The sequence below is a fragment of the Actinomyces ruminis genome (genome assembly GCF_002154335.2).
Lineage (GTDB): Bacteria > Actinomycetota > Actinomycetes > Actinomycetales > Actinomycetaceae > Actinomyces > Actinomyces ruminis.
On the sequence record NZ_MTPX02000014.1, the window covers coordinates 1 to 57,671 of the forward strand.

General features: G+C 67.1%; 42 protein-coding genes and 6 pseudogenes (1 of these 48 running past the window's edge). 21 read left to right on the forward strand and 27 right to left on the reverse strand.

Going from position 1 to position 57,671, the window contains the following annotated elements:
* A partial coding sequence (locus tag BW737_RS16540; protein ID WP_218961735.1) for a hypothetical protein occupies positions 1-359 on the forward strand: 359 nt, incomplete at its 5' end.
* Positions 360-436: 77 nt separating this feature from the next.
* Here BW737_RS16540 and BW737_RS01895 read toward each other — a convergent pair.
* The 14 genes and pseudogenes from BW737_RS01895 to BW737_RS01950 all read right to left on the reverse strand — a co-directional run bounded on the left by BW737_RS01895 (position 437) and on the right by BW737_RS01950 (position 14,818).
* Positions 437-712 (reverse strand): hypothetical protein, encoded by a 276-nt coding sequence (locus BW737_RS01895; protein ID WP_086615183.1) that lies wholly within the window; start codon positions 710-712, stop codon positions 437-439.
* 9 nt (positions 713-721) lie between these two features.
* Positions 722-985, reverse strand: a complete 264-nt coding sequence (locus tag BW737_RS01900; protein WP_086615184.1) for a hypothetical protein — start codon at positions 983-985, stop codon at positions 722-724.
* Positions 986-1,045: 60 nt separating this feature from the next.
* On the reverse strand, positions 1,046-2,860 hold the full coding sequence (locus tag BW737_RS01905) for a DUF5605 domain-containing protein (protein ID WP_086615185.1): 1,815 nt from the start codon (positions 2,858-2,860) through the stop codon (positions 1,046-1,048).
* Between the two features lie 48 nt (positions 2,861-2,908).
* Positions 2,909-4,972, reverse strand: coding sequence for a glycoside hydrolase family 3 N-terminal domain-containing protein (locus BW737_RS01910; RefSeq protein ID WP_086615186.1), 2,064 nt, complete (start codon positions 4,970-4,972; stop codon positions 2,909-2,911).
* Positions 4,973-4,998: 26 nt separating this feature from the next.
* Positions 4,999-5,352, reverse strand: coding sequence for a hypothetical protein (locus BW737_RS17350; RefSeq protein ID WP_086615187.1), 354 nt, complete (start codon positions 5,350-5,352; stop codon positions 4,999-5,001).
* Positions 5,353-5,436: 84 nt separating this feature from the next.
* The gene (locus BW737_RS17355; RefSeq protein WP_257210359.1) at positions 5,437-5,568 is read right to left on the reverse strand and encodes a hypothetical protein; all 132 of its coding nucleotides are present in this window, start codon (positions 5,566-5,568) and stop codon (positions 5,437-5,439) included.
* Entirely contained in the window at positions 5,547-6,566 is a 1,020-nt protein-coding gene (locus tag BW737_RS01920; RefSeq protein WP_218961737.1) for a family 43 glycosylhydrolase, read from the reverse strand. The genes BW737_RS17355 and BW737_RS01920 overlap by 22 nt, the downstream gene beginning before the upstream one ends.
* Positions 6,567-6,632: 66 nt before the next feature.
* Positions 6,633-6,944, reverse strand: coding sequence for a hypothetical protein (locus tag BW737_RS01925; RefSeq protein WP_086615188.1), 312 nt, complete (start codon positions 6,942-6,944; stop codon positions 6,633-6,635).
* Positions 6,941-7,213: an alpha-L-rhamnosidase C-terminal domain-containing protein gene (locus BW737_RS19750; RefSeq protein ID WP_420835691.1), complete on the reverse strand. Its 273-nt coding sequence runs from the start codon at positions 7,211-7,213 to the stop codon at positions 6,941-6,943. Before BW737_RS19750 ends, BW737_RS01925 begins: the two co-directional genes overlap by 4 nt.
* Positions 7,214-7,216: 3 nt before the next feature.
* Positions 7,217-9,585, reverse strand: a pseudogene (locus BW737_RS17360) (family 78 glycoside hydrolase catalytic domain); the annotation flags it as partial.
* A 48-nt stretch (positions 9,586-9,633) separates the two neighbouring features.
* Positions 9,634-10,485 carry an ATP-binding cassette domain-containing protein gene (locus BW737_RS01935; protein WP_086615189.1) on the reverse strand — a complete coding sequence of 284 codons (852 nt, stop codon included), beginning with the start codon at positions 10,483-10,485 and terminating at the stop codon, positions 9,634-9,636.
* Positions 10,482-12,302, reverse strand: coding sequence for a dipeptide/oligopeptide/nickel ABC transporter permease/ATP-binding protein (locus BW737_RS01940; protein ID WP_086615190.1), 1,821 nt, complete (start codon positions 12,300-12,302; stop codon positions 10,482-10,484). The genes BW737_RS01935 and BW737_RS01940 overlap by 4 nt, the downstream gene beginning before the upstream one ends.
* A complete protein-coding gene (locus BW737_RS01945; protein ID WP_086615191.1) occupies positions 12,299-13,246 on the reverse strand; it encodes an ABC transporter permease in 948 nt (315 codons plus the stop codon). Before BW737_RS01945 ends, BW737_RS01940 begins: the two co-directional genes overlap by 4 nt.
* A gap of 36 nt (positions 13,247-13,282) precedes the next feature.
* A complete protein-coding gene (locus BW737_RS01950; protein WP_086615192.1) occupies positions 13,283-14,818 on the reverse strand; it encodes an ABC transporter substrate-binding protein in 1,536 nt (511 codons plus the stop codon).
* Between the two features lie 266 nt (positions 14,819-15,084).
* Here BW737_RS01950 and BW737_RS01955 point away from each other — a divergent pair, with 266 nt between their 5' ends.
* Positions 15,085-16,143 (forward strand): LacI family DNA-binding transcriptional regulator, encoded by a 1,059-nt coding sequence (locus BW737_RS01955; RefSeq protein WP_086615193.1) that lies wholly within the window; start codon positions 15,085-15,087, stop codon positions 16,141-16,143.
* Between the two features lie 218 nt (positions 16,144-16,361).
* On the opposite strand, the gene BW737_RS01960 is transcribed toward BW737_RS01955, so the two are convergent.
* The 5 genes from BW737_RS01960 to BW737_RS01980 all read right to left on the reverse strand — a co-directional run bounded on the left by BW737_RS01960 (position 16,362) and on the right by BW737_RS01980 (position 23,061).
* Positions 16,362-18,569, reverse strand: a complete 2,208-nt coding sequence (locus BW737_RS01960; protein ID WP_086615194.1) for a PKD domain-containing protein — start codon at positions 18,567-18,569, stop codon at positions 16,362-16,364.
* Positions 18,570-19,134: 565 nt separating this feature from the next.
* Positions 19,135-20,514 carry a family 43 glycosylhydrolase gene (locus BW737_RS16555; RefSeq protein WP_218961739.1) on the reverse strand — a complete coding sequence of 460 codons (1,380 nt, stop codon included), beginning with the start codon at positions 20,512-20,514 and terminating at the stop codon, positions 19,135-19,137.
* Positions 20,515-20,627: 113 nt separating this feature from the next.
* Positions 20,628-20,831 (reverse strand): hypothetical protein, encoded by a 204-nt coding sequence (locus tag BW737_RS19755; RefSeq protein ID WP_180272005.1) that lies wholly within the window; start codon positions 20,829-20,831, stop codon positions 20,628-20,630.
* Positions 20,777-21,889, reverse strand: coding sequence for a DUF4982 domain-containing protein (locus BW737_RS01975; RefSeq protein WP_257210361.1), 1,113 nt, complete (start codon positions 21,887-21,889; stop codon positions 20,777-20,779). The genes BW737_RS19755 and BW737_RS01975 overlap by 55 nt, the downstream gene beginning before the upstream one ends.
* The gene (locus BW737_RS01980; protein ID WP_086615196.1) at positions 21,796-23,061 is read right to left on the reverse strand and encodes a glycoside hydrolase family 2 protein; all 1,266 of its coding nucleotides are present in this window, start codon (positions 23,059-23,061) and stop codon (positions 21,796-21,798) included. Before BW737_RS01980 ends, BW737_RS01975 begins: the two co-directional genes overlap by 94 nt.
* A 114-nt stretch (positions 23,062-23,175) precedes the next feature.
* Here BW737_RS01980 and BW737_RS01985 point away from each other — a divergent pair, with 114 nt between their 5' ends.
* From BW737_RS01985 to BW737_RS01995, 3 genes and pseudogenes are all read left to right on the forward strand, one after another.
* Positions 23,176-23,961, forward strand: a complete 786-nt coding sequence (locus BW737_RS01985) for a TetR/AcrR family transcriptional regulator (RefSeq protein WP_180271996.1) — start codon at positions 23,176-23,178, stop codon at positions 23,959-23,961.
* Between the two features lie 104 nt (positions 23,962-24,065).
* Positions 24,066-24,994, forward strand: a pseudogene (locus tag BW737_RS01990) (family 20 glycosylhydrolase); the annotation flags it as partial.
* A gap of 207 nt (positions 24,995-25,201) precedes the next feature.
* Entirely contained in the window at positions 25,202-25,858 is a 657-nt protein-coding gene (locus BW737_RS01995) for a family 20 glycosylhydrolase (RefSeq protein ID WP_257210362.1), read from the forward strand.
* Between the two features lie 194 nt (positions 25,859-26,052).
* Here BW737_RS01995 and BW737_RS02000 read toward each other — a convergent pair whose 3' ends face one another.
* Entirely contained in the window at positions 26,053-28,167 is a 2,115-nt protein-coding gene (locus BW737_RS02000) for a hypothetical protein (RefSeq protein WP_086615200.1), read from the reverse strand.
* A 5-nt stretch (positions 28,168-28,172) separates the two neighbouring features.
* Positions 28,173-29,690 (reverse strand): MFS transporter, encoded by a 1,518-nt coding sequence (locus BW737_RS02005; protein ID WP_086615201.1) that lies wholly within the window; start codon positions 29,688-29,690, stop codon positions 28,173-28,175.
* A 144-nt stretch (positions 29,691-29,834) separates the two neighbouring features.
* Here BW737_RS02005 and BW737_RS02010 point away from each other — a divergent pair, with 144 nt between their 5' ends.
* The 7 genes and pseudogenes from BW737_RS02010 (at position 29,835) to BW737_RS02035 (ending at position 40,740) form a co-directional block, all read left to right on the forward strand.
* Positions 29,835-30,605, forward strand: coding sequence for a TetR/AcrR family transcriptional regulator (locus BW737_RS02010; RefSeq protein ID WP_086615202.1), 771 nt, complete (start codon positions 29,835-29,837; stop codon positions 30,603-30,605).
* Between the two features lie 890 nt (positions 30,606-31,495).
* Positions 31,496-32,227, forward strand: a complete 732-nt coding sequence (locus BW737_RS02015; RefSeq protein WP_086615203.1) for a hypothetical protein — start codon at positions 31,496-31,498, stop codon at positions 32,225-32,227.
* A 378-nt stretch (positions 32,228-32,605) separates the two neighbouring features.
* Entirely contained in the window at positions 32,606-35,596 is a 2,991-nt protein-coding gene (locus tag BW737_RS02020; RefSeq protein WP_218961740.1) for an alpha-L-rhamnosidase, read from the forward strand.
* Between the two features lie 89 nt (positions 35,597-35,685).
* Positions 35,686-37,119, forward strand: a complete 1,434-nt coding sequence (locus tag BW737_RS02025; protein ID WP_086615204.1) for an MFS transporter — start codon at positions 35,686-35,688, stop codon at positions 37,117-37,119.
* 1 nt (position 37,120) lies between these two features.
* Positions 37,121-38,272, forward strand: a complete 1,152-nt coding sequence (locus BW737_RS16560; protein WP_086615205.1) for a carboxylesterase family protein — start codon at positions 37,121-37,123, stop codon at positions 38,270-38,272.
* Entirely contained in the window at positions 38,170-38,817 is a 648-nt protein-coding gene (locus BW737_RS15495; protein WP_257210370.1) for a carboxylesterase/lipase family protein, read from the forward strand. Before BW737_RS16560 ends, BW737_RS15495 begins: the two co-directional genes overlap by 103 nt.
* A gap of 181 nt (positions 38,818-38,998) precedes the next feature.
* Positions 38,999-40,740: pseudogene (locus BW737_RS02035) on the forward strand (CocE/NonD family hydrolase).
* A 220-nt stretch (positions 40,741-40,960) separates the two neighbouring features.
* On the opposite strand, the gene BW737_RS02045 reads toward BW737_RS02035, so the two are convergent.
* The 5 genes and pseudogenes from BW737_RS02045 to BW737_RS02065 form a co-directional block, all read right to left on the reverse strand.
* Positions 40,961-43,420: an alpha-L-rhamnosidase gene (locus tag BW737_RS02045; protein ID WP_086615208.1), complete on the reverse strand. Its 2,460-nt coding sequence runs from the start codon at positions 43,418-43,420 to the stop codon at positions 40,961-40,963.
* A 165-nt stretch (positions 43,421-43,585) separates the two neighbouring features.
* Entirely contained in the window at positions 43,586-44,170 is a 585-nt protein-coding gene (locus BW737_RS19760; protein ID WP_420835692.1) for an alpha-L-rhamnosidase C-terminal domain-containing protein, read from the reverse strand.
* Between the two features lie 6 nt (positions 44,171-44,176).
* Positions 44,177-46,527, reverse strand: a pseudogene (locus BW737_RS19765) (family 78 glycoside hydrolase catalytic domain); the annotation flags it as partial.
* A complete protein-coding gene (locus BW737_RS02060; RefSeq protein WP_257210363.1) occupies positions 46,440-48,230 on the reverse strand; it encodes a glycoside hydrolase family 3 C-terminal domain-containing protein in 1,791 nt (596 codons plus the stop codon). The gene BW737_RS02060 and the pseudogene BW737_RS19765, both read right to left, overlap by 88 nt.
* A 74-nt stretch (positions 48,231-48,304) precedes the next feature.
* Positions 48,305-50,347, reverse strand: a pseudogene (locus tag BW737_RS02065) (MFS transporter); the annotation flags it as partial.
* Positions 50,348-50,491: 144 nt separating this feature from the next.
* Between BW737_RS02065 and BW737_RS19770 the strand changes: the two are divergent.
* The 7 genes and pseudogenes from BW737_RS19770 to BW737_RS02090 form a co-directional block, all read left to right on the forward strand.
* Positions 50,492-50,680 (forward strand): annotated as a pseudogene (locus BW737_RS19770) (TetR/AcrR family transcriptional regulator); the annotation flags it as partial.
* 323 nt (positions 50,681-51,003) lie between these two features.
* Entirely contained in the window at positions 51,004-51,168 is a 165-nt protein-coding gene (locus tag BW737_RS17365; protein WP_257210364.1) for a hypothetical protein, read from the forward strand.
* Between the two features lie 60 nt (positions 51,169-51,228).
* Positions 51,229-51,714 carry a family 1 glycosylhydrolase gene (locus tag BW737_RS16565; protein WP_218961741.1) on the forward strand — a complete coding sequence of 162 codons (486 nt, stop codon included), beginning with the start codon at positions 51,229-51,231 and terminating at the stop codon, positions 51,712-51,714.
* Complete coding sequence (locus BW737_RS02075) at positions 51,639-52,496, forward strand: family 1 glycosylhydrolase (RefSeq protein WP_218961742.1); 858 nt, start codon at positions 51,639-51,641, stop codon at positions 52,494-52,496. Before BW737_RS16565 ends, BW737_RS02075 begins: the two co-directional genes overlap by 76 nt.
* 35 nt (positions 52,497-52,531) lie before the next feature.
* Positions 52,532-53,707 (forward strand): glycoside hydrolase family 2 protein, encoded by a 1,176-nt coding sequence (locus tag BW737_RS02080; protein ID WP_086615212.1) that lies wholly within the window; start codon positions 52,532-52,534, stop codon positions 53,705-53,707.
* Positions 53,677-54,321: a hypothetical protein gene (locus BW737_RS02085; RefSeq protein ID WP_086615213.1), complete on the forward strand. Its 645-nt coding sequence runs from the start codon at positions 53,677-53,679 to the stop codon at positions 54,319-54,321. The genes BW737_RS02080 and BW737_RS02085 overlap by 31 nt, the downstream gene beginning before the upstream one ends.
* 47 nt (positions 54,322-54,368) lie before the next feature.
* Positions 54,369-55,067 (forward strand): DUF4982 domain-containing protein, encoded by a 699-nt coding sequence (locus tag BW737_RS02090; RefSeq protein WP_086615214.1) that lies wholly within the window; start codon positions 54,369-54,371, stop codon positions 55,065-55,067.
* A gap of 18 nt (positions 55,068-55,085) precedes the next feature.
* Here BW737_RS02090 and BW737_RS02095 read toward each other — a convergent pair whose 3' ends face one another.
* Positions 55,086-56,645 (reverse strand): DUF1593 domain-containing protein, encoded by a 1,560-nt coding sequence (locus BW737_RS02095; protein ID WP_086615215.1) that lies wholly within the window; start codon positions 56,643-56,645, stop codon positions 55,086-55,088.
* A gap of 481 nt (positions 56,646-57,126) precedes the next feature.
* On the opposite strand from BW737_RS02095, the gene BW737_RS17370 reads away from it, so the two are divergent.
* The gene (locus tag BW737_RS17370) at positions 57,127-57,318 is read left to right on the forward strand and encodes a hypothetical protein (protein ID WP_257210365.1); all 192 of its coding nucleotides are present in this window, start codon (positions 57,127-57,129) and stop codon (positions 57,316-57,318) included.
* Positions 57,315-57,671, forward strand: partial view of a prolyl oligopeptidase family serine peptidase gene (locus tag BW737_RS02100; protein ID WP_257210366.1) — the start only. The gene runs 1,494 nt beyond the window's last position; 357 of the gene's 1,851 nt are visible here — the first part of the coding sequence; it begins with the start codon at positions 57,315-57,317; its stop codon lies off the right edge, out of view. Before BW737_RS17370 ends, BW737_RS02100 begins: the two co-directional genes overlap by 4 nt.

Sequence of the window (57,671 nt, forward strand, 5' to 3'; positions counted from 1 at the left end):
ATCCGGCACACCGGGCCGCCGTGCGGTGGGACGGGAACTGCGCCGTGGCCGTGGCGACCGCAGCGCCATTCGAGCAGGTTTTGGGCGAATTGGCGGCCGAGGAGCCGGAGGGGCCGCAGGACCGGCCGGCGCGACTGTGGGTGGGCGCGCAGCTCCCGGAGTCGGGGTTCTTCGGGCAGCGCGTGCCCGACGAGCTGGTGCTGGGCGTGAGCGTAGACGGCAAGGATGTCGAGCTGGGGCGGCTGGACGGCCGCTACCTGTCCACGGAGGTAGCCGGCGGCTTCACCGGTCGGGTAGTGGGCGTGCGCACCATCCGCGGCACCGCGACCATTGAGCGCTTCGGCTACCGGCCGCTATAGGTACGGCGGAGGACGGGGCGGAAGGAACGCATCGAGTGCTTGTTCGCCGGAGGGCAGCCGGTCGGGAGCATCATCGTTCAGGACGCGAGTTCCCGTTCGAGGATTTCGCGCAGCAACTGACTCCTGGTCTCCCCACGTGACTTCGCCCTGCGGTCGAGCGCCTCGCGCCGAGAACGCGGCACCTTGAAGGCAACCGTCACGAGTTCCTCGTCGCACAGGCGTGGGCGCCCCGGCGGACCTACAACGAAATCGCCGGGCTCACCCGGATAGTCACCACGTTCCGCCGCCTGCGCGAGCGCTTCAATGTCCCCGTCTGTGAGCGTCCTGCCGCTCTTGGTTGTGTACGTCGTCACCGGTTCCTCCTAACCGAGCCCGAGTTCGAGTGCTGCCTTGTGGGTGAGCTTCATTGCATGGAATACCAGGATGCTGCCATCCTCGAGCTGGACTCCGAGCATCTCGAGCAGCCTGCCCTTCGCATCCATACCGGCTGCTAGGTAGTACTCGGGAGGGTCGAAGTTCCGTCTCCTGATACTGATCGCCTGGCGCCAGGCGGTAACAACGTCATCCGCGTCCACGTCCGGGTGCCGCTCCGCCACCCGCGGGTGCACCCGGACGCCGTCAGCCATGAAACCCACCTTTTGTGTCACGAAAATATTAGACGAAAACCCTGTGGAGGGGAAGGCCGGTCAGTCGCAACGCACGCGCACAGCCATCCAGGGGCGGCTCGGAAGCGGGACCTCCACCCGGCCACTCGCTCCGGTCACGACCTGCTCGACCGTCATGTTCCAGGTGTCGATGACATCGATCGCCGCACTGCGCCCCTCCGGCACCGTGACTGTGGTCCGGTAGGGCTGGGCACCGCCGAAATAGGTCAGCAGGTAGTCCTCCCCGTCCACCGCTGTCATCAGCCCCTTGCCGGGCGGCATGGGGGACAGCCGCCCGTGTGGCGCCTCCTGGATGAGCCGACGCAGGAAGGCGATGCGTTTCCAGCTCTCACCCCGCAGGACACCACCGTGGGACCACCAGATCCCCTCCTCATGGAAATAGGTCTCGCCGTGGGTCATACCGGCGCCGCGGATGACACCCTCCCAGAAGCGACGCAGCTCCTCCTCGGCAGTGAGGTTCCCCCAGTCATGCTCCAGGTTGCCCTCGTAGCCGTATTCGTCGATGACCACAGGCTTGCCGAAGCGACCGCGCAACTCGTCCACCTTCCGGCCCGCCTCGTAACCCCCACCCTGGAAGGACACGTGGCTTACCCAATCGGCGGAGGCGTCGAAGGGCTCGAAGATGTTGTGCACGCCGATGGGGTGACCCACCGGATCCTCCTCGGCCACGATCCGCCCCAGACGGTCCCAATCCGAGGGACGCTTAGTTGTCAGCAGCTCATACTCGTTGGCCATGGACCACCACACGTTGGGGAAGGCGGCCAGGCGCCGCACTACGTGCCGCACGTAGGCGTCGTCAACGTCCGGGGTCATCTCCGCGAAGCCCCAACGGTCATAAGGGTGAAAGAGGATCAGGTCGGCAACGATCCCGAGCCGCCCCAGTTCGCGCACGCAGTCCTCGAGCCTGTCGAAGAAGTCTGCGTCGAAGGCGTCCCAGTCCCACTCGCGCTCTCCCGAGCCGGCCGAGCGAAAGGGGACGGATTCCGGGTCGGCGTGGTTGTAGTCGTAATGCTTAGGGAAGATGCACATGCGCAGCTTGTTGAAGCCACTTCCCGCCAGCGACTCCAGGGTGCGGCGGCGCATGTCCGCGCTCTGATGAATCCAGGCGTAGGCAGTGGTGCCCAGCGGCGTGAAGGGCACACCATCGGCATGGGCGAAGTGCCCATAGACGACGCGCACGGGTCCGTGCGCGCCCACGGCCGCCGGGGCCACGGCGAGCTCCGCCTCAAGCGGGATGGTCGCAGCGATCCCGTCGACGCGCAGGTGCCATTCGCCGGGCACCTCGGGCAGGAAGCGAGCGACTAGCTCGTCCCCGCGGCGGTAGAAGGCGCGCGCAATCACCTCGATCCGGCGCCCACCCGTCTCCTCTCCTTCGGTGGTCCGGACGGCTCCACTTGCTGCTGCGTCCACCGCATTGACACCGACGAACGTGGCGGCGAGGGTAACGTTCCCGGCGACCTCGACGTCGCGCAGTACAGCGCCTGCGCCAGGGACGATGACAGTCACCTCCACGGGCTCGCAGCAGCGGGCCGACGCAGGGGCGCTCAGTCGTGCACACACCTGCTGCTCGTCCGTCAGTGCGGCAAGCGGGCGGGCCGGACGGCGCACGGGCAGCACAGTGGGATCCTCCAGCTCGGCGAGCTCAGCGAGGAGCTTGGTACGCGCGGGACTGTCCCAGCCGAGTGTGATGCCCAGCAGACCGCCAATGGGAAACTCGGGGTGCTCAACGGCGACCTGCAGGTCGGTCAGCCACGGGATGTCGCGCGCTAGGATCTCGCGGGCCTGGGGTACACGAAGGACGGCTCCCAGGGTGGATTGCGGGCTGAAGTGGTTCATATCAATCGCCTCCGGCAATGCGGACGCGGCTGGTAGTCGGGGCCGGTCTCATGGCTGCTCGATGCGGCTGGGAGCGCGCAGGGCGCGCTTGCAACCGACGACGGCGTCGGAGCGGGTGACCCGGAAAGACGCCTCCCCACGCACGTCCTCACTGGAGGAGCCCACCCGCAGATCCACATCTCCGGCCTCGACCATCCAGTGCATGTCCTCGTCCAGTAGGGCCAGCAGACTCGGGGCCACCTCGAATACGACGGTGGTGGATTCACCGGGCGCCAACTCCACCCGGTGGAATCCCAGGAGTTCCTGTACGGGCCGAGTCGTCGTGGCATAGCGGTCAGTGGCGTAGAGCTGGACCACCTCGGTGCCGGTACGTTCCCCCGTGTTGGTAATGGTGACCCGAGCGGTAACGACACCATCGGCGGATGTCTGCTCGGCGTCCAGCTCGAGTTCGGAGTAGGCGAAAGACGTGTAGGAAAGGCCGTGTCCGAACGCATAACGCGGAGTGTGGGGCATGTCGACATACTCGGGAAAACCCACCGACTCGCCCTGATGCCACTGGGAGCCGTGGGGGTGGTTGTAGTAGACCGGCACTTGTCCGGCGCTGCGGGCTACGGATACCGGCATGCGTCCGGTGGCGTCGACAGTGCCCGTCAGCACGTCCACGATCGCCTCTCCTCCGGCCTCGGCGGGATTCCACGCCTCGAGCAGGGCGTTCAGCCGGTCGGCGGCGTCGGAGGAGACGGGGCGGCCGTCCATATGCACTCCGACCGTGGGGACGCCGACTTCGACGATTCTACGCAGCAGCCCCTCCTGCGAGGCGGGCAGCCCAATCTCGGTGGAGTCGACTCCCTCCCCCATGGTGGCGATGGAGCCGGTGCCGTTCTTGCCACCCAACATGAGGATGACGAGGTCGGCGCGGGCGGCCGCGGCCATGGCCTCTTCGTATCCGGCGGCGGAGTCTCCGGCGACTTCGTAACCGCGCACCCACGTGACCTCGGCCCCGGGCATGCGCTCGCACAACTCGTCGAAGACGCTGGATGCATCGGGGTGGTACGCAGCCAGGACGTCGTCGAATTCGGCGGACTGATCGGACTGGACCAGGGTTCCGGGAATCGTGTCGTATCCAGTGGCTTTCTGCGCTTGGGTATCGATGGTACCGGCCATGGAGTTGCGGGCGGCGAGGGCGCCCTCAGCCATGGACTGATGGGTGTAGCCGGCGAAGTGGAAGCGCGGCTGGACGGCCTGCGGGCCGACCACGAGGACCCGGACGGGTGCGTTCTCGCCAGCGGCAGGGACCGGCAGAACACCGTCGTTGCGTAGCAGGACAAGGGACTCGCGGGCGCTGCGCAGGGTGGCGGCGCGGGCGACCTCGCGGGGCTCGCCCGCGAAAGCGGCGGCGATACGCTCGTTGTTCCAGGCGAAGGGGTCCTCGAACAGGCCCATGCGGAGCTTGGACTCAAGAACCCGCCGTACGGCCCGATCCAGCACGGCGATGTCTGCCTGCCCGGAATCGAAGCGCTCGACCAGCTCATTGTTGTAGCACTGTGGCAGCGGCCACTCGACGTCGAGGCCCGCAGTCAAGGCCTGCTGGCCGGCGTCGGTGAAGGAAGCGGCGACGTTCTGATAGGTGTGCATGTTGCTGATGGCGCCGTAGTCGGCGACGGTGGTTCCGTCAAAGCCCATCTCCTCCCGCAGAAGCTCGGTGAGCAGGTGCCGCGAGCCGGAGACGACCTCGCCGTCGATGGAGTCGTAGCAGGGCATGACGCCCTTGAGCCCGGCGTTGATGGCGGCCTGGAAGGGCTTGCCATAGACCTCACGCAGGAGGCGGGGCGTGACGGGGGCGTGCGCACCGTGGATACCGCCCTCGGAGCCGTGGAAGCCCAGGAAGTGCTTGGCGACGGCGTCGGTGCAGCGTCCGGAGCCGTCGTCGGCCTGCAGGCCGCGGGCGAAGGCGGCGCCCATGGCACCGGCGAGTGTGGGGTCCTCGCCGTAGGCCTCGCCGAAGCGGCCCATGCGCGGGTCGCGGGCGATGTCGAGGACGGGGGCGAGGGAGTAGGTGATGCCTAGCGCGCGCTCCTGGGAGGTGACGATCCGGCCGAGTTCCTCCTCCAAGTCCGGGTCGAAGGAGGCGCCGCGGCCTATGCCGTTGGGCAGGGAGATCGCACCGGGCAGGTAGCACCGTCTATGGCTTCCATGTGGAAGGCAGCCGGGATGCCGTGGGGCTGCCGGGCAATGATCTCTGTCTGGAGCGTCCGCTGGAAGGCGGCGGCCTCCTCCCGATCGGTAAGTCGGCGCATCTCCAGCGTGGAGACATGGCCGACGCCGAGCGGCAGCCCCTCCAGCACGCTTGTGGGGCTGGTGGCGGCGTCGCAGCTGCGGGGGAAGGTGCACTGCAGTTGGCTCATCTTCTCGGCCGTACTCATTACGGCCAACAGCGCGACGACGCGCTCCTCGGTGGTCAGCGAGGTGTCGAGCCAGGGGGCGCTGGTCATGCGGTGGTCTCCTATCAGGCGGTGCGCTTGCAGTCGGTTGGAAAATCAGGCGGGATCCGCCAGGGGCGGGAAGTCCCAGTGGAGTCAGTCGAAGTCCTCAATGCGCCACTCGTCGTACCAGTCGATGAGCACGCGATCGTCCTCGAAGCGCAGCGGCAGCCAGACGTAGTCGGCGACGGCGGTATCGGCTCCGTTCAGTTCGTACAGGGAGGCCACAACAGCCGGACTGGGTGTAGCTGCCAGGGTCGTCTCGGCATCCACGACCTGCCCACCATGGGCCGGAACCGTTCGGCAAAGCCCTGTTGGACTAGCCGGGCGTCCCCGTGCCAGGCAGGCAGCCAGCGGTCCGCGAGCGCGATATACAGGTCCCGCTTGCCCGGGTGGCGGAACACCGAGGAGATCTGCGAACGGTAGGAGGTACCGGTGGCGTCGCCCGGGTGTGGGTTTCCCAGTTCGCTCCACGGTCCGTGATAGCTGGGAGCGGCGGCAACCAGGGAAGGGTTGGGCAGGTAGCCGGTGGTGCCGGAGGTGATCAGATAGTGTCGGCCTCCCCGTTCGAAGTATGCGGGGGCCTCACGCACATAGGGCGGTTGAAGCCGCGGGAAATGAGTGGAGTAGTAACCGGTGACGTCGGTGTAGTCGGTCGTGAGATCGGCGCATATCAGTTCGGAGTGGACGCGTTCGAAGTAGTAGTAGGCCTTGGCGTCGGTGGGGTCCACCACCAGGTCGAAGTCGCCTGCGTTCATGCCCAGCGGTTTGAAGTCACGGTGGACCATCCGGTAGGGGCCGAGCAGGTCCTCGGCTACCAGCACGCTGGAGCGTTGCCCGTGCACCCCCATGACCTTGATCCAGCACACGAACAGCCCCGTGGCCGCATTGAAGACGATGTGGGGGCGGTCCAGCTTCGCGGCCGGATGCAGAGGCGAGCCGGGGTCGTCTGGTGCGGGTGGGATGATCAGTCCGCAGTCCTCCCAGTTGTACAGGTCGGTGGAGCGGTAGGCGCGCACGCCCCAGTGCCAGATCGAGCCGTCGGGGGTGGTGCGTTCCTTGTTCTCGCCGTACCAGTAGTAGACGCCGTCGACGACGATGATGGAGCCCCCGTGGGCCTGGATGCGTTTGCCTGGGTGTCGTACCAGGGGCGTCCGGGAGTGAAGCAGGTGCGGCGAGCAGCATGCTCCGAGTGCGGGAGCGAGTCCGGGTGGATGAGAGGGCACAATACAGCGTCGTTGGATTCAGGCTCTGTCCACCAAGACCGACTGGTATCGAACTACTCAGGTCGTTCATCGGGGCTCCTCGGTTGCGGCGTTGACGACGCTCTCGATCCGTTCCCGCAGCCCGGGCGGGGCGAAGCGCGGGTCGGGAGTCAGTTCGGGGGCGATGGCCGACGGCGGCTGGTCAAGCAGCGGCCGCATGCGGTGTGCCAGGGCGGTGGAGTCGAGGGCGAGGTCCCCGGCGTCGGCCATGACGGCCACGAGCGCGCCCCACGCGGCGGGGTCGTCCATGAACTCACGTACGGTGCGTGGGCGTCGACGCTTGCGGGTGGGCAGTGTCGCGCTGATGCTGTGCTGGCCAGCACCGATCTCGGTGGTCACGTCCGGCGAGCCGCCGGGCAGGCAGACCGTGCCGGTGACGCCGCGGGCAGATCGGCGGTCAGTTCCAGGGCACCGTCACGTATCTCCCAGGCGACGGCGATCCTGCCGTAAGGGCTTAGGTGGCTGGTGGCGGCGGAGGTGACGCCGTCGATGGGCGTGGGGGCGATAACGACGCGCCGCCACCCCGGCGCGGCGGGAGCCAGCCCCGTCAGGCCCCGGTGCATCCAGTCCGCGACGGCGCCCAGGGCATAGTGGTTGAAACTGGTCATCTCCCCGGGGTTGATGCTCCCGTCCGGAAGCATGGAGTCCCACCGCTCCCAGATGGTGGTGGCCCCCATGGTCACCGGGTACAGCCAAGAAGGGCATTCGGTCTGAAGCAGCAGGCGACCGGCGACGTCGGCGTGCCCGGTGGCGACCAGGGCCGGGATGACCAGTGGGGTGCCTACGAATCCGGTGGCTATGTGGAAGCCGGCCAGGCGCACCAGATCGGCCAGGCGTGCCCCGGCGAAGGCGCGCTGCTGCTCGGTTAGGAGCAGGTCCCAGCAGATGGCCAGGGCGTAGACGGTCTGGGCGTCGGAGTGGATGCGGCCTGTCGGAGTCACAAACGCGCGGTTGAAGGCGGCATGCACCTCGTCGGCCAGGCGACCGTATTGCCGCGCGAGCGCGTCCTCGCCGAGCCGGGCGGCAGCATCGGCGAGGACACGGGCGGAGCGGGCGAAGTAGGCGGTGGCAACGACGTCAGGGTCGGCCTTGGCGTCCGCCGGGTGTTCCGGCGGGGCGGTGGGATCCAGCCAGTCGCCGTACTGGAAGCCGCCGGACCAGATGCGGTCAGCCCCGGCAAGCGCAGCCTCGCGATCAACCCAGGCACGCATGGATGGCAACTGGGTGCGCAATACTTCGAGGTCACCGGTGGCCTCATAGATCGCCCACGGCACGAGCGTGGCGGCGTCGCCCCAGGCGGCCGCGGGCGCGTGTCGCACGGTCGGTTCGAAGGTGGGAATGAAGTGCCGCACACCCCCGTCCGCATACTGTTCTGCGGCCAGGTCGGTCAGCCAGGACCGCAGGAATACGGCGGTGTCGAACAGGTAGGTGGCGGTGGGGGCGAAGACCTGGATGTCGCCGGTCCAGCCGAGACGCTCGTCGCGCTGGGGGCAGTCGGTGGGATGGAGACGAAGTTGCCGCGTGTGGACCACATGACATTTTCGTGCAGTCGATTCAGCAGCGGGTGGGAGCAGGAGAAGGTGCCGGCCTGCTCCAAGTCGGAGCCGATGACCACCAGCTCAATGTCCTGCGCGGCAAGGTCCGGAACTCCGGTGACCTCGGCGTAGCGCAGCCCGTGGAGGGTGAGCGTGGGCTGAAGGATGTGCTCGCCGGCGTCAGGCAGGATCCAGGTATCGGTGGCGCGGGCACCGCGCAGAGGGCGGGTGCCGAGTTCGCCGTTCTCGAGGACCTCGGCGTGGCGGATGGTCACTTCGGCACCGGCCTCCAGGCCGCGGGCGGTCAGGCAGACGACGCCGACGGCGTTCTGCCCGAAGTCCACCAGGGTCTTGCCGCAGGGCGAGGTCCAGACCCGCTGGGCGGGCAGCACGCCGGTGGGGCGAATGGGCGGTGCGACTTGAGGGACGAGTCGCGGAGCGGCATCGCCGCGGGCGGCGCCAGTCGGCCTGGCGCGCACCACCTCCACGGGGTGGGCGGGACCAGTGGTGTTAGCCAGGCGCAGGTCAGTGGTCTGCCCGTCGTACAGGTCATTGGCGACGACGGCGGACTCGCGGGCGGTCCAGTCGGTGCCGGTGGCAATGACGGTGTTGGCTCCATCGGCAGTGGTCAGCTCCAACTGGGCGGCCAGGGCGAGCCTGTCGCCGTATACGGCCGCGTCGCCGTAGTAACCGAGGTGGCCGCGCCACCAGCCGTTTCCGAGTAGGACGTCGAGGGTGTTGGTGCCTGGGTGCAGCAGGTCGGTGACGTCCCAGGTGACCACCTGGAGGCGGTGGGTATAGGAGGTCCAGCCGGGGTTCAGCACCGAGTCGTCCACGCGGACGCCGTTGATGCGGGGCTCGCAGAGGCCGTGGGCGGTGGCGCGCAAGCGGGCCGCGGCCAGGTCCTCTGGGACCTCAACGATGGTCGAGACGATGGGGGCGCGCTCGCCGATGCCGCCGATGCCGACCGGGGCGACGAAGACGGCCTCCCATTCGGCGTCGTCGAGGAGGGCGGCCTCGACCTCGATCGGAGCGGACCACTGCGACCAACCCGCGCCTGCGGCGGGCTCGGGCGAGTTGGGGCGCGTCACGTCACTGCCGGTGGGGACGAAAACGTGAGTGGCGTCGTCCACTCCCCCGCGCACGCGAACGCGGACGATTGCCGCCTGGCGGGAGACGAGCGGCGTCGTCGGCCAGGGCACCAGGACCTGCTCGCCGGATTCGACCGTGACGCGAGTACCGTTCCCGCCGTCGTCACCGCGTGTCACCTCCACCTCGTAGGCGTCCTGCCGCCAGTCGTCTGGAGCTCCGGTAACGCGCCAGGATAGGCGTGGCACGGCAGTCTCGACGGCCAGGAGACGGCTGGTGGTGCGGTGGTGTTCGAAACGCAGGTCGGTCACCTGCGGGGCGGCGGGTACAGACATTGCGGGGTCTCCGGGTGGCATGGTTAATGGGGGCGGTGAGGATGACCGGCTGCCGGGCACGGACCCGGTTCAGGCGGTGCGAGCGAGGGCCAGGCGTGCCTCGCGGCGGGAGCGCTGTTTGATCGGATCTGCAACGGGAGCGGCCATCTGCAATCGGCGCGTGTACTCGTGTGCCGGGGCCGTGGCGACCTGGTGCGCGTCCCCGAGTTCGACAACCCGCCCCTTCAGCAGGACGGCGATGCGGTCGCTCACGCGGTTTACCACACCGAGGTCGTGGCTGATGAACAGGTAGGCGACCCCGGTGGCCTGTTGGATGTCCTCGAACAGCGCGAGCACGCGCGCCTGGGTGGTGACATCCAGGGCGGAGGTGGGCTCGTCGCAGATGATGACGGCGGGATCGAGGGCGAGTGCCCGTGCAATGGCAATTCGCTGGCGCTGTCCGCCCGAAAACTCGCGCGGGTAGCGGCCCACGGTGTCCGCCGGCATGTTCACCGCGTCGAGCAGCTCCAAGACCCGTTTGCGAGAGTTCTCAGCCCCCGCGGCTCGGAGGGGCTCGGTGAGAATGTCGCCGATGCGCATAGCCGGGTTCAGCGATGTGTACGGGTCCTGAAAAACGACCTGAATGTCTCGGGCGATGGTACGTCGTTCGGCCCGTGAGATATTGGAAATGCGTTTGCCACGGAAGCGGATCTCACCGCCGGAGACCGGAGCGAGGCCAAGGATGGCGCGACCAATGGTGGTCTTACCGGAGCCGGACTCGCCGACGACGGAGAGGGTCTCCCCGGCGTGCAGGTCAAAACTGACACCGTGGATGACGGTGGTGTCCCGGCCACGTCCGCCGCCGGGAAAGGTGACGACCAGGTCGTCTACTTCCAGGAGCGGGGTGTCTGCCGAGGTCCGCTGGTTCTTCCGGCTGGTCATGACTCGACCTCCATGAGTTCGACGCTGAGAGAGGAGGACAGCAGGTCGCGCGTGTACTCCTCGCGAGGGTGGGCGAACAGGGACTCGACGTCCTGAGTCTCGATGATCTCCCCGTCCTTCATCACCGACACGGTGTCGCACAGATCGGCGACCACGCCGAGGTTGTGGGTGACGAATATCATCGCGAGGCCGCGCTCGCGGGCCAGCTCGCGCAGCAGATCGAGGACCTCGGCCTGCACGGTCACGTCGAGAGCAGTGGTCGGCTCGTCGGCGACAATCACGTCCGGGTCGCATGCAAGCGCACCGCAGATAAGAACCCGCTGAGCCATACCTCCGGAGATCTCGTGCGGGTACAGACCCATGACCCGTTCGGCATCGTCGATGCCGACGGAGTGCAGCAGGGAGATCGTCCGTTCTCTAACCTGGTCCTTCGACAGGTTGGTAACTGCGCGCATGCCGTAAGCAAGCTGCTTGCCGATCGTGAAGGAGGGGTCGAGGTTGCTCATGGGCTCCTGCGGCACGTAGGCGACCTTGCGGCCCCGGGTGGCGCGCATGGCGGTCTCGTCGGCGAGGACATCGACGCCGTCGATCGTGATCACTCCACCCAGCTTCAGCGCTTCCTTAGGGAGTATGCCCAGTATGGAAAAGGCGATCTGTGACTTGCCGGACCCGGATTCCCCAACGAGCCCGTGGATCTCGCCCTTGCGGACGTCCAGGTCGATGCCATGGACGACCTCCCGGAAGCCGCTGTCCGTGGTGTAGCCGACTCGGAGGCCGCGGATGGAGACGGCGGCCTGCGGATCCGGGGCGGCGACGGCGTCGTCCCGGTGGGCGGTGATGGTGGCCTCCAGGGCGTCGCGGCGCTGCCGGACGGTGACGGTGCGAGAGCGGGCAGAGGCCTGGAGGGCGTCGGACAGGGCGTTGCCCAGCAGGATGAGGGCGAGGATGGTCACGGAGATGACCAGGGCGGGCCAGACGACGGCGACGGGGTTGTTGTAGATGCCGTTGAAGGAGACTTGCAGCATGACGCCCCAGGAGACGCCGGCCGGATCGCCGAGGCCGAGGAAGGACATGCCCGCCTCGGTGCCGATGCCGGAGGCAAGAATGAAGGCCCCTTGGATGACTACGGGGGCGCGTACAGCCCACAGGATGTGGCGGCCGATGATGCGGGCGTCGGACAGCCCGACCACGCGGGCGGCGTCGACATAGAGCTCGTTGCGCACGGAGACGACCACGGAGCGCACTAGTCGGTAATAGGTCGGCGCGGTCAGTAGGCCGAAGACCGCCATCATCACCGGGATGTTCGGGCCGGTCACCGCGTACAGAGCGATGAGCAGGATGATTGAAGGAAGCGACATCAGCACGTCGGTGACGAATCCGGCCGTGGTTTCGAAGCGGCCGCGGTAGAAGCCGGCCACGAGCCCGCTGCTCACGCCCACCGCCAGGGAGACTCCGAGCATGAGCAGGCAGGAGATGACGGTCTGCCGCGACCCCCAGATTAGACGGGAGAGGATGTCGCGGCCGGAGCCGTCTCCGCCGAGCGGATGCCCGGGCGTGCCCGGGGCGGCATTGGTGGCGGCCAGGTCGGTTACATTCGGACCGTACCGAGCCAGTAGCGGGGCAAAGACTGCGGTGAGGACGACCGCCGCCACAATGAGCAGGCAGATATCTGCCAGGGGGTTGTGCAGAAGCTGACACAGGACGGAGCGGTTGGCGGACTCCCTACCATCGGCGAGGATAGCCTGTGTGCCAGGGGCGTCGGCGGGGGCGGCGTCCGTGTTGGGAGCGGTTGCAGCCGCGTCGGTGGGGGTGCTCATCGTTTTCTCGCCTTCGGGTTGAGGAGGGTGATCGCGAGGTCACCCAGGAAGTTGACGATCAGGACGATCACGGCGGTGACGAGGACGGTGCCCATGACCATGGGCACGTCGAATATCTGCGCCGAGGAGTTCGCGAGCTGGCCCAAGCCCGGCAGAGCGAAGACCTGTTCGATGAATACCGCTCCGCCCAGGAGGGAGAAGACGGTGAGGCTGAGAACGGTCAGCCCCGGGGCCGCGGCGTTGCGCAGCACGTGACGGAAGATGACCGCGCGCTCGCTCACGCCGCGGGCGCGCAGTGTGCGCACGTAGTCCTTGCCGAGCTGGTCGAGGGTGGCGGTGCGGAACTGCTGGGCGGCGCTGGAGACGGCGCCGATGAGCAGGGCGAGCACAGGCAGGGTAATGGATGCGGCCCAACCGCCCGGTGACACGTCCGGGGAGATGTAGCCGGTCGCCGGCAGCACCCGCCAGAAGATCGCGAACAGGAAGACGAGCACGATCGAGGTGATGAAGGAGGGCACTGCGGTGCCGAGGATTGAAAGGAGTTGGAGGATCCTGTCAATTCGGCCGCCCTTGACTGCCGCGGTGACTCCCAATAGCACGCTAAGCAGCGCCGTCAGGACCAGGGCAACGGCAACGATGGCGAGGGTGACGGGAACGCGCGTAGACAGGGCCTCTGTCACGGACTGGCCGGTGTAGAAGGAGCGGCCGAGGTCGCCGGTGAACACTCCCTGCACCCAGTGCCCGTACTGGACCAGGAGCGGCTGGTCGAGGCCGAGCTCGGCCATCTTGGCGGCAACGTTCTCCTCGGTCACTTCCGCCTGCATCCCCATTACGGCACGCGCGATTCCCGGCCCATTGCCGTACATGAGGAAGAAGACCACGAAGGTGACGACCGCGAGCACGACCACCGACCGCAGGAGGTTCTTCCCAACCGAGGTGAGCATGAATGATTCCTTCCCGAGGTTTGAACGGGACGCGGTTCACTGGAAGTCGCGGAGCTTGGGGGCCAGCCCCTCGAGGTCGGAGACGTTGTCGATGACGACGTCTGCGGTGTGGGCATAGAAGGAGGTCGGGTTGACCATGGGGGCGAACCAGGCCTGGTCGATGATGTACTGGTTGATCGCCTGCTGCGCCGCAGCAGCCTCCTCGTCGGTGCCGGTGCAGATGATGTCCCACTGTTCGTCGATGTAGTCGTCGCTCTGGTGCTCGAGGTTCCAATAGCCGCTTGCGCGCACGACGATGTCGATGTCCTGAACCGAGTCGCCGATATTGCCCAGCTGCCAGAGCACCACCGGGTAGGTGCCGGAGAGCAGATCCCCGATGGCGTTAGCGCCGGTGAGCGGCACCTGTTTAACGGAGATATTCAGCTCGGCGAGTTGCTGGGTGACGTAGGGCATCAGTACGTCGTGGTTCTGCCCGTCCATGGTGGGCAGCTCGATCTCGAAGCCGTCGGCGTAGCCGGCCTCGGCCATGAGGGATTTGGCCTTCTCGACGTCGAACGGGTACGGGTCATCGAGGTCGTCAATGTAGGCCGTGGAGCCAGGCCGGAAGATCTGGTGAGAGACTTCGCCGTGACCGGCGTAGAGGGAGTCGACCATGGCCTGCTTGTCGAAGACCATATTGATGGCCTGGCGCACGCGAACATCGCCGAGGGCAGGGATGATCTCACCCTTGTGATCAGTTAGGAGTAAGCGGGTGGTCTGGCCGTTCATCTCCTTGACCTCGAAGCCGGAGCCGGTGACCTCGTCGTAGGACTGGGCGTTGACGAGGGTGCCGTCGATCTGGCCGGTCTTGAGTGCGTTGAGGGCCGCCGTCTCGGAGTCGTAGACCCGGCAGACGAGCTTGGCATAGGGGTAGGCGTCAGCCTCCCAGTAGTCGTCGTTCTTGGTGAAGGAGTAGACGGAGCCACGAGTAGTGCCGGATTCGTCGAGCAGGTAGGGGCCGAAGCCAACGGGCTTGTCGTTGAGGTTGCCGGAGTCGATGAGAGTGGGAGAGGTGAGCTTGACCCTGGAGACGCGGTCATTGATCAGCGGCTGCGGATCGGGCCAGGTGATGGTGATGGTTTGGGCGTCCGGGATATCGAAGGTGATGCCTTCGAAGAGGCTGCGCGTGGACTCATTGGCGGCGGCGAGCTCGAAGTTCGCTTTGACGGCCTCGGCGTCGGCGGTGGCGCCGTCGGAGAAGGAGACGCCCTCGCGCAGGTGGGCGGTGAAGCTCTTGCGGTCGTCGCTGATCTCCCAGGACTCCGCCAGGCTCGGTTCAAGCTCACCGAATTCATTCGGACGGCATACGAGGCCCCAGATGGCCTCTCCCGGCCAACCCTGATAACCGGGCTGGTTGGTTGGGTCCCAGCCCTCGATGTCTGCGGTCATGCCGAGGGTGAGGGTGTCCTTAGTGCCGCTGGCCGAGTTGCCGCCACCGGTGTTGTTAGCCCCACCGGTGCAGGCGGCCAAGGCAGCTCCGACGACGAGTGCGGCCGAGCCGCCGAGCATGGAACGACGAGTGATGAGTCGCATGATGTCCTCCCTTGGACAGATGGGGATACGGACTCTTGAGCCGGGTCGACGTCGACCGTCGGCGGAACCTTGCACAGCCGGGCTGTGAAACGTTCTACACCATAAGTTAGCAACCGGAAACGCAAGCTGTCAAGAGGACAGTCTTCCGGTACAACACTCGTGTAATGGTGACGCAGGAGCAACAGTGTCAGCTACCCACGGTCATGCTTCAACGCCACACCGTACTCGCGATGCGTAGAACGGTACACCGACTCTAGAATGTCACCGTGTCCGCATCCCTCAGCACAGCAGATCCCTCCGCCTCCCCCAAACGTGCCACCATTAAGGACGTGGCAGCCGAGGCCGGCGTCTCAGTTGCCGCGGTCTCAAAGGTGCTTCGCAACGCCTACGGGGTCTCCGACCAGATGCGGCAACGCGTGGAGGCCGCGATTAAGAAGCTGGACTACCGCCCTCGCACCGGCGCGCGCACCATGCGCGGCAGTTCGCAGACCATCGGTCTGGTGCTCACCGACTTCTCCTCTCCGTTCCAGTTCGAGGTCGCCGAGGCTATTGCCTCCCGCCTCACTGACACCCCCTACCAGGACATCCTCACGATCGCCGGAACCTCGCCGGAGGGCTACCGCAGGCGCATCGACTCGCTGGTCGATTTGCAGGTTGACGGCATCGTCCTGATCTCCCCCAGGCTGGATATGGACTCCCTCAATCGGCTGGCCCGCACCACCCCGTTGGTCACGGTGGCACTTCACGGCGAGCCAAAGCTGTTCGACACCGTCGTCACCGACGAGCACCGCGGCGCCGAGCTCATGGTCGATCATCTGGTGTCGCTGGGACACGAGTGGATCGCCCACACCGCCATGCCGGTCTCAAGCGTCGAGAACGGTTACCTGCTGTCGCAGACCGTAAGGCGGCAGGGTTTTATCCGGGCCATGGAGAACCGCGACCTCGCCCCGGATGTCATCGAGACCTACTACTCCGAATCCGGAGGCCGGGATGCCGCTAGACGCGCGCTCGCGCGCAGGCATCGCCCCACGGCCATATTCGCCGGATCCGACGCCGTCGCCTTCGGCGTGCTGGACTACATTGAGGAGCAGGGGCTCGCCGTGCCCGCGGACATGAGCGTCAGCGGCTACGACAACGTTCACGCCACGGCTTTGCACCGGGTCTCACTGACCACCATCGACCAGTCGGGCCAGCAGACTGGGCAAGCCGCAATAGAACTGCTGCTGGAGAGGATTGAGGGACGCGCCGAATCCGCCCAGCAAGTCATCAAGCCGACTCTCGTGGTTCGCAGCACCACGGCTCCACCGAGCGCTACGCAGCATTGAGCGATGGCAACGGTGCATAAGACCGCCGCATAAACCATCGCTAACAAGGCCGCATCGCGGTTCGAGGCACGGGTCAGACGCTCATGCCTCCGAACCACGCAGGCACGGGTCAAACACGTCGTCGCGCAGCAAATAGCGCTCCGAATGCGCACGCGGCCGCAGCCCCCACTGCCAACACCGCCGCCTGTATACCGGTCCGAGCCAACTCGGTCGCCGGGTTATTCTCCGCACGGGGTGTCACCGCCGTTTGCACGACGCTTTCGGACGCCGTCGAGGCCTGCGACGGATCCGACGCAACAGCGGCAGATGGAGGAGATGCCGGAGAGGTAGGTTGGGGCGCCGCGGCGGTCGTCGAAGGCGTCGACACCGGGGTCGGTCCGTCTGCCCCTCGGTTTCCTGCACGACCACACGTACCCGAGCGAGATTCTGCACCTGGCGAAGTCGCTGTCACTGCCTGCGGCGGCCGAGGTCGCACGCACGGTCACCCAGTACGTGCCCGGCTCGGTAAAGACATGCTCGACGCTGGTCTGCACCGCTGCGCCCGACATATCGGCGGCATCGATGTACTGACCGGTTTCCGTGTACGCCCATTCCAGGCGCACCACCTCTCCGGCGGCCGCCGGCATATCCGCATTCGCCTCGAAATGCACCGCCTGCCCCACCTTGGCGGTGGTTGTGTCCGCGGTCAGGGTTACCACCGGCTGCACGCCTGCGCGCTGTACCGCGGTGGACGGCAGCACGACCTGACCATCCTCAATCTTGTAGGCCGTGGACACCGGTGGTTCCACACCGTCCTCGACCCAGGCCGCCAAGTCGCGCAGGGCTCGTTGCACCATGGGATCGTAGGAGACGATCCGGGTCGACTTCTCGCCGGTTACCGGGCCTTCAAGGTGGTCGGCGTTCTCGTTGACGTAGATTCGCAACCGTTCATCCACCCCGACATCGCCCTGAGCCGAACGCACGCGCTCGACGTACCAGGGGGCGTGCCAGGTGTAGGCGTCAACATCCTGCAAATTCGACACCAGAATGACTTTCCCCTGGAACAGACCCGAGTAAGTGGCACCGCCCGAGATCGAACTAGCCATCATGCCTGCAATGCGCGACTGCCGCTGCGGATAGAGCGGCTCACCGGCGTCGTCATAGAAGCGGTCGTAGACCGTGAAGCCCTCCTCCTGGGGTGGGAGTTGGTGGCGGTAATAGGAGCGCGCCGCTATCGACCAGCGGTTGTCGGCAGTGATCTGTGCGCCTTCCGCCAGCGCCGCCAACGCCGCCGCATCGCTCCCCTCATCCAGGCGGATGCGTCCAGTTGTCGTGTCGAGCGTGCCGACAAGCTCTCCCACGGGGGCACCATCGTTATCCCGCACCTGCATGTCGAGGCCTTCAACCAACGCGCCGGCGGGAAATCCCTGCGTCTCCAGCACGGCCGGAGAGCCGGCGTCGTCGTATTCGACGGCGGTTACAGTGAGTGTGGCGTCAACCAGTGCGGCACGGACGGCTTCGCCCAGCGGGGAGTCCTCGGTACCGAGGTAACCGGGCTCGGCCCAGAAGTCATCAGCATAGGTGGGGTCCATCGCCTTGACCGTCGCGACGTATCCGAGCAGACCGTCGTCAAAGCTGTATCCGAGTAGGTAATCGGGGTCCTCCCATCCTTCGAGCTGGACCCCGAGGCCGCTCAGCTCCTCCAGCATCAGGCTCTGTGCCTCGTCCAGACCGGCGTACGGGTCAGTGCCGGTGAGCACGGCCTCGGAGATCTGCTGGCGCACGTTGCCGAGGATTAGTCGCCCCATGGCGCGGATGAGGAAGTTGTTGGGGATGGATACCGGGGTTCCCATGACGGTGGGGACAAATCCATCCCAGACACCGGTGGTGTTCTCGGCTGCACCGATGGTCTGGAAGGAGCCACCGGAGGGCCCGTACAGGTAGCCGTAGACATACCGTTCCTGATCACCGTAATAGTCGGCGGCGATCTGGCGGGACAGGCGGGCGGCCGCCGCGGCGTGCCGATATCCGGTCGGGCCGGAGGCCTGGACGGTGTATGCGCCGGAATCGACTCCGAACAGGATCGTCGCGTCGGCGGCGTTCTCATCGGTGAGCGGGTAAGTATATTGGAAGAAGCGGCCCTGCCACCGCTCAGCGGGAGGCAGATAAACGGCGAACCGGGAATTGGTGCCCTCGAAGTAACCGCGCACCACGTGCAAGGTTGTCGGCGACGAGACATCCGCCTCCGATTCGATGACGGCATTGGCGTAGGTGGCGTCCACACAGTCGGCCGTGACGAGGACGGCGCCCGTAGTCGAAGTAGCACACGACTCGGCATCTGGTGAATCCTCCGCGGCGGTCGCGACCGGCAGACCGGAGGCGATGAGCGCCAGAGCGCAGATCAGCGCGCCGCCCCAGCCGGACAGGCGGCGCAGACGGGAGAGCATACGCCGCATTGGCCCATGTGATCGGAGGTGCCGCAGCCGAGGCCGCCGTAATGGTGCATACGGTTCATGGGCGTGCGTAGATTGCGCTGACATTTGTCTTCCTATATGGGTGGGGTCCGGCGAACCAGCCGTCGTTGCGGACCCTGGCGGGAACGAGGACGAAAAACGGTATACTTGGAACAGGCATCGGCGCCTGATCACTGACCAACAGTCTGTAAACCGTTCTACACTCGAAGATACGGCTTCCTCCGGGGAGCTGTCAACACCCATCCGCCGTCATCCAACGGCTTCTCTTACCGCCGTTCCGGGCGCCGCACCCCTGCCGACCGGATGACTTGAATGCGTCTCAGTGAACTGGTCATGCTGTTAGCACGCCGTGCACGCTCGCGCTCAACGCGTGAAACTAAGCGACTCCATGTCCAGGCGACCCTCACCCCGGTAGCGCAGTGTCAATGCCCGTCCTTCCCGCGTTACCGGGCGGGGGCTGAGGCTCACAGTGACTTCAGCCCAAGAAGCCATGGGGCTACCGGAGTCTCGGCGAGCACAACGTCGTCGGCCAGAACCGTCAGTGTGCCCGTGGTCGTCCCTCGCAGGCGCAGGGTGAGGCTGACCGGGTGGACAAACGCGAAGTACTTGTAGGTAAGCGTGGTGCCGTTGCCAATCTCGGCAACGAACCTGATGGTTCCCGTCTCCGTGGTCTCGTGGGTGACGTGCGGCTTGGGCTCTTCCAAAGGCTCAAGACCGATGTGCGGCATGGCGCCGTCGGTGATATTGCATGCGATCGCGGCCGGATAGGTGCCCGTAGCCGGAAGCGGGCCGGCGTTGAGCCACAGCTGGTCATCTCCACCTGAGGGATTGAGCCGTCGGGAAGAATCTCGATCTTCTCGGCGCATCCCTGCCGACTATAGGTCGTCTTGTGGGTCTGCCTGTGGTAGAAGACGTACCACTGGTCGCCCACCTCCACGATGGAGCCGTGGTTATTCCCGGTCATCGCCAAACGCTGTGCCTCGGTGCGTCCCGCATAACCGATGTCCCCGTTGGAGATGATGACTCCCCCGTAGTTGAAGTCACGATCTGGGTGGGCGCTCGTGGCGTAGCAGAGCTCGTGACTGACCTGCGAGGAGTAGATGAAGTAGTAGGTGTCCCCGATTTTGCGCATTGATGAGGCCTCGAAGAAAGCGTGTCCCTCCCACTGGGTTCCGGCCGCGTCAAGCTGGCCGGGAACGATGCGGGTGGGCCCCTCAATGACAGTGAGCATGTCGTCGTCGAGGCGTACGACGTTGGCGCCCATGATGCCGCCGGTTGCGCTGGCCGCCTCTGCCTCCAACTCGGCCTCGCTCTTGCCGAACATGCTCATTTGGATCTCGCGCAGTTGGCGGGCGAAGCCGGGCGAGTCGAGGCCTCCAAAGGCGGCAGACACGGCCTCGAGCCGCTCGGCAGGCAGGCCCAGGGACCACCCGTAGTACAGATAGACGGTGCCGTCATCGTTGAGCAGCCCGGGATCAAAGGTGAGGCAGCGGGTGAAGGCCGTGCCGTCGGGGTTGCGGACCTCCCCGTGGTACGTGTAAGGACCGGCGGGGTGATCGGCGACGGCAACATGGATCGGGGCGGTGAAGGCCTCTTTCCCGGACAGGGAGTAGTAGAGGTAAAAGCGTCCGTCATTCCCCTGGACGACGTCGGGCGCATACATGTGCAGCCCGATCGTGCCGTGTCCCGGGTCCTGTTGGGCGCGGTAGGCGGTACCGTGGCAGCGCCAGTCCGCCAGGTCGGTCACCGGCGCGGACCAGACCTCGTAATCCAGCAGACAGAAGGCGTCCCCGCCTTCGGCATCGTGCGAGCCGTACACATAGAGCCGATCGCCGGTGCCGTCGTTGAACACGTGCGGCTCGCCGTCGGGAATGTAGGTGTCCAGCGGCAGGTAGGGATTCAACGCAGGTGTGTGCATGACTTCTACTCCGTTTCGCGAGCAGGTTGGTAGGATATGACGGTGATGGCGGAGCCGCACTCAGCCGGCCTGAACGGCGACGTCGGCGCAACCGAGCCCCGCGGCTTCCACCGCTAGGGCGATCTCCCCGGCCCCGCTGGGCCGGATGACCGCCAGCGCCCGGCCCCGATGAGTGCGGCACGTGGCGCGGTGATCGGCTCCGCACCGCGAGGGTCGGCGGAGAATACGCCGACGAGTTCCCCGGGGCCGTTGACGGCTGCGCTCACTTCCGTATCTGCCCGATAGACGCGCGCACCGGCCGCATCGGTGAGGGTGATCTCGGCGAAAACGGCGGCGTCGGGACCGGCGCGACCCGATCGCGCTCGACCCGGACCTCCACGCGCTCAGGTGAGCCCGGTGTGGCGAGGACATCGCGCCCGGTCTCTTCGCCGTCCGCATAGGCGACGGCGAGGAGCTCGCCGGGCTGCCATTCAACGGCTATGCGCGCGCGGAAGGGCTCCTCCTCACCAACTCGGGCGCGCCCGACCGAGTGGCCGTTCACAAACAACTCAACCTCCTCCGCGTCGCTGTAGACATCCACGTTGAGCTTCGTTCCGACCTCGGCGTCCAGGTCCCAAGCGTGCTCAACCTCGGGCCAACACCACTGCCCTTGCCGGGCGGCGAGAACACGCCCGAATGCCTCTGGGCGCTCGACGGCCAGATAGGGTGAGTGGCGCAGACCGAAGGCAATCTCGCGGTAGAACGACTGGGGACGTCGTTCACCCGTGGTGTCGAGGTCGCCGCAGAACGCGAACCGCCACGGGTAGGCGGCCTCAAGGGTATAGTGCCCCTCGTAGGCATAGTGGATTGCGCCGATGCCGACTTCGCCGAGGTAGTCCCAGCCGGTCCAGGTGAAATCGCCCAGCACCCGGGGGTTATCCGCAATTGCCGGCCAGGCGTGGCCGACGCGACCGGCGAAGGTCTCCGAACCCACCAGGATCAGACCCTCACCGGTCAGGTGTTCGGAGTCGTATAGCGACTCGGCATAGTTGACGCCACCGACATCGACGATGCTCAGCACCTCACGCACCCGCTCCTGGGTGGCAGGGCTGCCGGCGATGACGTCCATCATGCCGCCCGCGGTGTTGACACCGCCCTGCGCCCCACCGTTCTCCTCGGCAATCTCGTTGGCGGCCGCCTCGGGACTCCCCGCGGCGGCGATGCGCTCGGCAAAGGAGACGGCGACGTCTTCGAGGACGGACAGGAAAGCATTCAGCGCGATGGTGGTGGGGCGGGTGGGATCTAGGCTGCGAACCCGCTCGGCCAAAGCGCGCGCTTGCAGGATGCCGTCGGCCTTCGCGGTCTCGGGAATCTCGTTGCCCAATGAGTACAGCACGACACTCGGGTGGCGCCGGGCCCGCACAATCCAGGCGTCCACGTCCTCGCGCCAAGAGGCATCGAACACGGTGGCGTAGTCGTGCATGTTCTTGCTGCGGGTCCACTGGTCGAAGCCTCATCCATCACTAGGACGCCCAGGCGGTCGCAGGCGTCCAGCATGCGCGGGCTCATGGGGTTGTGGGCACTGCGCAGGGCATTGAAGCCCGCCTGTTTCAGCAGGCGCACACGGCGCTCCTCGGCGTCACCAACTGCGGCGGTTCCGAGCGGCCCGTTGTCCACGTGGACGCAGGCGCCACGCAGCTTTACGCTCTCCCCGTTTATGCGCAGGCCGTGGGCAGAGTCCAGCTGGATGGTACGCACGCCCAGCGGGGCAGACGCCGAATCCTCGGGGTCCCCGCACGGGGAGCCGTCCTCCGCCCGCTCGAACTGGTCGACGACGACCCGGTACAGATAGGGGTCGGTGACGCTCCAGCGCCGGGGCGCCGGCAGTTCCAAACGCTGGCGGACGCTGATGCGACCGGACGCGGGGACGGTAGCGGGCACCCGCGAGCGCGCAACCTCACTGCCGTCGGCATCCAGAATGCGGGCGACCAGCAGCCGCTCTTCACAGCGACGCGCCGTGCTGACCACGTCGGTGCAGACCTCGACGACGGCGCGCTCGGCGTCGACGTCGGGAGTGGTCACCACGGGGCCGAGCGGATCGAGGTGGATGAGCGGCTGGATGTGCAGGCGCACGTCCCGGATGAGGCCGGCACCGGCGTACCAGCGGGAGTCGGAGCCCGCACGCACCTCGACCTTGAGTTCGTTGCGCTCGCCGGGACGCAGGTAGTCATTTAACGGTATTAGCCGTCCAATGGTGCCAGCCTCCCAGGAGGCGATCAGGACACCATTCAGAAATACGCGCGGACTGCGGTAGGCCGCCTCAATATCCAGGGTGACCGCGCACTCTGCCCAGCCCTCCGGGGCCTGCAGTGCGCGCAGGAATTCGTACTCAACGTCGTCGGGGTAGTAGGCGATCCGCCCCGGGTTGCTCTTGGAGCGCTCGGCGCCGACGAGCGCGTCAAAGGGTAGCGTCACCAGGCGGTCAGTACCCTCTTTGGGCGTGAGCTGTTCCCAGATATTCGTCTTGGTGCGCACGCGCCAGGCATCGTTGAGTAGCACGCAGGTCATGTCCTCTCCTTTGAGCCTTAGCGGGTACGGCGACCTACCCGGAACGAAACCAGTATGTCATTCGGTTTTAGTTCGTGCAAGTACTCCCCGAATCACGCCGAGTACTGTGGCAGCGTGAGCACGAAGGCACCACATAGTCAGGGTGAGGTCGGACCCGAAGAGCCAGAGGAGGACGCCGATGTCTCGCCGGCCGACACCGTTAATGCCGCGCAGGCCAGCACCATCCATACCGCGTCAGGCGACGCGGTTCCTGACACCTCCGACCGAGACAGACGGGCCACCCGTCGTGGCCCCTACCGCAAGGGGATTGAGCGACGTCGGCGCATTCTCGACGCCGCCCTGGAGGTCATCGACCGCGACGGCTATTCCGGCGCCACCGTGAAACAGCTTGCCGACGCCGTCGGACTGAGCCAGAACGGCCTGCTGCACTACTTCGGTTCGAAGGACGAACTCTTCCTCGCAGTGCTCCGCCACCGCGATGAGGGGCTGGCCTTGGACTACTCCCCCGAGGAACTCGCAAACCATCTCGCGCTGCACGTGCGGGAAGCGGCGGTACGGCCAGAGCGAGTCCCGGGCCTGCTGGAGCTCGAGGCGAAGATGAGCATGGAGGCGACTGATCCCACCCACCCGGCGCACGAGTTCTTCCTCAACAGACGCCTGGGCACTCTTGAGTCGATACGCTCCGCCATCGTCGTACTCCAGCAGCGTGGGACGGTACGCCCGGAACTCGACGCTGCCCAGGCGGCACTGGTACTCCAAGCCGCAGTCGACGGTCTGCGGATCCAGTGGTTCTACAGCCACACACTCGACCTTGACGCGGGAATTCGTCTCACCCTAGATGCGCTAGGCATCCCGATAGACGACTTACCGGACGGACCCACGGCCAACGCGGACCGCTGAGATACACATTCCATACACACCAAACCCGAATGCGGTACGGTATTCGCTGTCCGGCAGCATCGCGGCGCCGAGCCTCGGCCAGTATCTCAAGGAGACGAGTACCCATGGCAAAGACACCTGACCTCAGCGCACAGACCCAGCCTGCTTCACCCCCGGCCGCGGTCCTTCCCCGGCCGACCTCGTGGCAGCCGGACATCAATAACGCCGAGGCGCTTCCCGCCGCCTCCCTGACCTGGGTCAGCCTCATCCCGCTCAACAGCAGCGCATCCAACCATGCCGATGCCGCCGAGAAGTCCTTCCGGGAGACACTGCGCGTCTCGCTGCAGGCCTATGCGGCCGCCACCGGAAACCATCTGACTCCGGTCGACGGCGAATACGGCGATGGGCCGGGCGTGCGCATCGAGATCGCTCCGGGCCTCGAACCCGCCGTGAGCGTGTGCGGTCAGCATCCGGACAACCACGAGCCTGGGCCCGGAGATACCCTCCTAGAGGCTTACGAGATTGAGATTGCCGCCTCCGGCGTCGTCGTACGCGCCACCCATGCTGAGGGAGTCTTTCGGGCACTGACCACCCTGGGACAGTTGGCCGCATCCGCACCGCTGCTCCCGGCCGGCCTGCTGCGCGACGCCCCGCGGTATGCCTGGCGCGGCCTGTCACTGGACGTGGTCCGGCACTTTGCCGACGCCGCCGAGGTGCGCCGCATCACTGACGTCCTGGCCGCCCACAAGCTCAACGTGCTGCACCTGCACCTGACCGACAATCAGGGGTGGCGCTTCGAGGTTCCCGGCTGGCCACGCCTGACCCAGGACTGTGAGCACTACACGCGTAAGGAGTTGCGCGAACTCGTTGCCTACGCCGCGGAGCGATTCGTGCGGATCGTCCCAGAGATGGACATGCAGGGCACGTCGGCGCAGTGCTGGAGGCATACCCTGATCTCCGTGCCCCTGCCCCAGATTACGCCGATACTCTTCCTTTACCAGTGGGCAACCTGGATCCGAATCAGCCCCGTACATGGGAGCTCGTTGACGCCGCAGTCGCCGAGTTGGCCTCGCTCGCGCCGGGCGCATTCGTGCACCTGGGCGGAGACGAGTCCTTCGGGATGGACGACGCGGCCCACGCGGACTTCATCGAACGGGCAGCGAGTGTGGTCGCCAACCACGGCAAGCGGGTCGTCGGTTGGCAGGAGGCCGCGCGTGGCCACCTGCCAGAGGGATCACTAATCCAGTACTGGATCGACTTCGTGCCCATTGAGGACGCCGCTGATACTGATGGGGCGAGGGCTGAGGCTGACGGAGGGCCGCGAGACAACGCCGCCCCCGGCAATGAGCCCCGCCAGGACGCGCCGGAGGGCGATCGCGACGCATCTGCACCCACGCCGTCGTCGCAACTCGAGTCTTCCGATGCCTTATCGCAGGAGGCCCAAGAGTTCCTGGCGGTGAACTTCCTCAAGTCACGCACCGACGTGCAGCGGGCGGCACGGCAGGGGGTGCGGGTGATCCTGTCGCCGACGTCCCACTGCTACCTCGACCAGCCACACGGCGATGCCTCATTGAACGCCGCACAGGAGGAGCGCCGGTCCACGCTCGGCCTGCCCCACTATCGGCCCGTTACGTTGGAGGCCTTCGCGGACTGGGACCCCGCGCAGATGACCACTCCCGCCCAGTCGCAAATCGCAGGGGTCGAGGCGGCACTGTGGTGCGAGACCGCCGTCACCGCCGAGGATCGGATGCTGCTGCTTCTGCCCCGTCTCGGCGTCATCGCGAACGCGGCCTGGCGTGCTGAAAATGATACATGGGCGGATCTGGCCGAGCGGGTCGGCGCGCAGGCCCCGCTGTGGAGTCGGCTCGGCCTGACCTGGTACCGGGCCGACACGGTGCGCTGGGCCGACGCCGTATAGAGCACCTCCCCCTTTCACCGAGGTCGGCCGAAGTGGCGTCCGGGCTCGTTGTCCCACAGGTATGCTCCCACCAGGACAGCCGCACCAACACACATTTGCCCCGTCTGCACACATATCAAACCTGTACGAGGCCCTCCGGCCAGGGGCCGCCGGGCGTAAGAAGGGGATGCGCCGAGGAGAATTCTCCAAACCGATCAGACCACGAGCAATCGGAGGCGGGCAAGATTGCTAACCCGCGTCAGGTCTGCGCCGTCACCGCGCACGGAGGCGACCGTCACGACGACGATGTGCTCGCCCGGCTCGTCGGCATCGATCTCCCACTCGATCGTGGCTTTACGCCCGGGGGTGATGTCCAGGACCTCGAAGTCGCCCACGCCGGCACGCTTCCAAGCGGCGGACACGATGCGTCCGGCTCCGGCCGGAGCCCCGGCGTCGGCGCGCAGACGCACCCGACTACCGTGGGTGACACAGATCGGTCCGCTGGCTTCGACGCCGTCGTCAGCGCGGTCGACGCCGTCGCTGACGGCAATGCGGACCAGCGGCTGAAGCCCGGCCCGCTCAGCAACCGTGGGGGCAAGAATCACCTGGCCGCCTGCGACTCGGTAGCCGGTGGAGGCCGGCGGCTCCACGCCGTCCTCGCACCAGGCCGCTAGATCCCGCAAGGCCTGTTCGACTACGGGGTCGTAGTTGACGAGCCGATCTCGCTTAGCGGGTGAGACGGGGCCGTCGTGATGGTCGGCGTGTTCGGTGATGTATACGCGCAGGCAGCGCTCAGCCTCCTGCGCCCCCACTGCGGCGACGACGCGCCGTCGGTACCAGTCGGCATGCCAGGTGTAGGCGTCGGCGTCCTCCTGCGAGGAGACGAGCATGACCTTGCCATCGAAACGGCCGCTATAGGTGACACCGCCGGTCACGCCCATGGCCATCAGTTGCGCGGCGCGCAGGGAGCGCTGGGGACGCAGCGACTCTCCGTCGCGTTCACGGAACCGGTCGTAGACGTCGAATCCTTCCTCCGGCGGCGGCACCTGGTGGCGGTGGTACAGGCGCACGGCCAGGTCCCAGCGGTTCTCGACGCGCACATTCCAGCCGTCGGGGCGGCCAGCCAACGCTACAAGCACTTCCGGTGGGGCGTCGGCGGGCACCGCTAAGGCCAACTCGTCTGGGGCCACGTCGCCGATCCGTCCCCGCATCTCCGACTCTGCGGGACGCAGCGGGTGCGCGGTGAGGACCAGTTCCTCCGCTCCGGGCATAGACAGGTGCAGATCGACGTTATCCGCTTGCCCCGCGACTTCCGGCAAACCGGTGACAACGAGGGCAATCGCCTGCTCACTGTTGACAACTACACGGGAGACGGTGCCGACTGCGTCGACCAGCCGGCTGCGCAGTAGCTCACCAAGTGGTGTGTCCTCCGTGCCCTCGTATCCGTGCAGCGTCCAGAAGTCCTCGGCGTAGTCGGGGTCCATCGTCTTGAGGGCGGCCTGGAAGTCCGTGAGTGAGTCGGCGTTGGGCAGGCCGTCGCGGTCAAGATCACCCAGGACATATCCCGGCTCACTCCAGGCGCTCAGCGGCACACCGAGGGCGGTGACTTCCTCGAACACCTCCATCTGCAACGGAGAAAGCCCCTCTGCCAGATCGCGGCCATCTAGGACGGCGGCACGAATCTGCTCGCCGACGTCGACCAGCGCCAGTCGCGCCAGGGCGCGGATGAAGAAGTTGTTCGGCAGCGAGACGGGCGTGCCCATAACGGTGGGGACGAATCCGTCCCAGATGCCGGAGGTGCACTCCACTCCGCCCATGGTCTGGAACGAACCACCCGACGGCCCGTAGAGATAACCGTGGATAGGCCGGTTCCCGCTGCCGTAATACTCGGCGGCCAGCAGCCTTCCGGCACGTGCCGCAGCGGCGGCGTGGCGGTATCCGCTCATTCCCGAGGCCTGGACGGTGTAGCCGCCGGCGTCCGCGCCGAAGCACAGTTTGCGGGCGGAGGCGTTCTCGTCATCCATCGGGTAGGTGTATTGGAAGAACCGGCCGCGCCATATGTGCGCCGGGGGCAGGTAGACATTAAAATGGGAGGCAGTACCCTCGAAGCGGCCGCGGATGACGTGTAGCGGCACGGGCATGGTGTCCGTGGCAGGCAGGTCTTGCTCGGATTCGATCACCGCAAGGTCATACTCGGGGTCGCGGACAGCAGGTGTGATATATAGGGCGCCGGTCGGAAGCACTTCGGCGTCGATGGCGTCTTCGGGTGCGATGTTGAAACGACGCAGCTCCGTCGCCGTGGCGTATTGCGGGTTGGTCGTGCTGATCATTGCGCTCACGGCTCCCTTAGCGACCCGAGTGAACCTTCGGATTCGGTTGCCGCGGCAGCTTGCCCGACGGCGTCGTCGGAGTCCGTCCCGTTTCCGGCAGTTTCACCTCGGCGGGCTGCTAGATCGACATTGATCTGCGGCAGGCGCTGATCGAGGTCGAAGAACCAGTAGATGATGGCGGTAAAAAGTGCGGCGACGCCTGGCAGAATGGCGAACAGGACGGTAATGGCCATATTGGCCGGTGCGGCCTGAACCTCCAGGGAGCCGTCGTAGCCGGCGGAGGAGAGAATGAGGCCTGCGATCCATCCGGCGATGCCTGCACCGAGCTTGCCGGCGAAGGAGTGTACGGACCCCATGATGGACTCCAGACGGCGGTGTCCTCTCCACTCGTTGTAGGTGGAGCAGTCAATCAGCAGGATGCCGATCATGTAGGTTCCGGGCAAAGTCCCCAGCCCTGAAACGAGTGTGGCAATGACCAGCGGGATGATATTGCCATTGGCGGCGAAGTTAATTCCCGCAGCGACGATGATCAGGAGCTGTCCGACGAAGATGATCCGGGTCAGACGGAACTTCTTCATGAGCCACGGCACTAGGGCAACGGTTGGCACCACAATGACGGCAATACCTGCAGTAACGGACTGCATACTCAGGTTGCCGACGATGTAGCGGTAGTAATACGCCGCCGCGCCGGTGTTGCTGGCGATTGCGGAGAGCAACGCGACGATGAGAAGCATCCAAATATACTTGTTGTCACGCAGCATGGCGAAGATCTCGCGGAAGGTGACTTTCTCCGTAGTATCGGCCGCCTGGGTGACAATCTCCTTGACGAACAGGAAGCGCATCATGCCCAGAATAAGGAAGACGAGCGAGAATCCCAGGATGAAGGTGGACCAGCGGCTTGCATCTTTGCCAGCCCAGTCCAGACCGATCGGCACGACGATAGCGATGAGGATTGCACCGAAGGAGATGAGGACGCCTCCGAAAGCGGCCACCTTGCCCATGGCCACGCGCGTGGGGAAGGCCAGGGCGGTGTACAAGGTCTGATTGACGTTCGCCAGGGTGGCGAATACAGAGTTGACCAGCGTATAGAGGATGAAGATCCACACGGCTTTGCCGGCTGTGCTCATGTCCGGCGTGGAGAACAGCAGCCAGGTGCTCAGCCACATACCGAGCATGGCGAACTCGTAGGGGCGGGCCCGCCCCCAGCGGGTATGGGTGCGGTCGATAAGCCAGCCGGCCACCAGGTCGGTGACGCCGTCGAACAGCTTGGAGAAGAGCATGAGCGTGCCTAGCAGGGCCGGAGTCATACCCAAGGTATCCGTGGCGTAGAGGCTGAAATAGCCCAGGATGAGGACGTTTGCGGCCATTGAGAGTCCCCGCGCATTCCAGGCCAGGTTCTTGCCGAAGGGCACGCGATCGGGATCGGCCTGCTTGGCTGGGCTGCCGCCCACGGGGGCAGCGAGCGAAGTGGGTCGCGGCGACGCAGCCGCCGAAGCCCCATCGGGGGCCGGAGTTGTGGTCATGCTGAGTTCCTTAGGCTTCAGTCATCATTGACGAAGAACGTTCTACAAACACGTAGTGAACTACGTTTTGAGGAGGCTGTCAAGGGTTGACGGCGTCCAGTTTCCACTCTAAAACTGTAGAACAACCACGTTTTGGAGGTTCTCATGCCACTCAGCAGCAGCTGGGCCCATCAACAGACCAACTCTCAGGCCGCCCACACAGGCAAGAGCAGTTCCTCAGCAGGCTCCCGGAGCAGCCGCGGAAGCAACGCCGCCAGCATTCGCGGTCCCTATGCCAAGACGGCGGGAAAGAAGCGGACGATCGCGCAGGCGGCCTTCGAGATCATTGTGGAGGTCGGACACGAGAACCTCACGAACGCCGCCGTAGCAGAGCGCACCGGGCTGACCGAGCGCACGCTCACATACCACTTCCCCACCCGCGACCACCTCCTCATCGCCGCCCACGAGTATTTCGACAGCAAGGTCGCAACCCGCATCACGCCCAGCGAGAAGTTGCTTTGGTCCGCCGACGACCAGATGACTTCCACACAGCAGCTCGAGGCGATCGTCCGTACCCTGCTACGTAGTACGGCCACAAGTCTCGGCTATCTGCGCCTGCACGTGTACCTCATCGGCCGTTCTCAAGACCCTGCTAGCGTGGCGAACGAATACTTCCACCGACACTACGAGGTCACCCTGGAAGGACTCGGACGCATCATGCTTCAACTCCAGGCCAGCGAATTGGCCCGCGCCGACCGCGACCCGTTGGACCTGGCCCGGCAGTTCCTCGCCTCCTGGGAGGGACTGCAACAACAATGGGTAGTACTGGAAGACTTCGACCTGGAGGAGGCAATGCTGCGCGCCTTCCTCGACGTAACCGGCCACGACCTCCAACGCACCCGCACCGCCGTCGAGGAGGTGCTTCACACCCTCTGACGCACGGACGGCACCGGTGCCCGCGTCAAGCGCGATCCGCCGCCGCAATCACGCGCGGGACAATGCACACGAGATGACGCTCGGTGCCGCAACTCCCCGCACCCAAGCCCGAGTTCTACTGGTCGTCTATCAATGATAGGCCGCTACCAGACCGCTGTTGCCCCCAGGAGGCCGGGGACGCGTAACGGTGGGGAGTCACCCGGCGACAACCGGATGACTCCCCGAGGCAGACGGCTCAGCCGAACCACCTGCCGAGGGCGTCAACAAGGACACCAACGGCCCGGACCAGGCGAGCGATTGCGGTAATGACTTCGCTCATCTGCCGGCCCGTTTCCCTGCTCTGCTGGACCTTGACGTGTCGACCCTTCGGCTTGGACGCGGGCCCCTCCTCCCTGGCCTCCTTCTTCCCCGGTCATCAGGACGGCGTTGTTCCGGGAGAAGGTATCGGAGAAGGCGATTCCAGGATCGCCGCATGCGCCGATACCTTGGACGGGGTACCACGGCCAACCAGGAGCGGCCGGAGCACCATCTCTACCTTGCCGCTCGCACCCGTGATGGCCTACTCGATCGTCGTGTTCCAAGTGTCAACCACGTCAATCACCGCAGCAGGTCCCTGCGGAACCCTCGCGGTGGTCCGGTACGGCTGGCTCCCGTCGCCCACAGAGCATAGTCGGAACATGCATACACGACCGCCTGTAGAGAACTCGCCGCGGACACATGCGTAATTCCGCGGGCAGCCCAAAGATCAGTTCATGGACACTATTCCCGCACCGCCGTCGTTGCCGACTATCGAGTTCACCTACGCTAGGCGCCCCAGCAGAGCCCAGGCCGGCGACGCCCGCGTACAGATAGCCCCCGGCGTCGCCTTGCTCCCGATTCCCGGGTAGGCGGTGTGGACGCAGCAGCGCGAGGTCGGCCTAGCCCGCTGCGTCGCCGCCGTTCACTCGGCCAGATCCGCGGTAGTACTCACCCATGAGGCAGCCGCGCTGGTACACGTCCTGTGGCTGCGCCGCGGCGAGACCGATATTCGTATCGCGGTGCCCACGAACCCCAAGCGCGCACGGCAGCCCTTGGTGCCCGTCGGCTTTGTGGATGGGATTCTCCCGCACCTATCCGGAGCGGGTCGAGCCGTAAGCCTGCAGCGCCGTCGTTCCCGGCTGCGTGCCGAAGATGTGGAGGTGATCAACGGGCTACCAGTCACGACCCTGCTGAGAACAGCGGTCGACTGCGCCTTCGACCTCCCGGTGCGAGAGTCGATCACGATCGTCGATTCAGCCGTGTGGACGCTATGCCGTCCCGACCGCATCAACCCGCAGCAGGCGAGGGCGCGGTGGAATCGTCTTCGTCCCCAGTTGCTGGCGGTTGAGGCCGAAGGGTCACGGCGGGGCGCGGTGCGCGCCCGTGCCGTCGTCGCCATGGCGAGCCCCTTCTCGGAGTCTCCCGGCGAAAGACTGACACGGCGGCTGATCGTGGCACTCGGATTGCCGTCACCGGATCTGCAGTACGAAATCATGCTCGACGCCGGCAGCCAGCGCTTCCTCGATCTCGCCTGGCCGGATCTGCGGTTGGCGATCGAGTTCGACGGCCGCAGCAAGTACGGCGTCAACGACGACATCTGGTAGGAGAAGCTCCACCAAGACGCCATCGGCGCCATAGGCCGGTCGTTTATGCGGGTGACCTATGCGGATCTCAATGACGAGGGGCGGTTGGCGTCGAGAATCATGGAGCGCATGCCACCGGAGGTGACGCTGCATGCCCGCCGTGTTCCCGGTCTGTGGGAGTAGTACGGATCGATTCGCAAGCGTCGGCCTATACGCCGAGCAGCACGCGGGACGTTCTCGATCCGCCAAGGACGTTCTCGGCCCGGCAAGGTTGGCTCAAGACCACCGGGCGTTGTCGGCGCACTCTGTGCTTTCCAACACCAGCACATCGGGCTGTTGCCCGTCAGAAAGTCGGCGTCCCACCAGCCCGTTGACTCCGACCACCGCGACAATTAACCTTTGAGTCGTTTCAACGCCCGCCCCTCGTCACCGCAGACGGAGCTCCGCCATGTCAACGCAGACAACGCAGACCCCCTCCTCACCGCAACACCCCGCTACTTCTCCGCATGGCCCGCTCCCCGAAGTATCAACGCTCCAACCCGGCGACGCACTCCCCCACGCCCGTCCCGCCATCCCCGCGCCGACCCTGGCCGCCGCCGACCTACCCGACCCCGTCGCGACCTGGCCGCCCCCGTCCACCTGAAGTTCGAGCAGTACCTGCCCGGCGACGTCCTGGGCGGCGCCTCCCCCACGCCCCGCCTGTCCTGGGAGATCGCCGCCGCCCCCGCCGGCTGGTCCCCCACCGCCGCCGAACTGGAGCTGACCCGCACCGACGCCGCCGGCAGCCCGCTTAACAGCCCGCAAACGCTGCCCCTGCTCACCGCCGACGGTGTCCTGGCCGACTGGCCCGCCGCCCCGCTCGCCTCCCGCGAGCGCGTCGAGGTGCGCGTGCGCGTGACCGGCAGCGTCACCGTAGCCGCCTCCGCCACCGCCCCGGCCGCTGCGGTCCCCGCCACCACCGACTGGTCCGCCCCGATCGTCTACGAGGCCGGCCTGCTCGACTCCTCCGACTGGAAGGCCCTCCCCGTCGGCCCCGCCTGGCCGGAGAACCCCGAAAGCGACCGCCGTCCACCGCGGGTGCGCCACGAGTTCACGGTCGACCGCCCGGTGGTGGCCGCCCGCGCCTACGTCAGCGCCCACGGCCTGATCCGCGCCGAGCTAGACGGGGGACGCATTGGCGCCGATGAGCTGGTGCCCGGTTGGACGGTGTACGGGCAGCGGCTGGTCGCCCGCACCTACGACGTCACCGCCGCACTACTGGGCTCCTCCCCCGCCGGCGACGGCATCGGCCCGCACGCCCTGGGCGCCCAGTTGGCCGACGGCTGGTACCGCGGCCACATCGGCTTCGAAGGCGGCTACCGCAACCTGTACGGCAACGACATCGCCGCCATCATCCAGCTCGAGCTCACTCACGCCGACGGCACCCGCACCACCATCGCCACCGGCCCTAACTGGCGGGCGGGCGCCGGGGAGATCCTGTTCACCGGCCTGTACGAGGGCGAGACCGTCGACGCGCGCCTGATCACCCCAGGCTGGTCCTCCCCCGGATTCGACGCCGCCGACTGGTCGCCGGTGGCGGTGGGCGCCTCGGACGCCGAGCGCCTGATCATGCCGCTCGACGCCCCCGTACGCACCCAGGAGACGCTGCTGCCGGTGGCGGTGACGGTGCAGGAGCGGCAGGGAATGTCCATAGGGGAGGCGGAGATTGAGATCGCCCCGGAGCGGGCGCTCATCGACTTCGGGCAGAACCTCTCCGGCCGCCTGCGGCTGCGCGTGGCCGGCCCGGCCGGCACCACCATCACCCTGCGTCACGCCGAGGTGCTGGAGGACGGCCGGCTGGGCACGCGCCCGCTGCGCGGCGCCGCCGCCACGGACCGCTACACCCTTGCCGGCGACGGCGTGGAGGAGTGGGAGCCCGCCTTCACCATCCACGGTTTCCGCTACGCCGACGTGGCCGGCTGGCCGGGTGGGGCGGAGGCCGCCAAACGGGACATTGAGGCCGGGGCGCTCACCGCCGTCGTCGTGCACTCCGAGATGGAGCGGCTGGGCGCATTCAACTGCTCGGATGCGCGCGTGAACCGCCTGCACGAGAACTCGCGGTGGTCCATGCGGGACAACTTCGTCGCTCTGCCCACCGACTGCCCGCAGCGCGACGAGCGCCTGGGCTGGACCGGCGACATCCAGGCCTTCGCCCCCACCGCCGCCTTCCATTACGGCTGTACCGGGCTGTTGTCATCCTGGTTGGCGGACCTGGCCCTGGAGCAGGCCGCGCACGGCACCGTGCCCTGGTACGTGCCCGTGATCCCGGGCGGACTCTGGACCCCGCCGCGGCCGGCCGCCGTGTGGGGCGACGCCGCGACCGTGGTGCCGTGGGAACTGTTCCGTGCCACCGGCGACCGGGGGCTGCTGGCGCAGCAGTACGACTCCGCCAAGGCGTGGGTGGACCTGGTGGACTCCCTGTCCGCCGCCGACCACGTGTGGGATTCCGGCATGCAGCTGGGCGACTGGCTGGACCCGTCCGCGCCGCCAGACAACCCCATGCAGGCTATGACCGACCCGTACCTGGTGGCCACCGCCTTCTTCGCCCAGTCGGCCCGGATCGTGGCCCGTTGGGCGGCCGTGCTGGGCGAGGACGACGACGCCGCCCGCTACGCCGCCCTGGCGGATGCGATCGGGGAGGGCTTCCGGGCCCGCTTCACCGACGGCGCCGGGCGCATGACCTCCGACACCCAGACCGCCTACTCCCTGGCGATCACCTTCGACCTGACCGGCTCCGAGCAGGCCCGCGAGTTCGCCGGGAACCGGCTGGCGGAGCTGGTGGAGGCCTCCGGCGGACACGTGTCCACCGGTTTCGCGGGCACGCCCGTGCTCGCCGGGGCCCTCAGCGCCACGGGTCACACCGACGCTGCCTACCGGCTGCTGCTGACGACGACGTGCCCGAGCTGGCTGTACACGGTCACCATGGGGGCGACCACCACCTGGGAGCGCTGGGATTCCATGCTGCCGGACGGCTCCATCAACCCCGGCGACATGACCAGCTTCAACCACTACGCCCTGGGGGCGGTGGCGGCCTGGCTGGAGCGCAGCGTCGCGGGCCTGGCACCCGCAGAGCCCGGCTACCGGGTGATCGAGGTGGCGCCGACGCCGGGCGGGGGCCTGACCCACGCCGAGGCCGTGCACCGCACCCCCTACGGCTGGGCCGCAGTGGTCTGGCGGCTGGTGGACGAGGCCGGCCGGGAGGTGTCAGCGCAGGCGGCAGCGGCCGGGCAGGGCCGGCTGGAGCTCGACGTCGTCGTCCCGGTCGGGGCGAAGGCACGCGTCACGCTGCCGGGCCGGGAGCGCGAGGAGCCCATCGAGTTGCCCCACGGCCGTCATCACCTGGTGGCCTAATGCTGTATCTGGCCCGTATCAGCAACCAAGCAACCGCAGATTACCCATGACATAAGCCATTAACCATCAAGAGAAACAGAGGAGTTCCCATGTCCCAAGCAGCCGCGGTACCGCAGGTCGGTAAGGATCCGAATATCGCCGAGCCGACCAGGCCCGGTACTTCTATGAAGTACCTGGGCGGCAGGCCCTTCTACCAGTACCTGTTCGCCTACACGATCGCGGGCATGTTCCTGTTCTCGTGCTACTCCGCGATTCCCGGGATCCTGCTGCCCAACCAGGTGCAGATGGTGGAGTTCCAGGCGTACTTCGCGGACTATCCGCACGTCACGGCCGAGGTACTCCAGCAGCTCGCCTCCGGCACCTATACCGGGGCGGACGCCGCCGAGCTGACGGACATCTACAACCAGTATGACGGGGCCCGCGCCGGGGCACTGTCCGTGGTCAGCGCCATCGGCTCTTTATTCACCATGTTCGCCCAGCCGATCGTCGGGGTCATCTCCGACCGGTGGCGCTCCCGCTGGGGACGCCGCTCCTTCTGGATCTGCTCGGGCGGATTCATGGGCGCGCTGCTCATGATCGGACTGCGTTACTCCACCACCATCCTGCTGATCACCATCTTCTGGGTGGTGGCACAGGTGGCCCTGAACTTCATGCAGGCGCCCCTGACTACCACGATCGCCGACCGCACCCCCGATCACCGTTTGGCCACGGTCTCAGCCTTCGCCGGCGTCGGCATGATGGTCGGGGCACTCGGCGGCTCGCTGGTCGCCGGCAATGCCTTCAACGCCATGGGCCTGGACGCCTACTACATCTTCGCCATCCTGGTGTCCTTCGGTGCCGCCTGCTTCGTGCTGCTGGCCAAGGACCGCTCCTCCAAGGAGCTGGAGCTGCCGCACTTCGACGTCAAGGCCTTCCTCATCGGCTTCACCATCGCCCTGCGCGACCGCGACTACCGCTGGGTGTGGTTCGCCCGCCTGCTGATGATGCTGGGCTACACCTGCTCCACCACCTTCAACCTGTACATCCTCCAGTCCTATGTGCGCCCGGCCCTGACCCAGGCCGAGGCCAATGCCATGGTCCCCATGCTGAGCCTGGTGGCCATGCCCGGCATGATCATCATGATGCTGTTCTCCGGGCGGCTGTCGGACAAGCTGGGACGCCGCAAGCCCTTTGTCATCTACTCCTCCTTCGCCCTCATGGCGGTGTACATCCTGCCGATCCTCTGGCCGACGGTCACCAGCCTGCTGATCATGTCGGCGTTGTCCGGATTCGCCTACGGCGCCTTCATGACCGTGGATCAGGCCCTGTTCATCGACGTGCTGCCCGACCCGGAGGCCGCCGGCCGCGACCTGGGCGTGGCCAACGTCGCCACGAACATCGGGCAGATGCTCGCCCCCGTGATCGCCGGTCAGCTGGTCGCACATATCGCCGGCGCCGCCGGGTACCGCATGATCTATGTCTTCGCCATGGCCATGCTGGCGCTGGCCGCGATCTCCATCTACCCGGTCAAGAAGGTCAAGTGACATGTGCGCCTCTCACCCCGCCTCCACCCCCATAGCGCTGCCGCAGACCGGAGCCGGTCCCGTCGTCGACGCCCCCTGTGGGGCGGTGCGCGGGGTGTGGCGGCGGATCGCCTCAGCCCCTGCCGACGGCGCCGATGATGGCACCGGCGCCAACGGTCCCGGCACGTCCGTCGCCGACGCCACGTCGGCCGCATCCGCCCGCTTCACTCGCTCGGCCGCCTTCTACGGCATCCCCTTCGCCGAACCGCCGGTAGACAGCCTCCGCTTCCTGGCACCGGTGCCGCGCGGGCGCTGGGACGGCGTACGGGAGGCGACCCGTCCCGGCCCCACCCCGCAGCGGCGCCCCTTCGGTGAGACCACCGCCATCCCGGAGCCCTCCATCCCCGGCGACGACATCCTCTCGGTCAACGTCTTCACCCCCGCCCCGGGGGACGCCGGCGCCCACCTGCCGGTGCTGGTATGGATCCACGGCGGCGGCTTCTACGCGGGCAGCCCGGCCAGCCCCTACTACGACGGGGCCGCCTTCAACCGCGACGGCGTGGTCACCGTCTCCGTGTCATACCGGCTCGGATTAGACGGCTTCGGCTGGATTCCGGACTCAGATGCCCCGGTCAACCGCGGCATCCTGGACCAGATCCTCGCCCTGGAGTGGGTGCGGGAGAACATCGCCGCCTTCGGCGGGGACCCCGAGCAGGTCACCATAGGCGGCCAGAGCGCCGGCGGCGCATCCGCCCTGGTGCTGCTGAACTCCCCGCGCGTCCGCGGCCTGTTCAGTCGGGTCATATGCGAGTCGGGCGGCACCACGGCCGCTACCGTCACCGACGCCGCATCATCGGGGAGCGGGCCGCCCAGATCGCCGGCATCACCCCGAGCCTGGACGGCTGGCGCTCGCTGGATGCCGAGCAGGTGCTGGACGTGTCGGAACAGCTCGGCCGGGAGTTCCCCCTGTTCGACATCTCCGCCGACCTGTCGCGCTTCATCCGCCCGCCCCGGGCGATCTCCCGCACCTTCATGCCGGTGGTCGACGGCGACATCATCCCCGCTTCCACCCTGGATTCGGCCCGAACGGCCGAGAGCGCCGCCGTACCCGTACTGTGCGGCGGGGTGCGGCACGAGATCACCCCGATCGGTGGCGCGCTCGCCGCAGCGATAGCCGGGCGTAGCGCCGCGGAGTTGTTGACGCAGGCCGGCATGAGCCCGGAGCGGATCGCTCAGTTCACCACCACCTACCCCGAACTTGCCCGGGACGAGGAACTGCTGGTGGGGCAGGTGATCTCCAACGGCCTGTTCCGCCTGCCGGTGCTGGCCTGGGTACGGCGGCGCACGGCCGACCCGGTCGCGGCCGGACGCACCTGGCTGTACGACTTCTCCTGGTGCTCGGCGCTACCCGCACCGGCAGGTGGGCTGTCCACGCACTGCATGGAGGTACCCTTCGTCTTCGACTGCCTGGCCCATCCGCATGCCGACGGCGTCCAGGGCTCCCCACGGCCGCAGGCGCTCGCCGATGTCGTGCACGCCGACTGGGTGCGCTTCATTCGCGACGGCGACCCGGGCTGGGACCCGTGGGCCGACGGCGGGACCGGGCGCCGCTACGGCGGCCCAGCCGCCCCTGTCGGCGCCATCGACGACGTCGTTTATCCCCTGGAGTCCGCCATGCTGGCAGACGCTGAAGCAGAAGAACAGGAGCCGAAGCCATGACCGATACCCACGCGGCCGCCGAGCGGCCGGACCAGACCCCGAAGCGCAGGCACCGTCGTCGGGCGGACAACCGGCCAACGCGGCCGCAACCGCCGTCCCGGCCTCCGTACGCGCCGCCCTGAAGCTGCCCGCAGCGGGCGGGCCCGCCGCCCGCGCCATCCGGGAGATCCTGGAGCTCCCCATGCCGGACGGAACCGTGCTGCGCGCAGACGTCGTGCGCCCCGACGACGCCGCCGCCCACCCGGTGCTGCTGACCCGCTGCCCCTACTTCGGGGCCTGGCGGCCCATGGTTGCCGAGACCTGTGGGGCGGACCCGACCGCGCCCGGACTCATGGCAGGCGTGCTGGGCATGCAGGCGGGTCTGAGTCTGGACCGAGCCATCGCCGCGGGCTTCGCCGTGGTCGCCCAGGCGTGCCGCGGCACGGACATCTCCGACGGCGACTTCCGCTTCTACTTCGACGAGGCCGCCGACGGCACCTCCACGCTGGCGGCGCTGGCAGCCCTGCCCTGGTGCGACGGGCGCGTGCTCACCTTCGGCAACTCCTACCTGACCACCACCCAGTTCACCGCCGCCCTGGCCAGCACCGAGCACCTGACCGCCATGACCGCCTGGGTGTCCCCCTCCACCTATGACGAGGACCTGGCCATGCGCGGCGGCGTGCTGCTGGAGGGGCCCTCGTACGAGTGGGCACGCCAGCAGGTGCGCACCGGACTGTGGCGCGACGGCCGCGCGGACGCCCCACAGGAGGCGCTGCCCGAGCCGGTGGAGGACTTCACCCCCTACCTGGAGCGGGTGGGTATCGCACAGGCGGCACGCGACCTCGCGGCCGCGCACCCGGCCGGCGCCCACGTGGTCGACTGGGTGAACCACCCGCTGCACGACGCCTACTGGGAATCCGTCGCCTATCCGGCGGACGAGCTGGCGGCGCTGGCGGTGCCGACGCTGCACGTGTCCGGCTGGTACGACCTGTTCCAGGGCGGCACCCTGCGCAATTACACGGCCATGGCCGCTGGCGCCGCCGCACGGGGCCGGCCCGGGGACGTGCGCCTGGTGATCGGCCCGTGGACCCACCTGACCTTCGACGGGCACCTGGCCGGTCGTGACTTCCCCGGCGGTGGCGTCGACGACGTCGGCCTGGGCGAGTTGAGCCTGGACTTCTGGCAGGCGGCACTCGGGGACGCACAGGCGGCGGCCCGGCTGCCGCGCGATCCGGTGCGCGTGTACGTCATGGGCGCGGACCGCTGGATCGACCTGCCCGCATGGCCCGCCCCCGACGCCGTCGAGGAGACCTGGCGCCTGGACGCCGACGGCGTACTGCGCGCACCCGGCGACGAGGACGACGCGCAGGGATTCACCGCCTGGGTGCACGACCCCGCCGAGCCGGTGCCCACCGCGGGCGGCCAGATGCTCATGGGGCCGCCGGAGAACGCCGGCCCGCACGATCAGCGCGATATCGAGGCGCGTGGGGACGTAGCCGTCTTCTCCAGCGCACCGCTGACCGAGCCGGTCACGCTCCTAGGCCCGGTGCGGCTGCGCGCCTGGGTGGAGGCCGACGCCGCCGACGCCACCTGCACGCCGCCCTGACCGATGTGGCCCCCGACGGCACCTCCACCCTGCTGACCGACGGGGTACTGCGGCTCAGCGCCCGCAACGGTCTGGATAGACGCGTTCCGCTCACGCCGGGCGAGCCGGTGGAGGTGGAGGTGGACATGTGGGCCACCGGGGTGCACCTGCCTGTCGGGCACCGCCTGCGCCTGGACCTGGCCGGCTCCAACTGGCCGCGCTACGGCGTGGCCGACCCGGCCGATGGCGCCCCGGTGACCATGCGGGTGCTGCATGACGCCGCCCACCCCAGCGCGGTGGTGGTCTCCACCGTCGACCTGGATGCCTACCCCGCCGCTCCCCCTCACCGAGGTCGGTAGTTTTAACCGCCGAGGTCGGTAGAACTTACGTGCCGAGATCGGTAGGAGTGGTTGGGGCCGGGCGGGTTACGTCAAATTCCGCGGGGGAAGGCATTGGCCTGATAGGACGCTGCCGGCGGGCAGGCGACCAGTAACCCACGGTCGGGAAGGCCGGCGTATACATATCTGTCGCGAAGGGCGGCACAGCCGTCTGCAGGGCAGCTGTGCCGATGCGGTAGAGTCATGCGCGGGATGAAGCGGAGGCTTCGGGAAGCGGGCAGGACTCGGAGAATTCCCCACCGCCGGTCTCCACCACGCGACCGTCGGGCAGACGCAGCGTGGTCGGCACCCCCGGCGGGGTTTCGCCCCGCATGTGAAAGACGCCGTCGCTGATCGTCCAGGAGGTGTCGATCAGGCCGCGGGCGGTCTCGAGGAAGGCTCGACTGCTGGTGAGTCCGCCGCCGGGTTCCGGGGAGATCTCCACCGCCGTGTAGCCGGGCGCCGCAGGCTTGATGCCGGCCACGTACTCGTGCAGGAAGGTGGTCACCGCACCCTTGGAGTAGTGGTTCTGCGAACTGTGAGGCCGTCCGTCGACGTCGATTCCGTCCCACTCCTCCCAGATGGACGTGGCGCCGCGGTCGATCATGACCATCCAGCCGGGCTCTTCACGCTGGAGGAGCACCTCGTAGGCCAGGTCGGTGTAGCCCGCATCGGCAAGCGTGGGCAGGAGCATGCCGGTGGCAAGGAAACCGGTCGACAGCCGGCAGCCGTTATCCCGGATCAGCTCGGCCAACCGCTCGGCGGCACGCTCCCGCTGGCCAGGCTCGACCAGGTCGAAGGCCAGGGCCCGCACATAGTTGGCCTGAGTCGGTTCGGTCAGTCGCAGCCCCTCCGCGTCGTCCCGAACGAATTCGGTGCGCCAGGCGGCCGTCACCCGGTCCGCCAGCTCGCCGAAGCGGGTGGCGTCGTCCGCATATCCCAGAACCTCGGCGGTATCGGCGACGATGCGGGCGGAGCGGGCGAAGTAGGCGGTGGCCACAATGCCGAAATCGCCGCGCGGATTCCACTCGACGCCCGGTTCTGTCCACTCGCCCCAGTGGAAGCCGGTGTCCCACAGGTAGCGGTCGTGCTCGCGCCACTGGGGGTGGGCCTCGGCCCGAGCCGGGTAGCGACCGGCAGCGGCCACGCGCTCCACATGTTCCACCCAGCGGCGCATCATCGGGTAGGCGGCCGCCAGGTCGTCCACATTCCCGTAGGCGCGGTACATCTCCCAGGGGACGATGGTGGCGGAGTCGCCCCAACCGGAGGAGCCGGACAGGTCCGGCAGCGGGCTATTCCCCTCCGTACCCGTGTCCGGCGCGACATTGGGGATGGTGCCGTCCTCGCGCTGGTCGTCCGCAAGCGAGCGTAGCCACTTGCGGGCAAAGCCGGAGACGTCGTCGAGGAAGGCGGCGGTGCGGGCGAAGATCTGGAAGTCGCCCGTATACCCCCAACGCTCACGCTGCGGGCAGTCTGTGGGCAGGTCGCAGGAATTGGAGCGCCAGGCCCGCACCGTATTGCGGTGCAGGCGGTTCAGATCCCGGTTGGAGCACATGAATCCGCCGCGCTGCATCAGGTCGCTGCGCACCTCAACGGCGGTGATCTTGCCCGGGTCGAGTTCCCAGTCGGCCCCGTCGATTGCCACGTACCGGAATCCGTGGGTGGTGTGGTGCGGCTCGACGACGTCGCCGGCCACACCCCGGGAGATGACCGTGTCCACCTGGCCGAGCGGGTAGGGCTCCTCCCGGAATGGCGGGGCGTACTGGAGGTGTCGGGTGGTCATGTCCCCGTGCTCATCTAGGACCTCGAAGTGGCTCAGTGTCAGGCGTGTGCCCCAGGGGCCGAGGTCGCTGATGCGCACCCATCCGCTCAGCATCCGCCCGAAGTCCACGATCTGGCGTCCTGAAGACAGGCGGGTGACGCTGATGGCCGGAATCTGCTCCCCGCGCCGCACGGGCGGTGCGGGCGAGATGGCCAGGCGCGAACGGTCGCGGGTTAGCGGCGTGTCCGCCAGTTGTGCGGGTTCCCACCGCTCCCGCCCGATGCGCATTAGGTCGGTGGTCTGCCCGTCCATCAGGTCCGCGGCGGTGATGGCGCCGACGGCGACCTCCCAGCCGGCCCCGGTGACCACCCGGCGCTCGACGGGAGCGTCAGCGGCGCCAGCCGCCGCATCGTCGTCGGGAGCGCCGTTATCCGAACTGGAGGCGCCGTCGCCACCACTCGCTTGCGGTCCGCCGCCCAGTGTGAGGGCGGCGATGACGGCGGTCGCCTCGCCGTAGTTGTCGGGTACGCGGCTGGCGCCGCAGCGGCCGCGGAACCAGCCGTCGGAGACGACCAGACGCAGTTCGTTCTCCCCGACACGTAGCATGCCGGTCACATCCCACGTCTGCACGTACAAGGTCTTGCGGTAGCTGGTGGCGCCGGGGGCCAGTTCAACGTCGCCAACACGATCGCCGTTGATGAAGGCCTCGTAGATGCCGTGAGCGGTGGCGGTCAGCCGCGCCGGACCGGTCGCCTCGACGGCGGAGACGGCCAGGCAAGTACGCAACTCGTAGGCGGGACGATTGCCCGCCGCGGGAGCGGGCGTGGGAGTGGCAAGCCAGGCGGCGTCGTCAAGGTCGGTCAGGACGGGAGCGAGCAGCGGCGCGGTTTTGTCGGCCATCGAAGAGTTACCTCAATCTGAACAGTGACGGGCACCGCGGAACTGCATCCGACGGCGATGTCGAGAATGGTCTTGTTTTACACCCACTCGTGGGCGAGTGTGAGCCGGTGGCGTAACGCATCCGGGGAGGAGCCCTGCGCACCGCCGCTCGCCCGAGTCGTTTTCTCAGTCGGACGGGTTCGGCTCATACGACGGGCGCGGAGATAAGCGTTGCTCGGTATCATTACAGGCATCGAGTGCCATCTGTATGACATCCATGGCTGCGGGAGGCAACGTGCCCTCCAATTCGAGCACCGGACGCTCGGCGGCAAACATCATGAACAACTCGTTGTCTACCAGTTCCTTGGCATACCGGTTCATGGTCGCAGCACCCTCAGGGTGAGCCATAAGTGCGCCGAAAGTAGTTTCCATATTGAACTTCTTGGGGGCGAAGTCATGCTCCGTCGCGTATTCGAAGTGATAGACGCCAGAACCGAGCAACACCTCCTCCCGCTCCGGCAGAGCGACCTCGGCGGTGGTGTTGGCGGGAATGTCCAAATCCACCACGTATCTGCCCCGGGCACATACGATCTTGCAAGTGAGTCTACCGTAAATCGTCTCGATGCGCCCCTCGATCTCGGGAATGCCGACGATCAGGCGCGGAGCGATGCGGGACTTCTTGTAGCCCGGTTCCAGCAGCTTGATACCCAGCAGGTCATGATATACCCAGCCGCCTATGGAGCCATAGCTGTAGTGGTTGAGGGAGTTCATCTCGAACCCGTTAAAGCTCCCGTCTGGGTTGACTCCGTCCCACAGCTCCCACATGGTGGTCGCCCCGAGACCCACGGGGTAGAGCCACGAAGGGCAGTCGTCCTTCAGGAAGACGGTTCCCGCTACTTCGTGGCGCCCGTTCTCGGACAGCACCGGGCAGAGGAAGGGCGTCCCGGCGAAGCCGGTGGTCAGATGGTTCCGGTGCCGTTTGAGGTTCGCCAGCAGGCGCTCCATACACACGGCGCGATCCTTCTCCTCCACGACGCCGAAGTGCAGTGCCAGCACATTCGCGGTCTGAGTGTCGTTCACAATGCGTCCATTGGGAGTCACATACTCCCGGCGAATCGCCTCTGTCAGCGTGTCATGCAGCGCCTGGTACTTGCGGACGTCTTCCTCACTTCCCAGCACCGCGGCCGCCTTCGCGGTCAACAGCGCCGAGTTCGCATAGTAGACATTCGCCACGAAGTACGGATCGGTGGCCCCCATTTTCTCATTGAGCTGGAGGTTCCAGATCTCGCCCCGATAGTTAAGCATGGGACCGCGGGGCACATCCATGCTGACCCAGTCCCCCAGCTGCTGACCGGATTCGATGAGGCCGCTACCCCTGTCGGCTACCCGCTCGGTGTAAAAGTCCACGGTCGCCTTCATGCTGTCGAATTGCCCCTCGAGCAGCTGCAGATCTCCATACGTCTCGTACAGCCTCCACGGAACGATGACGCCGGCGTCGTGCCAAATGGCTATGCCGCCACCCGGCCCAAGGATGTTCGGCACGGTGGTAGGGACCCCCTCACCCAGAGACTGTTCATACTTCAGGTCCTGCAGCCACTTCTCGAAGAAAAGCGCCACATTGCGGCAGAGCATGGCCGTAGACAGGAAGATCTGGCGTCGCCGCTGTATCCCAACCGCTCATCCCGCTGCGGGCAGTCGGTTGGTATGTCCAGGAAGTTGTCTCGCAGGCCCCAGTCCACGTTATGCATCAGGCGGTTGACTCGCTCGTCTGAACAGCTGAACGAACCGCTCTTCTCCAGGTCGGTATGAATCACACAGGCGGTGAACTGTTCGGGTCGGATCTCCTCCAGGCCCGAAACCGCGATGTACCGGAAGCCGTGGTAGGTGAAGTCCGGCAGGAATACGTCGTCTCCCCCGCTGCACACAAAGGTGTCCGTGCACCTGGCGGTGCGGAGGTTACGCGTGAAGAAGTTGCCCCTTTCATCGAGCGCCTCCGCATGCCGGACGGTGATGACCGTTCCGCGCGGCTGACGAATCTTCAACTCGATGACACCGGTGAGATTCTGACCGAAGTCCAGTACCCGGTCACCCTCGGGGGTGATGAGTAGTTCTTGCGCGGCGATGCGCTCGGTGATGCGCACGGGCTCACTCCCCTGCGCTACCAGCACAGCCTTGCTCTGGTCGTACTTGACGGCCGGTCGGGCTTCCTGCTCGCCAACGGTGTAGTCGATGACCTCGCCATGATAGATCTCGCTATAACGAATGGGCCCGGTGGTGGAGCCCCAACTCGCATCGGATACGATTCGCTCGCTGGTACTGTCGGCGTAGTCGATATCAAGCTGGGCGATCAAGGCGGTGCGCTTGCCGTAATGCTCACCGGAGTTGAAGAATCCCAGAATACCCTTGTACCAGCCGTTGCCCACCGTGAAAACGAGCTCGTTCTCACGGCCAAGCAACTCCGTGACATCATAGGTCTGGTACTGCACTCGTGCCTGGTAGCTGGTCCAGCCCGGGGCGAAACGCACGTCGCTGCCCTCTTTGCCGTTGACCGTGAAGCGGTACACTCCAAGAGCGCTGGCATACAGGCGTGCTCTGACGATGTCTCCCCGAGCGGAGAACCTCTTCGTGAACACCGCCGGAGCTTCGAGCCCGTCCGCAAAACCGTGGGTGATCCAATCCGCCGCCATGTTCTGGTACGACATGAGGCCGGTTTCGAAGCCGCCTTGAACACAGGCAGACTCGCCGTAGTTGTCAATTACGCTCACCACGACTTCGTACTCGGCCTGCGGACGAAGCGCCTCGCCCGCATAGCGCACGCAGACGCTTTGATCGCTCTCGACTATCCCACTGTCCCACATCACTCCGTCGCCGTGCGTCACGCGGATTCTGTAGCTTCTCTGGGCGACATTCTGCCGATCGCTCCTTAGCTTCCAGCTGATGCGCGGCGCCTCGGCGTCAATTCCGATGGGATTGTTCCGATACTCGACCCTGAGGTCATATAGGCTCAGCATGTTGTTCCTCCCGGTTGTCTCGTGGCCCTTCACGCAGTCACCTCGATCTGAGCGGTGAAAGGCACGGCGGAGCTGCCGCCGACGGCGATATCGATGACGGTCTCGTCTTGGACCCATTCACGGGTGACCGACGACCAGTAGCGCAGTTGCTCCGGGCCCAGCGGCAGCTCCACGGTTACGGTCCTCCCAGCGGGTACATGCACCCGCCTGAAGCCCTTGAGTTCGCGCACCGGTCGGGTGGAGAGGCCATAACGCTGGTGGATGTAAAGCTGGACGACCTCGTCGGCGTCGACGTCGGAGGTATTTGTGACGTCCACGCTCACCGTCGCGCTCTCGCCCACTGCCATCCGGGCGGGCACGCATGCGTCCCCGTACTGGAATGTCGCATAGCTCAGACCGTGCCCGAACACGTAGCGGGGCGCACCGGAGGCCTCGTTCCAGTAGCGGGTGTCCGCGCCCTCGGGGTCGAAGGTGGTGCGGTGGGCGTAGTAGACCGGCACTTGCCCCACGTGCTGCGGCCAGGTGAAGGGCAGACGCCCCGCCGGGGAGACGTCCCCGAAGAGCGCGGCGGCGACCGCCTGGCCCCCTCGGGTACCCGGATACCAGACCTGGAGTATGGCGGCGGCGCCGTCGGCCGGGCGCAGGTCGAGGGGACGACCGCTCATCACCAGCACCACGGTGGGTGTGCCGGTGGCAATGACCCGGCGCAGCAGCTCCGCCTGGCGGCCGGGCAGGTCTAGGGTGGAAGCGGAGGACTTCTCCCCGATCATGTTCTGGTTCTGGCCTACGATGACGATCGCCACCTCGCTAGTAGCGGCCACGCCAGTGGCCCGGTCCATTTCCACATCCGCATCGAATCCCTCCGGAGTGGCGGGCAACAGGCCGGCGTCCATGTGGTCGAACATAGAGGGCTGAGAGCGCTCGGCGGTGGCCAGAGCGCGGACGTACTCAACGGTGACATCGGCCCCGGCACGAGCGCGGATGCCGTCGAGGATCGAGACGGACTCTTCTACGTCCTTGTCAAAGGTCCAGGGGCCGAGCATGTCGCGCTTAGACTCTGCCAGGTCCCCGAGCACGGCAATGCGCCGGACCGCAGCGGAGCCCTGCGCAGCGAGTGGCAGCGTACCGTCGTTCTCCAGCAATACCAGTGTTTTCTCGGCGGCCTCACGAGCCGCATCCCGGTGGGCAGGCGTATCCAAGACGGCGATGGAAGCAGCGACGTCAGCGTAAGGGCGCTCGAACAGGCCGAGGCGGAACTTGGCGGCCAGCACGCGGCGGACCGCCGTATCCAGGGCGGCCTCGTCTACGCACCCCGTCTTAAGGGCGGATTGCAGGTGCTCGTAGGCTGCGGGGCCGTTGGCCATCTCCATGTCCAGACCGGCGGTGAGCGCCCGCGCCGCGCCCACCTCCGCGTTGGGCACGAGGCGCTGAGTGCTCAGGTTGTTGACGCCGTTGGCGTCCGAGACGACGAAGCCATTGAAACCGAGCTCGCCGCGCAGCACGTCGGTCAACAGGTGGCGGTTGGCGGCTGCCGGCACACCGTTCAAGTCCATGTAGGCGGCCATGACGTTGCCGGCACCAGCATCGATTGCGGCCCGGAACGGCGGGTAATAGATGTTGTGGAGGGCGTCGTCGGACAGGTCGACGTCCTCGTAGTCTCGGCCCCCGTCGACCGCACCATAGCCGGCGAAGTGCTTGGGACCAGCCAGGACGGCGTCGACCGGGAAGTCGACAAGGTCGGAGTCCGGAGCGTGCGAGTCCTGAGGAGAGACGGTCCCAGCGGCCCCGCCCTGGAAGCCACGCACCTGGGCAGCGGCCATGGCGGCCCCGAGCAAGGGTCCTCGCCGGAGCCTTCAATGATGCGGCCCCAGCGGGGATCGCGGGCAATATCCACCATCGGGGCGAAGGTCCAGCGGATGCCGACCGCGGCAGCCTCCCGCGCAGCGATGCGCTGCGCCGCCTCGACGCCGTCGGGATCCCAGGAGGCAGCGGCCGCGATGGGCACCGGGAAGATGGTGCGCAGCCCGTGGATGACGTCGAAGCCGAACAGCAGCGGTATGCCCCACCGACTGCCGGCGATGGCGCGCTCCTGCAGTCGCCGGATGAGCGCGGGATCCGTGACGAATAGCAGAGAGCCGACCTCACCGCGGTCGAGAGCGGCACGGATGCGGGCGGGTTGGCGGGCATACTCCTGGTGCTCGGGCGGGAGGGCGGCGATCAGTTGCTCGGGCACGTCCTCGTCGGTTGGGGCCACGTAGAAGTACTGCCGCAACTGGCCGATCTTCTCAGAGGTGGTCATGCGGCCCAGAAGGTCCTCGACACGTTGCGCGATGGGCAATGCGGGATCCCGGTAGGGATGGTCGACGACGTCGCTGACGGTCCGGTCGGTGCTATCGGGGTGGATGGTGGTGTCGTTCATCGGATCAGACCTCCTGGTCGTGGCTGGCGGTGACGTTGAGGCGACGTCGGTAGGTGTGGGCCGCGAACCTGTCGTCGCCCCGCCGCCGGCCCTGGCGGCTGCGGAGGCCCTCCGGGCCGCAAGCTCCTCGTTGATCCGGGGCAGTAGATCCTCAACCCGATAGAACCGGAGGAGTAGAGCCATTAGCACGGCGATCACAGCGGGAATCCAACTGAATAGGGCGCGGATGGCGAAGATCGCCGAGTCGGGCTGGGCGTCCAGCGAGCCGTCGTAGTGGAAGGCGGACAGGAACGCACCCGCGCCCATCAGGCCTATACCGGCACCAATCTTGCTGGAGGCGGACTGGACCGCGCCGAGAATGGACTCCAGGCGGCGGTGGCCGCGCCATTCGTTGTACGTGGCGCAGTCAATCAGCATGATGCCGATCATGTAGGACAGAGGCAGAGCGCCCACGGCTGCGAATAGCCCGCCGCTCAGGAGCACCACGAGGTTGGCACCCGCCACGTAGTAGAGCATGCTGCCGATCGCCACGAGCAGCTGCCCGGCCATGATCAGGTGCGTCAGCTTAAACCTCTTCATAAGCACTGGGATGCCTAAGACGGCAGGAATAGCGACGACGGATACCAACGCGAGCGTGGATTGCATGCCGAGGTCGCCGACGACGTAGCGGAAGTAGTAGGCGGGGGCACCCACGTTCATGAGCAGGTTCTGCAAAATGCACAGCACGAAGATGACCCAGATGTACTTGTTGTCGCGCAGCATCGCGAAGATCTCACGGAAGCTGGCCTTGTCCATGGCGTCGGCCGCCTGGGTGACGGTCTCCTTGACGAAGATGAAGCGCATCATGCCGAGGATCGCCATGGGGATCGCGAGGCAGAGGATGAAGGTCGACCAGCGCCCGGAGTCCTTACCCGCCCATTCCAGGCCCTGCGGGACGACGACGGAGATAATGACGGCGCCCACGGAGATGACCACGCCGGTGAAGGCCGAGACCCTGCCGATGGCCACGCGTGTGGGGAAGGCAAGCGCGGTGTAGAGCGTCTGGTTGGTGCCCGCCAACGTGGCGAACACCGAGTTGACCATGACGTACAGGACGAACACCAGGGTGGCCTTGGCGCTTATGGAGAGGTGGGCGGGGATAGAGAAGAGCGCCCAGATGGAGATCCACATGCCGAGCATGGCGAACTCGTAGGGACGAGCCCGCCCCCATCGGGTATGGGTACGGTCGATCAACCACCCGGCCACGAGGTCGGTGAAGCCGTCAAAGACCTTGGAGGCGAGTAGAAGCGTGCCCAGCAGGGCGGGGCTGATGCCAAGGGTGTCGGTGGCGTAGAGACTGAAGTACCCCAGAATGATGGTGTTAGCGGCCAGAGACAAGCCACGGGCGGACCAACCAAGTTTTACGGGCCAGGAGACGTAGTCGGGATCGGTTCTCCGGCCGGCGTCGAGGCCCTTCTTCTCAGGACTCGGCTCAACGGTGGTGGAGGGCGCGTTCCCCCCGGTGACGGATGTGGTCATGAGCTTCCTTCTGACTTCGGTCGTCGTTGACGAAGGTGTATCTGCGAAACTGAAGTAAAGTATGAAATTGAAACGACGTCAAGAGCTTGACATGGAGTCGATCGCGCCTGAAACTGATGTACAAGCCAATTTTGGAGGAGGAGCATGACGAGAACGCCACGCCCGCGTGGCCCCTACGCCAAGACCGCCGCCAAACGGGAGGCGATTGCTCGCGCCGCCTACGAGGTGGTGCAGGAGGTCGGCCACGAGCACCTCACAACCGCGGCCGTTGCACAACGGGCCGGCATGGCCGAGCGCACGATGCTCTACCACTTCCCCAGCCGTGACCACCTGCTGGTAGCCGCTCTCGATCACTTCGATGAAGTGGTGCAGGGACCAGGGGCACTCGCCAGTTTCCGGGAGCGCGAACCTGCAGAAGGGCACCAGCCCAGCGCGCAGGAGGCGGAGGCGACCATAGCCCGTTTGGTCCACACCACCGCCTCAGACGACGCCCGGCTCCGCTTGTATGCCTACCTCGCCGGTCAGGCACAGGTTCCTGCTCGGCCGCGCACGAGCACTTCGCCACTCACTACGCGGAGGCCACCGCCGGCATCGGCGTCCTCATCCGGGCGCTGCAGAAGCGGGGCCTGGCGCGTGCCGATCACTCCGCTGAATCGATGGCGCGCCGCTTCCTTGCCGCCTGGGACGGCCTGCAGCAGCTGTGGGCGGTATCCCCCGACTTCGATCTGGAGGCAGAGACCCTGCAGGCGTTCACAGACATCACCGGTCGGGACCTGCTGCGTACCCGTGAGGCCATGGCCGAGGTGATTCGCGGTATCTGAAAGTCCCGCCCGACGTGGCCTCTCCCCGAACAAGCCTCTTCAAAGACGAAAGGACCAACCATGACCATCCTGCGCGACGACTTCATCTGGGGTGCCTCCACCGCCGCCCACCAGGTCGAGGGGGACAACGTCGCCTCCGACTTCTGGGCCGTGGAACACTCCCCCGCCGGCCTACTACCGGAGAAGTCCGGCTCCGCCTGCGACTCCTTCCACCGCTACCGCGAGGACATCAGCCTGGCCGCCGCGGGTGGGCTGAAGGCCTACCGCTTCTCCATCGAGTGGGCGCGCATTGAGCCCGCCGACGGCGAGTTCTCCCGCGCCGCTCTGCTGCACTACCGGGACATGATCGACGCCTGCCACGAGCACGGTCTGGAGCCGATCATTACCCTGCACCACTTCACCTGCCGCTGTGGTTCACGCTCGGCGGTGGCATTCAGCGCACCGACGCCGTCGAGCGCTTCGCCGCCTACGTGCGCTACGTCGCCGAGATCCTGCACGACGTGCGCTGGATCGTCACCATCAATGAGCCCAATATCCTCAACCTGATGAGCGGCTTGACCGCCGTCGTCGGCAAGACTCCCGCGGAACTGAGCGCGCTGGCCGAGACCATGACGGCTGGCGCTACCGGCGCCGGCAGGGACGACGCCGCAGCACCTACTGAGCAGATGGCCGCCCTGCCTGCCCCGTCACTCGACCTGGCACCGAAGCTCATTGCCATGCATGGCGCCGCACGGGCGGTGCTGCGCCAACTCGTGCCGGAAGCACGGGTCGGCTGGGCGATTGCCGCCCAGGCCTTCACCCCCACCCCAGGCAATGAGGAGGTGTTCGAGCGGGTCTTCCACCAGTGGGAAGGCGTCTACCTGGACGCGACCGCCGAGGACGACTTCATCGGTGTGCAGGCCTACACCTCCCAGCCCGTGGATGCCTCCGGCCCGGTCCCGCACCCCGACTCCCCCGACAACACACTGACCGGCTGGGCCTACCGGCCCGACGCGTTGGGCATCAACCTGCGCCGCTACTGGGAGCGCTGCGGAAAGCCGCTGCTGGTCACGGAGAACGGCATCGCCACCGCCGACGATGCCCGCCGCATCGCCTACACCACCGAGGCGCTGCGGGGTCTGGTCGCCGCCGTCGCCGATGGGGCGGATGTGCGCGGTTACTGCCACTGGTCTCTGCTGGACAATTACGAGTGGGGCCGTTGGGAACCGACCTTCGGGCTGATCGCCGTCGACCGCGAGCGCGACTTCGCCCGCACGCCCAAGCCCTCCCTGGCCTGGCTGGGACGCATCGCCGCCGAGAACGCCGCCTCGCTGGAGCCCAGCGCCTGAATCACCTCTACCCCCATCTGCAAAGGAGCAGAAGCATGCCCATCACCCTCTTCGACACAGGCTGGCAGTTTCGTACCGAGTCCGCCGGTGCCCCTTCGCCCCGGGAGGCGGGCCCCATCCTCGGCGCTCCGGAAGCCCACGGCCCCTGGAGCGACGTCGATCTGCCGCATGACGCCATGATCCATGAGCCACGCAGCGCCGCCACGGCCAGCACCCCCGGTGCGGGCTGGTTCCCCGGTGGAACCTACCGTTACCGCAAGAATCTGCACGTACCCGCCGACCTGGGCGATGACCGTCTGTCCCTGGTCTTCGAGGGCGTGTACAAGAACTCCACGGTGTTCGTCGACGGCGCCCACGTCGGCGGGTGCCGCGGCGGCTACACCGAGTTTGAGGTCGATCTGGGGGCGCTGACTCCCGGCGCTGATGCCACCGTTGAGGTCGTGGTGGACAACTCCCGGCAGCCTTCCACCCGCTGGTACTCCGGCTCGGGCCTGTACCGGCACGTGTGGCTGCGCCGCACCGGGCCGGTGCGGCTGGCCCGCGGCGGCACCGCCCTGACCACCACCGCCCTGGGGCGCTCCGCCGCCGGAACCAGCGCAACAGCCACGGCGCGCATCGAGATCGATAACCCGGACGGCGGCACCGTTACGGTCACCGCGCGCCTTATCGAGGCCGGCAGTGAGGCCGCGCGCGGCTCGGTCACGACCACGGGCACCGTCGTCGAGATACCGCTGAATGTGGCCCATGCCCGCCTCTGGTCGGACGCCGACCCGCACCTGTACGACCTGACAGTCACCCTGGCAGGTGCGGACGGCGCGGTTTTGGACGAGGAGGCGAGCCGCACCGGTCTGCGCTTAATCGAGGTTGATGCCGCCGAGGGGCTGCGCATCAACGGGCGTCCGGTGAAACTGCGGGGCGCCTGTGTCCACCACGACTCCGGGATTCTGGGAGCGGCGACCTTTGCCGACACCGAACGTCGGCGGGCCCGCATACTCAAGCAGCAGGGGTTCAACGCCATCCGCTCGGCCCACAACCCCGCCTCTCGGGATCTGCTGGCCGCCTGCGACGAGGTGGGCCTGTACGTGATGGACGAGCTGTGGGACATGTGGTTCCAGGCCAAGAACCCGCACGACGACGCTCCCATTTCGAACAGTCCTGGGCCGGTGACGTCGAGTCACTCGTGCGCAAGGACCGGCTGCACCCGTGCGTGATCATGTACTCCATCGGCAATGAGGTGGGCGAGTCCGCGACCCCGCGCGGCATCCGTACCGCACGCCAAATCGTTGAGCGGCTGCACCGTCTGGACCCCGACCGCCCAACGACGGCGGGTATCAATCTCATGATCAACATGATGACCGCCCGGGGCCGGGACCTCGTCGCGGAAAACAACATGGCCGACCAGCGGCGCGAGCAGGACGCGGACCGGGCACGTGGCGACTCCGACAGTTCGAAGGGGCAGTCCACCTTCGGCTCCACCGCCTACAACCTGTTCGTCTCCCGGATGGGTTCGCTGATGTCGCGGGCCGCGGCGACGCGTGCGGCCGATCGTGCCAGCGCGGGCGTGCTCGACGCCCTGGATGTGGCCGGTTACAACTATGCCGCGGCCCGCTACCGCAAGGATGCCCGGCTCCACCCGGGGCGTGTCATCGTGGGCAGCGAGACCATGCCGCACGAGATCGTGCGCAACTGGCGGCTGGTGGAGGAACTGGACCACGTGATCGGCGACTTCATGTGGACCGGTTGGGACTATCTGGGAGAGGTCGGCATCGGGCTGTGGACCTACGGCGATGAGCCGGAGGCTTCGCCAAGCCCTACCCGTATGTAACGGCCGGCGTCGGCGCCATCGATATCACCGGGCATCCGGACGGGTCGATGGCGCTGGCGCGCACCGTGTGGACCCGGGCTAAGAACCCGGAGATTGCCGTGCGGCCCCTCGACCGGGCGGGAGAGCGCGTGCACAAGGCCGCCTGGCGCGGCACTGACGCCGTCCCGTCGTGGATCTGGCCCGGCACCGATCCCGGGACTCGGGCGCAGGTGGAGGTGTACTCCTATGCCCCATCGGTGGAGCTGTTCTTGGGTGACCGTTCCCTGGGCACGCGGCGGGCGGGCGTCGCCCACGGCTGTGTGGCCCGCTTCACCGTCCCCTACGGCGCGGAGGACCTGACCGCCGTTGCCAGGGTCGGCGATCGCGCGGTCGGCCGGGCTGCTCTGCCCGCCCAACAGGGCGCGCTGCGCCTGCGGGTGGCGGCCGATCGCGAGAGTCTCACGGCCAACGGACAGGACCTGGTGTTCCTGGAACTGGAGGTGGTGGACGAATGCGGTAACGTCGCCATGGTCAGCGATACGCCGGTGAGTGTGGATGTAGAGGGTGCAGGGGTCCTGGCGGCCCTGGGCTCGGCTGACCCCCGCCCCACCACCTCCTATGACCAGTCCACCACCCCGCTGTATCGCGGGCGCGCCCTGGCAATCATCCGTGCCAGCAGCAAGCCCGGAACAGTACAGGTCCATGTCCGTGCCGGGGAGCTGGGTGAGCAGCGTCTTACGCTCCCGGTCGAGCGGGTCGCGCGTTAACCGCCGCACACCCCGGCCTCAGACGATGTTCAGCACCACGCGCTGGTAGCGGGTCAGCGGCGGGGTGCCGGTGTCGGTGCCCTCGACGATCACGTGGATGGCCTGCCCGGGGCGCGCCTCGGCGGGGACGGTGACCACCGCGGTGCCGGCGCCGTCGTCCCGGATGCGCGGCGGCACCGGGCAGGGGTTCGGACCGGCCTCCGGGTAGGCCCACCAGCGCAGCAGCACGTGGTCGCCGTCGGGGTCGGTGGCCGTGGCGGTCAGGGTGACCACCTCGCCGGGGCGCACGCTGCGCACCAGCCCGCTTCCGCCGTCGGGGTGCTCAACGACGACGGCGGGCGGGTGGTTGGCGTCCTCATAGCGGGGCGTGACAGACCAGGCCAGGCGGGCGGCGAACTCGTTCTGCAGCGCCCGCCACCAGCGGGTCATGTGGTACTCGGGCGGGGCGGAGCCGTCGGCGGCGCGGTCCACGACCAGCGGCGGATAGTCCGGCTGCGGCAGGCCGGGCAGGTCGAAGCGCATGTCGGAGGTCAGCGTGTCCGGCAGCTGCGGGTGCGGCACCTGGCGGCCGCCCCAGCCGCCGAAGGTGGCGTCCTCCCAGGAGTGCAGGCCGTTGGGGATCAGCAGGGTGAAGTTGGAGGTGTCGCCCTCGGAGATGAAGGCGCCGGGCTCCTGCACCGGGCACCACACCTGGTAGCCCTCCGCGCGCAGCTGATCCTCGGTCTTGCCCGCCTCACCGAAGTAGTCCTCGGGGTCGAAGTCGGCTGCCATGCGCCGCCCGTCGCCCCATACCCGATAGGCGGCCCCCAGCGGGCCGCGGCTGCTGATGTGCTCGCGCGTCCACTGCGCACCGACCAGTTCGAGGTCGGCGGGAAGCAGCACGTCCCGGGTGGTGTATCCCCAGGTCTTGGTAGCGACCTCGCGGTGCTCCAGTCCCGGCCAGTGCGGGCGGATGTAGTCGCCCAGGGTGGAGTCCTGCTCCCCGAAGGAGGACAGCACCACCCGGTCCAGCACCCGCTGCTTGAGCACCGGCCAGTCCGCGCGCCCGCCGACCTCCTCTTCCAGGCTGCGCAGGGCGCGGGCGAGAGTGGAGATGCCGCCCCAGGCCTGGATGAACAGGGGGCGGGCGGCGTCGAGCAGGGCCCCGCCCGCGCCGGTGGCGCCGTCGGGGGTCAACGCGATATCCCGCAGCAGGTCGGCGATGAGCGTGGAACCGGGGGTGACCTCGTCCATCTCCCCCTCGGTGGCGACGTTGCCCATGCGCACCAAGGAGCGCAGGTGGGCGGCGGTGGGGAAGCGGGGGTCGTGCACGCGCAGGGTGTCCTCCACCTGGGCGTAGGCGTCGATTACCTCGTCGATGTGGAGTCTGTCGCCGGGGGCGGGCCAGCGGTGGTCGGCGATGCCGCGGTCCGGGTCGCCGGTGTAGTGGAACTGGCTGCCCGCGTACACCAGCCCGCACAGGTCGATCTCGGCGGCGTGGGTGAGCAGGCGGATCATGGAGTTCAGGTCGTCCAGCTCCGGGTCGGTGGTGACGACCACCCGCGGCCAGTCGGTCCGGGGAAAGGCTTCCTTGCGCATGCGCCCAGCGTGCCACATGCGGGCGGCTTGGGCGCCTTCGGCGCCTACCGGAGCGGAACATTGTCGCAGATGGTCACAAACGCGTACGCCGACGTCGAAGGCACTTCACAAAACGTTGGAATCATGCGGGCGCAGATTCTGGCTGGGCAGGCAAATCCGGCGTTTGTGACCGTTTGCGACAATCAGGCCATCTCGGATTGTGTTGCAATAGCCAAGTGGACCGCACCGACGCCGCCCCACCGACGCCCGCTCTGACAAAGGTGCCCGAGTGGCTCTATGAGCCAGCAGGCGAGCGCGCCCTGGCCTGGGCGGCGGCACGGACGGATGAGACGCTCTCCGCCTTCAATGACGACGTCGGCTACCTGCGCCTGACCCAGGCCCTTCAGGAAATCCTAGACTCCCCCGACCGCATCCCCGCCGTCACCGAGGCCGCCGGCATGGTCTACAACTTCTGGACCGACGCCGAGCACCCCCGCGGGTTGTGGCGGCGCACCACCTGGCGTCCTACGCCTCCGGAGCCCCCTCCCGTCCGCCACGGCCCGACGACGACGCCACCGAGTGGGAGGTGCTGCTCGATCTGGATGCCGAGCGCCGTCGGCGCGGCCGCGACCTGGCCTGGGCGGGGGCGCAGGTGTTTCAGGCCGGCCCACTGGCCGGGCGGCGCGCCTGGTGAGCCTGTCCGAGGGCGGGTCCGACGCCACCGTCACCGAGGAGTTCGATCTGGATGCACGGCGTTTCCTGGCCGCGTCGGAGGGTGGCTTCCACAAGCCGTCCTCCAAGGGCACGCTTACCTGGGGCGCCGACGCCGACACCTGCCTGCTGTCGGACAACTTCGGCGCCGGCTCGCTGTCCCAGGCCGGACTACCGCGGCAGGCGCGCCGCCTGCACCGCGGCCAGGCACCGCAGGACACCGAGGTGCTGATCACCGGCGCCGCGGACGCGATCATCACCCGGTCCAGTTGCGACGCCTGGGGGCGCACCTGGCTCATGAGCATGGGGCCCACCGGCGACACGCGCATCTGGTGG

Bases quoted from the DNA above. Each gene is read 5' to 3' on its own strand.
- BW737_RS01900 (WP_086615184.1), bottom strand. From the start codon at position 985: ATGGCTGACGGCGTCCGGGTGCACCCGCGGGTGGCGGAGCGGCACCCG.
- BW737_RS01905 (WP_086615185.1), bottom strand. From the start codon at position 2,860: ATGAACCACTTCAGCCCGCAATCCACCCTGGGAGCCGTCCTTCGTGTA.
- BW737_RS17350 (WP_086615187.1), bottom strand. From the start codon at position 5,352: ATGACCAGCGCCCCCTGGCTCGACACCTCGCTGACCACCGAGGAGCGC.
- BW737_RS19750 (WP_420835691.1), bottom strand. From the start codon at position 7,213: ATGACCAGTTTCAACCACTATGCCCTGGGCGCCGTCGCGGACTGGATG.
- BW737_RS01935 (WP_086615189.1), bottom strand. From the start codon at position 10,485: ATGACCAGCCGGAAGAACCAGCGGACCTCGGCAGACACCCCGCTCCTG.
- BW737_RS01940 (WP_086615190.1), bottom strand. From the start codon at position 12,302: ATGAGCACCCCCACCGACGCGGCTGCAACCGCTCCCAACACGGACGCC.
- BW737_RS01945 (WP_086615191.1), bottom strand. From the start codon at position 13,246: ATGCTCACCTCGGTTGGGAAGAACCTCCTGCGGTCGGTGGTCGTGCTC.
- BW737_RS01950 (WP_086615192.1), bottom strand. From the start codon at position 14,818: ATGCGACTCATCACTCGTCGTTCCATGCTCGGCGGCTCGGCCGCACTC.
- BW737_RS01960 (WP_086615194.1), bottom strand. From the start codon at position 18,569: ATGCTCTCCCGTCTGCGCCGCCTGTCCGGCTGGGGCGGCGCGCTGATC.
- BW737_RS16555 (WP_218961739.1), bottom strand. From the start codon at position 20,514: ATGCACACACCTGCGTTGAATCCCTACCTGCCGCTGGACACCTACATT.
- BW737_RS01980 (WP_086615196.1), bottom strand. From the start codon at position 23,061: ATGACCTGCGTGCTACTCAACGATGCCTGGCGCGTGCGCACCAAGACG.
- BW737_RS02000 (WP_086615200.1), bottom strand. From the start codon at position 28,167: ATGATCAGCACGACCAACCCGCAATACGCCACGGCGACGGAGCTGCGT.
- BW737_RS02005 (WP_086615201.1), bottom strand. From the start codon at position 29,690: ATGACCACAACTCCGGCCCCCGATGGGGCTTCGGCGGCTGCGTCGCCG.
- BW737_RS02010 (WP_086615202.1), top strand. From the start codon at position 29,835: ATGCCACTCAGCAGCAGCTGGGCCCATCAACAGACCAACTCTCAGGCC.
- BW737_RS02025 (WP_086615204.1), top strand. From the start codon at position 35,686: ATGTCCCAAGCAGCCGCGGTACCGCAGGTCGGTAAGGATCCGAATATC.
- BW737_RS16560 (WP_086615205.1), top strand. From the start codon at position 37,121: ATGTGCGCCTCTCACCCCGCCTCCACCCCCATAGCGCTGCCGCAGACC.
- BW737_RS02045 (WP_086615208.1), bottom strand. From the start codon at position 43,420: ATGGCCGACAAAACCGCGCCGCTGCTCGCTCCCGTCCTGACCGACCTT.
- BW737_RS19760 (WP_420835692.1), bottom strand. From the start codon at position 44,170: ATGAACTCCCTCAACCACTACAGCTATGGCTCCATAGGCGGCTGGGTA.
- BW737_RS02060 (WP_257210363.1), bottom strand. From the start codon at position 48,230: ATGGCCGCTGCCCAGGTGCGTGGCTTCCAGGGCGGGGCCGCTGGGACC.
- BW737_RS17365 (WP_257210364.1), top strand. From the start codon at position 51,004: ATGGCGCGCCGCTTCCTTGCCGCCTGGGACGGCCTGCAGCAGCTGTGG.
- BW737_RS16565 (WP_218961741.1), top strand. From the start codon at position 51,229: ATGACCATCCTGCGCGACGACTTCATCTGGGGTGCCTCCACCGCCGCC.
- BW737_RS02080 (WP_086615212.1), top strand. From the start codon at position 52,532: ATGCCCATCACCCTCTTCGACACAGGCTGGCAGTTTCGTACCGAGTCC.
- BW737_RS02090 (WP_086615214.1), top strand. From the start codon at position 54,369: ATGGCGCTGGCGCGCACCGTGTGGACCCGGGCTAAGAACCCGGAGATT.
- BW737_RS02095 (WP_086615215.1), bottom strand. From the start codon at position 56,645: ATGCGCAAGGAAGCCTTTCCCCGGACCGACTGGCCGCGGGTGGTCGTC.